At 69.8% G+C, this 56011-nt stretch carries 57 protein-coding genes (1 of these 57 cut by a window edge); 21 read left to right on the top strand and 36 right to left on the bottom strand.

Going from position 1 to position 56011, the window contains the following annotated elements; translation table 11 throughout:
* Positions 1-143, bottom strand: the beginning of a protein-coding gene (locus AB4Z14_RS04125) for a class I SAM-dependent methyltransferase (protein ID WP_442274075.1). It extends 787 nt beyond the left edge of the window; the window shows 143 of its 930 coding nt (coding positions 1-143); it begins with the start codon at positions 141-143; the stop codon falls past the left edge of the window.
* A 48-nt stretch (positions 144-191) separates the two neighbouring features.
* On the opposite strand from AB4Z14_RS04125, the gene AB4Z14_RS04120 reads away from it, so the two are divergent.
* The gene (locus AB4Z14_RS04120) at positions 192-776 is read left to right on the top strand and encodes a helix-turn-helix domain-containing protein (protein WP_056775029.1); all 585 of its coding nucleotides are present in this window, start codon (positions 192-194) and stop codon (positions 774-776) included.
* 3 nt (positions 777-779) lie between these two features.
* Here the strand turns inward: AB4Z14_RS04120 and AB4Z14_RS04115 are convergent, their stop codons facing one another.
* The gene (locus AB4Z14_RS04115) at positions 780-2048 is read right to left on the bottom strand and encodes an ATP-binding protein (RefSeq protein ID WP_442274074.1); all 1269 of its coding nucleotides are present in this window, start codon (positions 2046-2048) and stop codon (positions 780-782) included.
* A 234-nt stretch (positions 2049-2282) separates the two neighbouring features.
* Positions 2283-3131, bottom strand: coding sequence for a pyridoxal kinase PdxY (gene pdxY / locus AB4Z14_RS04110; RefSeq protein WP_442274073.1), 849 nt, complete (start codon positions 3129-3131; stop codon positions 2283-2285).
* Positions 3132-3185: 54 nt separating this feature from the next.
* Here pdxY and AB4Z14_RS04105 point away from each other — a divergent pair, with 54 nt between their 5' ends.
* The 4 genes from AB4Z14_RS04105 (at position 3186) to AB4Z14_RS04090 (ending at position 5408) form a co-directional block, all read left to right on the top strand.
* Entirely contained in the window at positions 3186-3542 is a 357-nt protein-coding gene (locus AB4Z14_RS04105) for a GntR family transcriptional regulator (RefSeq protein WP_442274072.1), read from the top strand.
* Positions 3539-4498: a DUF1648 domain-containing protein gene (locus AB4Z14_RS04100; RefSeq protein ID WP_442274071.1), complete on the top strand. Its 960-nt coding sequence runs from the start codon at positions 3539-3541 to the stop codon at positions 4496-4498. Before AB4Z14_RS04105 ends, AB4Z14_RS04100 begins: the two co-directional genes overlap by 4 nt.
* Positions 4499-4515: 17 nt before the next feature.
* Positions 4516-4845: a rhodanese-like domain-containing protein gene (locus tag AB4Z14_RS04095; RefSeq protein WP_056775043.1), complete on the top strand. Its 330-nt coding sequence runs from the start codon at positions 4516-4518 to the stop codon at positions 4843-4845.
* A 110-nt stretch (positions 4846-4955) separates the two neighbouring features.
* Complete coding sequence (locus AB4Z14_RS04090; RefSeq protein WP_442274070.1) at positions 4956-5408, top strand: CD225/dispanin family protein; 453 nt, start codon at positions 4956-4958, stop codon at positions 5406-5408.
* A 44-nt stretch (positions 5409-5452) separates the two neighbouring features.
* On the opposite strand, the gene AB4Z14_RS04085 is transcribed toward AB4Z14_RS04090, so the two are convergent.
* The 3 genes from AB4Z14_RS04085 to AB4Z14_RS04075 all read right to left on the bottom strand — a co-directional run bounded on the left by AB4Z14_RS04085 (position 5453) and on the right by AB4Z14_RS04075 (position 8302).
* Positions 5453-6253, bottom strand: a complete 801-nt coding sequence (locus AB4Z14_RS04085; protein ID WP_442274069.1) for a hypothetical protein — start codon at positions 6251-6253, stop codon at positions 5453-5455.
* 63 nt (positions 6254-6316) lie between these two features.
* Positions 6317-7177 (bottom strand): Fpg/Nei family DNA glycosylase, encoded by an 861-nt coding sequence (locus AB4Z14_RS04080; RefSeq protein ID WP_056775050.1) that lies wholly within the window; start codon positions 7175-7177, stop codon positions 6317-6319.
* Between the two features lie 12 nt (positions 7178-7189).
* Positions 7190-8302 carry an App1 family protein gene (locus AB4Z14_RS04075; RefSeq protein WP_442274068.1) on the bottom strand — a complete coding sequence of 371 codons (1113 nt, stop codon included), beginning with the start codon at positions 8300-8302 and terminating at the stop codon, positions 7190-7192.
* Between the two features lie 146 nt (positions 8303-8448).
* Between AB4Z14_RS04075 and AB4Z14_RS04070 the strand changes: the two genes are divergently transcribed.
* From AB4Z14_RS04070 to AB4Z14_RS04060, 3 genes are all read left to right on the top strand, one after another.
* Entirely contained in the window at positions 8449-9081 is a 633-nt protein-coding gene (locus tag AB4Z14_RS04070; protein ID WP_156415522.1) for an N-acetyltransferase, read from the top strand.
* Between the two features lie 91 nt (positions 9082-9172).
* Positions 9173-10210: a hypothetical protein gene (locus tag AB4Z14_RS04065; protein WP_442274067.1), complete on the top strand. Its 1038-nt coding sequence runs from the start codon at positions 9173-9175 to the stop codon at positions 10208-10210.
* Positions 10211-10245: 35 nt separating this feature from the next.
* Positions 10246-12171, top strand: coding sequence for a penicillin-binding transpeptidase domain-containing protein (locus AB4Z14_RS04060; protein ID WP_442274066.1), 1926 nt, complete (start codon positions 10246-10248; stop codon positions 12169-12171).
* A 139-nt stretch (positions 12172-12310) separates the two neighbouring features.
* Here AB4Z14_RS04060 and AB4Z14_RS04055 read toward each other — a convergent pair whose 3' ends face one another.
* Entirely contained in the window at positions 12311-14275 is a 1965-nt protein-coding gene (locus AB4Z14_RS04055) for an N-acetylmuramoyl-L-alanine amidase (RefSeq protein ID WP_442274065.1), read from the bottom strand.
* Between the two features lie 231 nt (positions 14276-14506).
* On the opposite strand from AB4Z14_RS04055, the gene AB4Z14_RS04050 reads away from it, so the two are divergent.
* Entirely contained in the window at positions 14507-15133 is a 627-nt protein-coding gene (locus AB4Z14_RS04050; protein ID WP_442274064.1) for a hypothetical protein, read from the top strand.
* A 130-nt stretch (positions 15134-15263) separates the two neighbouring features.
* Here AB4Z14_RS04050 and AB4Z14_RS04045 read toward each other — a convergent pair whose 3' ends face one another.
* A complete protein-coding gene (locus tag AB4Z14_RS04045; RefSeq protein ID WP_442274063.1) occupies positions 15264-17321 on the bottom strand; it encodes a M4 family metallopeptidase in 2058 nt (685 codons plus the stop codon).
* A 246-nt stretch (positions 17322-17567) separates the two neighbouring features.
* Entirely contained in the window at positions 17568-18191 is a 624-nt protein-coding gene (mobA, locus tag AB4Z14_RS04040) for a molybdenum cofactor guanylyltransferase (RefSeq protein ID WP_442274062.1), read from the bottom strand.
* A gap of 38 nt (positions 18192-18229) precedes the next feature.
* Between mobA and fdhD the strand changes: the two genes are divergently transcribed.
* A complete protein-coding gene (fdhD, locus tag AB4Z14_RS04035; protein ID WP_442274061.1) occupies positions 18230-19078 on the top strand; it encodes a formate dehydrogenase accessory sulfurtransferase FdhD in 849 nt (282 codons plus the stop codon).
* A gap of 43 nt (positions 19079-19121) precedes the next feature.
* Positions 19122-19460 (top strand): YciI family protein, encoded by a 339-nt coding sequence (locus AB4Z14_RS04030; RefSeq protein ID WP_442274060.1) that lies wholly within the window; start codon positions 19122-19124, stop codon positions 19458-19460.
* A 12-nt stretch (positions 19461-19472) separates the two neighbouring features.
* Here AB4Z14_RS04030 and AB4Z14_RS04025 read toward each other — a convergent pair whose 3' ends face one another.
* The 3 genes from AB4Z14_RS04025 to AB4Z14_RS04015 all read right to left on the bottom strand — a co-directional run bounded on the left by AB4Z14_RS04025 (position 19473) and on the right by AB4Z14_RS04015 (position 22790).
* A complete protein-coding gene (locus AB4Z14_RS04025) occupies positions 19473-19823 on the bottom strand; it encodes a VOC family protein (RefSeq protein ID WP_442274059.1) in 351 nt (116 codons plus the stop codon).
* Positions 19824-19922: 99 nt separating this feature from the next.
* Positions 19923-21560 (bottom strand): ABC-F family ATP-binding cassette domain-containing protein, encoded by a 1638-nt coding sequence (locus AB4Z14_RS04020; protein ID WP_442274058.1) that lies wholly within the window; start codon positions 21558-21560, stop codon positions 19923-19925.
* A gap of 36 nt (positions 21561-21596) precedes the next feature.
* Positions 21597-22790: a molybdopterin molybdotransferase MoeA gene (locus AB4Z14_RS04015; protein ID WP_442274057.1), complete on the bottom strand. Its 1194-nt coding sequence runs from the start codon at positions 22788-22790 to the stop codon at positions 21597-21599.
* 42 nt (positions 22791-22832) lie between these two features.
* Between AB4Z14_RS04015 and AB4Z14_RS04010 the strand changes: the two genes are divergently transcribed.
* Positions 22833-24152 carry a glycoside hydrolase family 1 protein gene (locus tag AB4Z14_RS04010; protein ID WP_442274056.1) on the top strand — a complete coding sequence of 440 codons (1320 nt, stop codon included), beginning with the start codon at positions 22833-22835 and terminating at the stop codon, positions 24150-24152.
* An 80-nt stretch (positions 24153-24232) separates the two neighbouring features.
* Positions 24233-24658, top strand: coding sequence for a hypothetical protein (locus AB4Z14_RS04005; protein ID WP_442274055.1), 426 nt, complete (start codon positions 24233-24235; stop codon positions 24656-24658).
* A 69-nt stretch (positions 24659-24727) separates the two neighbouring features.
* On the opposite strand, the gene AB4Z14_RS04000 is transcribed toward AB4Z14_RS04005, so the two are convergent.
* Together AB4Z14_RS04000 and AB4Z14_RS03995 are read right to left on the bottom strand one after the other, a co-directional pair.
* Positions 24728-25216 (bottom strand): hypothetical protein, encoded by a 489-nt coding sequence (locus AB4Z14_RS04000; RefSeq protein ID WP_442274054.1) that lies wholly within the window; start codon positions 25214-25216, stop codon positions 24728-24730.
* 237 nt (positions 25217-25453) lie between these two features.
* The gene (locus AB4Z14_RS03995; RefSeq protein WP_056775085.1) at positions 25454-26827 is read right to left on the bottom strand and encodes an L-serine ammonia-lyase; all 1374 of its coding nucleotides are present in this window, start codon (positions 26825-26827) and stop codon (positions 25454-25456) included.
* Between the two features lie 160 nt (positions 26828-26987).
* Here AB4Z14_RS03995 and AB4Z14_RS03990 point away from each other — a divergent pair, with 160 nt between their 5' ends.
* On the top strand, positions 26988-27317 hold the full coding sequence (locus AB4Z14_RS03990) for a hypothetical protein (protein ID WP_442274053.1): 330 nt from the start codon (positions 26988-26990) through the stop codon (positions 27315-27317).
* 1 nt (position 27318) lies between these two features.
* The gene (locus tag AB4Z14_RS03985) at positions 27319-28272 is read left to right on the top strand and encodes an ornithine cyclodeaminase family protein (protein ID WP_442274052.1); all 954 of its coding nucleotides are present in this window, start codon (positions 27319-27321) and stop codon (positions 28270-28272) included.
* A gap of 118 nt (positions 28273-28390) precedes the next feature.
* Here AB4Z14_RS03985 and AB4Z14_RS03980 read toward each other — a convergent pair whose 3' ends face one another.
* The 5 genes from AB4Z14_RS03980 to AB4Z14_RS03960 all read right to left on the bottom strand — a co-directional run bounded on the left by AB4Z14_RS03980 (position 28391) and on the right by AB4Z14_RS03960 (position 33796).
* Positions 28391-29044: an NAD(P)-dependent oxidoreductase gene (locus AB4Z14_RS03980; RefSeq protein ID WP_442274051.1), complete on the bottom strand. Its 654-nt coding sequence runs from the start codon at positions 29042-29044 to the stop codon at positions 28391-28393.
* A 112-nt stretch (positions 29045-29156) separates the two neighbouring features.
* Positions 29157-29942 carry an SRPBCC family protein gene (locus AB4Z14_RS03975; RefSeq protein ID WP_442274050.1) on the bottom strand — a complete coding sequence of 262 codons (786 nt, stop codon included), beginning with the start codon at positions 29940-29942 and terminating at the stop codon, positions 29157-29159.
* Between the two features lie 7 nt (positions 29943-29949).
* Positions 29950-30807: an FAD binding domain-containing protein gene (locus AB4Z14_RS03970; RefSeq protein WP_442274049.1), complete on the bottom strand. Its 858-nt coding sequence runs from the start codon at positions 30805-30807 to the stop codon at positions 29950-29952.
* Positions 30804-33290, bottom strand: coding sequence for a xanthine dehydrogenase family protein molybdopterin-binding subunit (locus tag AB4Z14_RS03965; RefSeq protein WP_442274048.1), 2487 nt, complete (start codon positions 33288-33290; stop codon positions 30804-30806). Before AB4Z14_RS03965 ends, AB4Z14_RS03970 begins: the two co-directional genes overlap by 4 nt.
* Complete coding sequence (locus tag AB4Z14_RS03960) at positions 33287-33796, bottom strand: (2Fe-2S)-binding protein (RefSeq protein WP_442274047.1); 510 nt, start codon at positions 33794-33796, stop codon at positions 33287-33289. Before AB4Z14_RS03960 ends, AB4Z14_RS03965 begins: the two co-directional genes overlap by 4 nt.
* Positions 33797-34002: 206 nt before the next feature.
* On the opposite strand from AB4Z14_RS03960, the gene mgrA reads away from it, so the two are divergent.
* Together mgrA and AB4Z14_RS03950 are read left to right on the top strand one after the other, a co-directional pair.
* Positions 34003-35046 carry an L-glyceraldehyde 3-phosphate reductase gene (gene mgrA, locus AB4Z14_RS03955; RefSeq protein WP_442274046.1) on the top strand — a complete coding sequence of 348 codons (1044 nt, stop codon included), beginning with the start codon at positions 34003-34005 and terminating at the stop codon, positions 35044-35046.
* A gap of 155 nt (positions 35047-35201) precedes the next feature.
* Positions 35202-35612 (top strand): hypothetical protein, encoded by a 411-nt coding sequence (locus AB4Z14_RS03950; RefSeq protein WP_442274045.1) that lies wholly within the window; start codon positions 35202-35204, stop codon positions 35610-35612.
* A 131-nt stretch (positions 35613-35743) separates the two neighbouring features.
* Here AB4Z14_RS03950 and AB4Z14_RS03945 read toward each other — a convergent pair whose 3' ends face one another.
* The 3 genes from AB4Z14_RS03945 to AB4Z14_RS03935 form a co-directional block, all read right to left on the bottom strand.
* Entirely contained in the window at positions 35744-36313 is a 570-nt protein-coding gene (locus AB4Z14_RS03945; RefSeq protein WP_442274044.1) for an NADPH-dependent FMN reductase, read from the bottom strand.
* An 86-nt stretch (positions 36314-36399) separates the two neighbouring features.
* On the bottom strand, positions 36400-37227 hold the full coding sequence (locus AB4Z14_RS03940) for a sterol desaturase family protein (RefSeq protein ID WP_442274043.1): 828 nt from the start codon (positions 37225-37227) through the stop codon (positions 36400-36402).
* The gene (locus tag AB4Z14_RS03935; RefSeq protein ID WP_442274042.1) at positions 37227-37964 is read right to left on the bottom strand and encodes a FadR/GntR family transcriptional regulator; all 738 of its coding nucleotides are present in this window, start codon (positions 37962-37964) and stop codon (positions 37227-37229) included. Before AB4Z14_RS03935 ends, AB4Z14_RS03940 begins: the two co-directional genes overlap by 1 nt.
* Positions 37965-38048: 84 nt before the next feature.
* Between AB4Z14_RS03935 and AB4Z14_RS03930 the strand changes: the two genes are divergently transcribed.
* On the top strand, positions 38049-38573 hold the full coding sequence (locus AB4Z14_RS03930) for a PaaI family thioesterase (protein ID WP_442274041.1): 525 nt from the start codon (positions 38049-38051) through the stop codon (positions 38571-38573).
* Between the two features lie 93 nt (positions 38574-38666).
* Here AB4Z14_RS03930 and AB4Z14_RS03925 read toward each other — a convergent pair whose 3' ends face one another.
* The 6 genes from AB4Z14_RS03925 to AB4Z14_RS03900 form a co-directional block, all read right to left on the bottom strand.
* Positions 38667-39836 carry an XdhC family protein gene (locus AB4Z14_RS03925; RefSeq protein WP_442274040.1) on the bottom strand — a complete coding sequence of 390 codons (1170 nt, stop codon included), beginning with the start codon at positions 39834-39836 and terminating at the stop codon, positions 38667-38669.
* Complete coding sequence (locus AB4Z14_RS03920) at positions 39829-40980, bottom strand: vWA domain-containing protein (protein WP_442274039.1); 1152 nt, start codon at positions 40978-40980, stop codon at positions 39829-39831. The genes AB4Z14_RS03925 and AB4Z14_RS03920 overlap by 8 nt, the downstream gene beginning before the upstream one ends.
* On the bottom strand, positions 40977-41864 hold the full coding sequence (locus AB4Z14_RS03915) for an AAA family ATPase (RefSeq protein ID WP_442274038.1): 888 nt from the start codon (positions 41862-41864) through the stop codon (positions 40977-40979). The genes AB4Z14_RS03920 and AB4Z14_RS03915 overlap by 4 nt, the downstream gene beginning before the upstream one ends.
* Positions 41865-41912: 48 nt before the next feature.
* Positions 41913-42656, bottom strand: coding sequence for a nucleotidyltransferase family protein (locus tag AB4Z14_RS03910; RefSeq protein ID WP_442274037.1), 744 nt, complete (start codon positions 42654-42656; stop codon positions 41913-41915).
* Positions 42657-42705: 49 nt separating this feature from the next.
* Positions 42706-43035, bottom strand: a complete 330-nt coding sequence (locus tag AB4Z14_RS03905) for a hypothetical protein (protein WP_442274036.1) — start codon at positions 43033-43035, stop codon at positions 42706-42708.
* Between the two features lie 177 nt (positions 43036-43212).
* Positions 43213-43494 carry an ASCH domain-containing protein gene (locus AB4Z14_RS03900; protein ID WP_442274035.1) on the bottom strand — a complete coding sequence of 94 codons (282 nt, stop codon included), beginning with the start codon at positions 43492-43494 and terminating at the stop codon, positions 43213-43215.
* 489 nt (positions 43495-43983) lie between these two features.
* Between AB4Z14_RS03900 and AB4Z14_RS03895 the strand changes: the two genes are divergently transcribed.
* Positions 43984-45582 carry a DUF4062 domain-containing protein gene (locus tag AB4Z14_RS03895; protein ID WP_442274034.1) on the top strand — a complete coding sequence of 533 codons (1599 nt, stop codon included), beginning with the start codon at positions 43984-43986 and terminating at the stop codon, positions 45580-45582.
* Here the strand turns inward: AB4Z14_RS03895 and AB4Z14_RS03890 are convergent.
* A complete protein-coding gene (locus AB4Z14_RS03890) occupies positions 45570-46148 on the bottom strand; it encodes a metallophosphoesterase (protein ID WP_442274033.1) in 579 nt (192 codons plus the stop codon). The genes AB4Z14_RS03895 and AB4Z14_RS03890 overlap by 13 nt on opposite strands.
* 29 nt (positions 46149-46177) lie before the next feature.
* Positions 46178-46939 (bottom strand): hypothetical protein, encoded by a 762-nt coding sequence (locus tag AB4Z14_RS03885; RefSeq protein WP_442274032.1) that lies wholly within the window; start codon positions 46937-46939, stop codon positions 46178-46180.
* A gap of 342 nt (positions 46940-47281) precedes the next feature.
* Between AB4Z14_RS03885 and AB4Z14_RS03880 the strand changes: the two genes are divergently transcribed.
* Positions 47282-48082 (top strand): hypothetical protein, encoded by an 801-nt coding sequence (locus AB4Z14_RS03880; RefSeq protein WP_442274031.1) that lies wholly within the window; start codon positions 47282-47284, stop codon positions 48080-48082.
* Positions 48083-48842: 760 nt separating this feature from the next.
* A complete protein-coding gene (locus AB4Z14_RS03875) occupies positions 48843-49784 on the top strand; it encodes a hypothetical protein (RefSeq protein ID WP_442274030.1) in 942 nt (313 codons plus the stop codon).
* Between the two features lie 511 nt (positions 49785-50295).
* Here the strand turns inward: AB4Z14_RS03875 and AB4Z14_RS03870 are convergent.
* From AB4Z14_RS03870 to AB4Z14_RS03845, 6 genes are all read right to left on the bottom strand, one after another.
* A complete protein-coding gene (locus AB4Z14_RS03870; RefSeq protein WP_442274029.1) occupies positions 50296-50712 on the bottom strand; it encodes a transposase in 417 nt (138 codons plus the stop codon).
* Positions 50670-51227 carry an IS110 family transposase gene (locus AB4Z14_RS03865; RefSeq protein WP_442274028.1) on the bottom strand — a complete coding sequence of 186 codons (558 nt, stop codon included), beginning with the start codon at positions 51225-51227 and terminating at the stop codon, positions 50670-50672. The genes AB4Z14_RS03870 and AB4Z14_RS03865 overlap by 43 nt, the downstream gene beginning before the upstream one ends.
* A 374-nt stretch (positions 51228-51601) precedes the next feature.
* Positions 51602-52624: a YaaC family protein gene (locus tag AB4Z14_RS03860; protein WP_442274027.1), complete on the bottom strand. Its 1023-nt coding sequence runs from the start codon at positions 52622-52624 to the stop codon at positions 51602-51604.
* A 922-nt stretch (positions 52625-53546) separates the two neighbouring features.
* Positions 53547-54206: a hypothetical protein gene (locus tag AB4Z14_RS03855; RefSeq protein WP_442274026.1), complete on the bottom strand. Its 660-nt coding sequence runs from the start codon at positions 54204-54206 to the stop codon at positions 53547-53549.
* Positions 54207-54415: 209 nt separating this feature from the next.
* The gene (locus tag AB4Z14_RS03850) at positions 54416-54919 is read right to left on the bottom strand and encodes a hypothetical protein (RefSeq protein ID WP_442274025.1); all 504 of its coding nucleotides are present in this window, start codon (positions 54917-54919) and stop codon (positions 54416-54418) included.
* Between the two features lie 385 nt (positions 54920-55304).
* Positions 55305-55676, bottom strand: a complete 372-nt coding sequence (locus AB4Z14_RS03845; RefSeq protein ID WP_442274024.1) for a hypothetical protein — start codon at positions 55674-55676, stop codon at positions 55305-55307.
* Positions 55677-56011: the final 335 nt, after the last annotated feature.

Below are 56011 nucleotides of genomic sequence, written 5' to 3'. Positions count from 1 at the left end.
ACGTCGCCGTCGAGGTCGAGCAGGTCGGCGCCCTCGACCTCGGACGCCAGGTCGTCGTGGCTGTGGCCGTCGTGGTCAGCGTGTCCGTGGTGGGCGGCGTGACCGGCGGGGGCGGGGGCGTCTCCGTGCTGTGCGTGCGACATACGTGTCACGGTAGGACACCGTTGCGCATACGGCATACGATCTTGCCGATGACGCAAGAACTCGATCTCGACGCAGTGATCCGCGCCCGCATCCGCGGCCTCCGCGTCGCTCGCGGGTGGTCCCTCGACGCCCTCGCCGGCCGGTGCGGCCTCAGCCCGTCGACGCTGAGCCGGATCGAGACCGGCCACCGCCGGATCGCCATCGACCAGCTGGGTCCGATCGCCCGCGCGCTCGGCACGACCATCGACGAGCTCGTCGACCTCGCGAGCGACGACGACGTCGTCATCCACCCGCGCCGGGACACGACCCAGGGGCGCACGACGTGGTTGCTGACGCGTGAGGACGAGCCGCACGGTCTGGTCGTGGCCAAGATGCGGATCACGGCCACGCGCCACAGCGGCCGGCTGGGCGTGCACCCGGGTCACGAGTGGTTCACCGTGCTGTCGGGGACGGCTCGGCTGCACCTCGGCGAGCGCGTCGTGCTCGTCGAGGAGGGCCAGTCGGCGCAGTTCTCGACGATGGTCCCGCACGCCATCACCGCCGATGACGAGCCGGTGGAGGTCATCCTCGTGCTCGACCGCGACGGACGGCGCGCCCACCTCGACGTCGCAGCGGGCGAGGCGCCCGCGTAGCCCTCAGGACTGGGTGCGCAGGTAGCGGCCGAAGTGGGGCACCGTGAAGGCGATGAGGCCGCGCTCGCCGGAGTAGATGAGGCCCTTCTTGATGAGGGCGTCGCGCGCCGGCGAGAGCGACTGCGGCTTGCGCCCCAGCACCTCCGCCACGGCGGACGTCGGCACGGCGTCGCGCTCGGTCACCCCGTCGCGGACGTATGCCGTCTCGTCCGCGATCGCTGCGTCGCCCCCCTCCGTGTCCCCCTCCCCCGCAGGCGCGTTGACGAGGGCCGCGTCGGCCATGGCCCGGAGGTACTCGCGCTCGGCGGGCGTCGCCCGCTCGAAGCGTGAGCCGAAGAAGCCGACGGCGAGCTCTGACTCGGCCTCGGGCACCGCGACCCGGATGTCCTGGGCCGTCACTGGTGAGGAGGGCGCGACGTCCCACACGACCTTGCCGTAGGCCTGGATGAAGTACGGGTAGCCCGCCGTCACGGCATACATCTCGTCGAGCGCCTCGGGCGTGAACTCGCACCCCTCCTCGGTGGCCGGCCCGACGAGGGCGCGGTCGGCGGAGTCGCGAGGCAGCCGGTCGATGCGCGAGTAGCGGAAGAGCCTCTCGGAGTAGGACTTCGAGGCAGAGAGCACCGTGGGCAGGTGGGGCAGGCCGGCACCGACGACGATGACGGGCAGGCCCGACTGCGAGATCTCGTGGCACGCCGCGCAGAGCGCCGACACGTCGTCCGGGTCGAGGTCCTGCATCTCGTCGATGAAGACGGCGACGCCCTTGCCGACGTCGGCTGCGAGGCCACCGATATCGGTGAAGAGCTCGACGAGGTCGATCTCGATGTCGCCCGAGTCGGCGCGGCCGGTGACGGCCGGGACGTCGATGCCCGGCTGCCACTTGTCACGCAGCTTCGCGCCCGTCGGGGCGTCGCGCAGCGCGAAGGCCTTGATGATGCCGAGCACGTGGTCGACGTCCTCGCTGCGCGGGTGACCGAGCTCGCGCACGGCCTGGTGCGCGGCCGCGGCAAGCGGTCGCCGCAGCCGCTGATCGGGGCGGGCCTCGAACTTGCCGGTGCCCCAGTCGGCCCGCACGGCCGAGCTGCGCAGGGCGTTGAGCAGGACGGTCTTGCCGACGCCGCGCAGGCCGGTGAGGACGATCGAGCGCTCGGAGCGTCCGCGGGCGATGCGCTCGAGCACGACGTCGAAGGTGCGCAGCTGCTCGTCACGGCCGGCGAGCTCGGGTGGGCGCTGGCCCGCCCCCGGGGCGTACGGGTTCGTGATCGGGTCCACGATCGGAGGCTATACGCATCTCTACCGAAAACCTGAGACATCCCGATCGGCCCTGATCGGCGCGTCGTCCGAACGCCGGGGCGAAGCGTGAGGCCGACACCGACTCCATGGATACCGAAGTCATTTGATTCGGATTCCACTGAATTCAGGCATGAAAAAGCGCCGTTCCGCACGGTCAGGGGTGGTCATGCGGAACGGCGCGTTGCGACTATAACGCGCTCTGGGGCGAAACGGTCAACTGATCGAAGAGATTTCAAAAACTTCGTCGGGGTGCGCGATCGCGTCCTGCTCGGCCACGAGCAGCATCTCGTCCGAGCCGCTCGCGTGGGTGCGCTCGAGCACGGCATACATCGTCGCCGCGGTGCGGCGCAGGGCCACCTCCGGGCCGTCGGTCAGGTGGTGCGCGAGGAAGACCGCAGCGGTCACGTCACCACCGCCGCGCACCGTCATCGGCAGCATCGGGGTCGTCACGACCCAGGCGTCGTCGGCGGTGACGCACGCCATCTGGATCGAGCCCTCAGGCGTGTCGGAGGTCAGCGCGCTCGTCACGAGGACGACGCTCGGCCCCTGCGCGACGAGCTCGCGCGCCGCGGCGACGAGGTCGGCCTGCGTCGACACCGGGCGACCGACGAGGAACTCGAGCTCGAACTGGTTGGGCGTGACGATGTCGGCCCTCGGCACGACGTGGTCGCGCATGTACTCGGGGATGCCCTCGCGCACGAAGAAGCCGCGGCCGACGTCGCCCATGACCGGGTCACAGCAGTAGACCGCGGCGGGGTTGGCCGCCTTGACCCGTGCGACGGCGTCGAGGACGACCTCGCCGACCGCCTCGGCGCCCTGGTAGCCGGACAGCACCGCGTCGATGGCCGGGAAGGCTCCACGCTCCTCGACACCGTCGATGACGGCCGCGACGTCGGCAGGCGCGATGAGCGGGCCTCGCGTCGAGCCGTAGCCGGTGTGGTTGGAGAAGGTGACTGTGAGCACGGGATAGACCTCGTGCCCGAGCCGCTGGAGCGGGAAGACCGCGGCCGAGTTGCCGGCGTGACCGTAGGCGACGTGGGACTGGATCGACAGGATCTTCACGGCCTCCACCCTAGCCGCTTGTCTTTACGATCTATTTCTAGTGATACTAGAACTATGTTGTGGCAGGTGGACCCCACGTCGAGCACGGCGTTGCACGTGCAGGTGGCCGCCTGCGTCCGACGCGAGATGGCCTCCGGACGCCTCGCGAAGGGCGACCGCCTGCCCTCGGCCAAGGAGGTCGCCGCCGTGCTCGACGTCAACCTCCACACGGTGCTCCGCGCCTACCAGTCCCTCCGGGACGAGGGGCTCATCGACCTGCGCCGCGGGCGGGGGGCCGTCGTCAGCGCCTCCGACCCCGGAGGTGACGCGCGGCTGCGCACCCTCGTCGCCGAGCTCGTCGCCGAGGCGCGGCTCGTCGGCGCCACCCCTGCCGACCTCACCCGACTCATCGAGAGCGAGTTCCAGCGATGACCACCGACCGCCGCCCCACCCACGCCCTCATCGCGAGCGCCGCGCTGGCTCCCGTCGTGGCCGCGGTCGGCACCGGGCTGGCGTATGCCGTCCGCGACCTGGTGCCGGACCCCGTGGCCGTCCACTGGGGCCTGCACGGCGAGCCGGACCGCTGGCAGCCCTTCGGGGCGGCCGTCGTCACCGCGGCCGTCATCACGATGGTGATGCCACTGGCCCTCGTCGGCCTCGGCGCGCTCATGCACCGCTCCGCCCGGGGTCCCCTCGCCGCCGTCGCCGGTGGCCTCGCCGTGTTCCTCGGCGGCGTGCTCTTCGGTGGCCTCGTCGCGCAGCGGCCGGGACAGGTCCCGCAGGCGTTCCCGCCGCAGTGGGCCGTGCCGACACTCTTGCTGACCGCCCTCGTCGCCGTCGGGCTCTGGCGCTGGGGACGCCCGACGCCACCCGAGGTCACCGGCGCCCGCGAGCCCCTGCCCGCCGACGCGCCTCGGCTCGACGTCACGCCGACGACCCGGCTCGCGTGGACGGGGCGGGCGAGCCTGCGCGTCGGCCCGACGCTGGCTCTCGCCGTCGTCGTCGCGCTACCGCTCGTCTGGGTGGCGCTCGCCGGGTTCGCCTGGGTCTGGCTGCTGGCGCTCGCCCTCGGGGCTCTCCTGGCTCTCACCCTCTCGGCGCGCGTCACGGTCGACACCTCCGGCCTGCGGGTCTCGAGCGCCGGGCTCTCGTGGTCGCGCGTGCCGCTCGAGCGGGTGGCGTCGGCCGGGACGACGACCGTCTCCCCGTTGCGCGAGTTCGGCGGCTGGGGCTGGCGGATCGGCGTCGACGGCCGGCGTGGCTACGTCACCCGCGCCGGCGAGGCGCTGGTCGTGCACCGCATCGGCGAGCCCGACGTCGTCGTCACGGTCGACGACGCCGACGAGGCCGCCGCCGTGCTCAACACCCTCGCCGCCCGCGTGGGATGACGAGGTCCCGTGTCAGGATGGACGGCATGAGCATCCCCACGACGACCGTGTCCGAGCTGCCCGACGACGCCGTCCTCGTCGACGTCCGCGAGGCCGACGAGTGGGCCGCTGGCCACGCCCCCAACGCCATCCACATCCCCCTCGCGGAGCTGCCGGCACGCATCGACGAGCTGCCCGAGACCGACGACACCGTCGCCATCGTCTGCCGGATGGGCGGCCGGTCGGCCCGCGCGGTCCAGTGGCTCGTGCACCAGGGCTACGACGTCGCCAACGTCGAGGGCGGGATGCTCGAGTGGGAGCGGGCCGGCAAGCAGCTCAGCGCGGACGGCGACCCCACCATCATCTGACTCGGGGCGATTCGTCCGGTTCACACCCGCACGCGCCTTCTCCGTGTAACGCTGTCGCTCCTGACGGGTCTCACCAGTGACCGACCCGCCGAGCCAGGAGCACCCGGACCATGGACGACCGTCGACCCGATCCCACGCAGGACACCTGGTCGCAGTGGCTGCCCGACCTCGACTCGCCGGATGCCACGGCCACTTCCGCCCCGAGCGCCTCGAGCGCGCCGGTGATGCAGCCGCCCGTCCCCCTGCCGCCGCCTGCAGGCCGGGTCGACCCGCTGCCGTACGCCGCCGCCCCCATCGCCGAGTGGGTCGGCCCCCGCAGCGGCCAGGCACCGCCACCCCCCACCCGCCTCGGCTGGGCGATCCTGTGCACGATCTGCTGCTTCACGCCCTTCGGGATCGTCGCGATCATCAAGTCCACCCAGGTCAACCCGAAGTGGGCCCTCGGCGACTGGGACGGGGCGCGGGCCGCCTCACGGTCGGTCAAGACGTGGTGCCTGCTCGCCGCTGCCATCTCACCGGGGCCTCGATGCTGCTCTTCGCGTGCTCCTCGGTCGGGCACATGACCGACTCCCTGTAGGTCGGTCCCTGAGGGGCCGGGCGTGACCCGTCAGGCGACCGGGATCGTCGACGGTGGGGTGCAGACGAGCTCGTCGCCCTGCGGCGCTGTGGAGGGCGCCTCGACGACGCCGCCGCCGACGGCGGACGGTCGGGCCTGCTCGGCACGATCGGAGACCTGGACGCAGAACTGCCACTGCTTGACGGCCGGGTCGACCGGGGTACGCGGGGCCTCGAACGAGTCACTCGGCACGTCGAGCGTCGGAGGCGACACGGCATACGCCTTCCCGGTGATGCTGGCACCGGGCGCGATCGTGTGGCCGCCCATGACGGGCGCTGCCGCGAAGCGGACGTTCGGGCCGGGAGCGAAACCCTGCTTGCTGAGGCGGAGGACGCCGGACTCCTCGTAGACCCACGCGTGCTTGGCATCGACGTCCATGGGCAGCGTCGCGCTGCCGAGGTCGGCGGGCACGACGTCGTAGGCGAGGACGGGCTTCGTGCCCGTGTTGGTCAGCGTGTAGTCGACGACGAGGCCGGGACTCGCCGCGACGCCGGCACCCGTCGCGCCCACCTCGGGCCCTCCCGGCGCCATCGTCGCCTCGAGGCGCACGCCGCCCGACGTCGCCGTCTCGGCGCCCGCGCCGGCGTCGACCGTCGAGCCGGCCGTGGCCGACGGACCGTCGCCACCGGCGGGCGTGGCGGCCCCGGGTGACGGCGTCGCCTGCCCGCAGGCACTCGTGACGAGCACGGATCCGAGGGCGAGCGCGACGAACGCTCGACCGGGACGAACCGGGTGGAGGGGACCGCGCAGGACGTGGTGGGTCAACGGCTTCATGACGATGAAGACAACCACGAGACCGGAAGCGTTGCATTCCGGACGAATCCGCGCCGGGCCGTCATGCCTGACGAGACGTGCTCACTTGAGCAGCTTGGACATCCGTCGGTCGGCGAGCGGCTTGCCGCCGGTCTGGCAGGTGGCGCAGTACTGCAGCGACGTGTCGGCGAACGACACCTCGCGGACGACGTCGCCGCACTCCGGGCACAGCTGGCCGGTCCGCGCGTGGACCCGCATGCCCGCGCGCTTGGCGTCCTTGAGCTCCTTGGCCGGCTTGCCCGACGCCGTCGTGACCGCGCTCTTCAGCGTGTCGCGCAGGGCGGCATACAACCGGTCGACCACCTCGGGGGCGAGCGTGCCCGCGATGGCGAACGGGCTGATCTTGGCGACGTGGAGGATCTCGTCGGAGTAGGCGTTGCCGACGCCGGCGATGAACTCCTGGTCGCGTAGCAGGCCCTTGATCTGCGTGCGCCGGCCCTCGAGCATCGAGCGGAACTGCTCGAGCGTGAAGTCGTCGGCCATCGGGTCGGGGCCGAGGCGCGCGATGCCGGGCACCTGGGCCGGGTCGGTGACGATGTAGGCCGCGAGCGACTTCTTCGTGCCGGCCTCGGTGAGGTCGAAACCGGAGCCGTCGGACAACCGCACCCGGAGTGCGATCGGTGACTTGCCCGGTCGCAGCACGGTCATCGGCAGCTGGTCGGACCAGCGCAGCCAGCCGGCCCGCGCGAGGTGGAAGACGAGGTGGGTGCCGTCGGCGTCGATGTCGAGGAACTTGCCGTGGCGGTGGACACCGTCGATGGGTGCACCCTCGAGCGCCTGCGGTGGCGGGTTGAACGTCTTGAGCACGCTGAACGAGGCGAGCTCGACCTTCGTGACGGCAAGGCCGTCCGTCCGCTCGGCGAGGAAGTCGACGAGCGCCTGCACCTCCGGCAGCTCAGGCATGGCCCCAGTCTGTCACCCGGAGCCGACGGAACGGCCCGGACGCGAGGGCTGCTCGTCGGCCGCGACGACCTCGCCGACCTTGCCGGCGCCCTCGAGGACGCGGAGCATCCCGTGCCCGTCCGCAGCCGAGTAGGTCGGCACGGACCGCGACGCCCAGGGACGGATGGGCGAGTCGATCTTCATCGGGTTGGAGAGCACCTGCTCGGTCGGCGACAGGTGCCGGATGCAGATGGCGTCGACGCGGTCGGGGCGCGCCTCGGCGAAGTCGGCGTAGATCTGGGGGTCGTGCTGGCCGTCGTCGCCGACGAGCAGCCACGTGATCTCGGGGAAGTCGCGGGCGAGGCGGTCGAGGCAGGTGCGCTTGTGCGCCTGTCCGCTGCGGAACCACCCCGTGTTGGTGGGCCCCCAGTCGGTGAGCATGAGCGGACCGAGGGGGAAGCCGTTCTCGACGAGGAAGCGGTTGAGGGTGGCGGCGGCGTTCCAGGCGCCGGTCGACACGTAGACGATGGGCGCGCCCGGGTGCGCCGAGAGGATGCGGCGGTACATCGGCGCCATGCCCGAGACCGCGTGACGCGCCTTGCCCCGGCGGACGAAGGTGTTGAACGCCGCGATCATCGGGCGGGGCAGCATCGTCGTGATGACGGTGTCGTCGATGTCGCTGACGATGCCGTGCGTGACGCCGTCGGCGACGATGAAGACGTCGGCCGCGACAGGGTCGGTGCCCTGCACCTCGACGACCACCTGCTGCCAGCCCGGGGCGAGGCCGTGGTCGCGGGCGACGATGTCGACGTGTCCGCCGCGGTCGGACCGACCGTAGACCTCACGGTCACCGGCGGTGACCTTGACCGGGACGCCCGTCGCGGGCGAGGTGATGAAGGCGCGCCAACCCCGGTCGTAGTGGGCCGGGCTCAGGGCACCGGTCGCGTCCTGCCTGGCCTCCGGACCCTCGACGTCCTCACGGCCCTTGCGCCCGAGGAGGATCCGCGCATAGACACGGACGAAGGAGGACGAGCCGTAGCCCACGTGGGTGATGACCCGGTTGCCCCAGCCGCGGCTGCGGAGCACGCGCTCGACCTGCTCGTGGACGGCGTCCTCCACGATGGCGGCCGCGTGCGGTCGGGACATGGCCACAACCTACCCGGCGGGGGTGTCGGGCGAGCAGAGGGAGCGCGGCGGGCGCGCGGCGGGCGCGCGCCGGGCGCGCGCCGGGCGGGTGCCACCAGGTGGACCCCGGCGGGCGCCGGGTCGACGCGGCGGGTTTGATGGACGCCGTGCACCCCATTGCCGAAGTCCTCAGCAAGGCCGCAGGCGGCGACTTCCCGACCGTCGACGGCGCGTGGCAGCGCGTCGAGCCGTGGCGGCCCGGCGTCGAGGGCGTCGTCGCCTTCACCGGGCACGCCTACCTCGCCGTCGACGACGACGTCTCGGACGGCACCCTGGACTCCCTGAGCCCGGACGGCTTCGGCGGCGCGAGCAACCCGCGCCTCGTCTCGCGCCTGGCCGGCACCGGCTGGATCGACGCCCTCGACCTCATCCTCGTGGCCCGCGGAGCCGGCGGCGAGCCCGCGCTCGTGCCGCGCAGCGACCTGCGCAACCACCCCCGCGCCCAGCACGCGACCTCCGTGCGCAGCGACGTCACGACCTTCGGGTATGCCGCCCCCGACGACCACACGCTCGTGACCCTCTCGACGGGGCTGGGCGGACTGCCCGAGGTGGGCCTCGAGACCGATCCGTCCAAGGACCACGTCGGGACCGACGTCGTCCGCGACGCCCTGACCCTCATCGACGAGGGCGACGTCGTCGTCGCGGCCTGCGCGCCCGGCAACGCCCGCGCCCTGCGCGCGTTCCTCGCGGCCGGCTTCGAGCCGGTGGCGTCCGTGCAGCTCTGGCGCCCCGAGCGCTGACCCCGACTGCTGACCCCGAGCGCTGACCCTCGGCGGCGCTCGAGCACACCGACGATTGGCGGATGTCGGTCAGTCATGATCGGATCTGCGCGTGGACACCGGCGTTGGCGTGGGCAGTGAGGCACACCGTCGGCCTGCGCGTGCCCACCTGTGGCCGGTCCTCCCTCTCGCGGCGGCGGCCTGGTGGCTCGGCGGTGCGCTGCCCTGGATCCTCGACGGGCTCGGCGCGCGCTCACCACGCAACTGGCCCTACGACGTCGCCACGGGCTCGGCGACCGACGGCTACATCAGCCTCCTGCCGTTCACGACGGCGCGCCTCGGGCTGCTCCTGACGATCACGCTCGTCGGCGGCGGCCTCGCGGCCCTCGCGACGCTCTGGGTGCGTCCCCGCGCCGGGCGGCGGCTCCGGGTGGCCGTGCTCGCCGCCCTCGGGGCCCTCACGTCCGGCGCCTACACGATCGCCCAGTCGGCGGGGGCCACCCGCCAGCTCGGCAGCGACTTCGACCGCGACGACCGCGTCATCGTCGGCGTCCTCGCCGTCGCGGTCCTCGGCACGGTCGTCGGTCTCGTGCTCGGGCTCCTCGTCGCCCTCGGCGGCCCGGTGCTGCGAGCCCTGGCCGCCGCTCCGCTCGCCGTGGCCCTCGGCAGCTGGGTCAGCGCCGTCGTCGTCGCCCTGCTCGGCCTCCAGCGGTCGCTGGGCCTGCTGCAGTGGAGCTCCGTCGTCGTGGGCGTGGCCGCAGGTCTCGCCCTGGCCGGCCTGGGCCTGCGCCCGGCTCGACGCCTCGTCGCGTGGCTCGCGGTGCTCGTCCTGCTCTCCGTCTGCGCCGCCGGCCAGACCGCCTTCTCCTACCTCGCGTCCTACCTGCGGCCGCGCTCGGGACTGCCCGACGGGCTGCGCGACCACGTCGAGGCGAGCCGCGACGTCTTCGTCGCCGCCCTCTCACCGGCCAACCAGGCCTGGGGCGTGCACCTCGTCGCTATCGCCGTCGGCCTGCTCGGGTCGCTCGTGCTGTGGCGGCGTCCCCCGACGCCGAGCAGCCCCGGAACGGCGCGCCCGGCACCAGGCCCGACCACCCGGCATACGACCTCTCCTGCACAGGACCGTCACGCGGGCGCCACGACCTCATGACACGGGGGCCGCGGCCCGGCACGTACCGTGGAGCCATGCTCAGGGGATCTCGTGCCAGGACTCTCGTCGCCGTCTCGCTCTCGGGGGTACTCGTCGGCACGCTCGGCGCCGGCTGCTCCCTCTTCGACTCGCCGCCGAAGCCCGACGACACCGCTCGTGCCCTCGCCTCAGGGCTGGCGAGCGGTGACCTCGGCGCGGTCACCTTCAAGAACACGACGCCCGCCAAGGCGACCGCCTTCGTCAAGGCCGCCTACAAGGACCTCGGCACGCTGCGTCCGCAGGTGGCCCTCAGCGAGATGAGCCACACCGAGGGCTCCGACCACGCCACGGCCACGCTCTTCAGCCGCTGGGACGTCTCGACGTCCCCGACCGACTGGACCTACGAGACGCAGGTCGACCTGAGTCTCGTCGACGACCAGTGGCGGGTGTCCTGGACGCCCGGTGTCGTCGCTCCACAGCTCACCTCCGACGAGACCCTCGACCTCGCCCGCAAGTGGCCTCGGCGGGCCGACATCGTCGACTCCTCGGGCGGCAAGATCATGACCGAGCGCGAGGTCGCCGCCGTCGGCATCGACAAGACGAAGGTGTCGGGCGCCGAGGCGACGGCCTCGGCGAAGAAGCTCGCCGCACTCATCGAGATCGACCCCGCCCGCTTCGCGGCGAAGGTCGCGGCAGCCGGCTCCAAGGCCTTCGTCGAGGGCGTCACCCTGCGAGCCACCGACCCGATCATCGAGGAGCGGGGCGCCGCGATCGAGAAGGTCACGGGCGCGCTCACCGTCCCGGCCCTGCAGGTGCTCGGCCCGAGCCGCACGTGGGCCGCCCCGATCCTCGGCACGGTCGGCGAGGCCACGGCCGAGCAGATCAAGGCCTCGAAGGACGCCCTCGAGGCCGGCGACACCGTCGGCAAGAACGGCCTCGAGTACCGCTACGACGCCCGGCTGCGGGGCACGCCCGGCCTGGCGGTCCACGCCGTCAAGCGCGGCGCCGACGGCAGCGTCCTCGACAAGCGCGAGCTCTTCGCCGAGCAGTCGACCGAGGGTGAGCCGCTGACGATCACCCTCGACCCCAAGGCCCAGTCCGCGGCCGAGGCGGCGCTCGCCAAGCAGACGAAGCACCCGACCGCGCTCGTCGCCGTCCGCGTGTCGACCGGTGAGGTGCTCGCCGCGGCCGTCGGGCCCGCCGCCGCCGGCACGACCCTCGCCCTCGCCGGCAAGGAGGCACCGGGCTCGACGTTCAAGATCGTCAGCTCGCTCGCCAACGTGCGCAAGGGCGCCACGGCCGACACCACGCTGCCGTGCACCGAGACGCTCACCGTCAACGGTCGCCGGTTCAGCAACTACACGACCTACCCCAAGGACAAGCTCGGCGACATCCCGATGCGGACCGCCCTCGCCTTCTCGTGCAACACGGCCTTCATCAGCCAGCACGAGAAGGTGAGCCAGGACGACCTCGTCTCCGCCGCGCAGTCGCTCGGCATGGGCGAGAAGCTCGACCTGCCCTTCACCGGCTTCCTCGGCTCGGTGCCGACGACCGACGACGTCGTCGAGCACGCAGCGTCATTCATCGGGCAGGGGCGCGTCGAGGCGTCACCGCTGACGATGGCGATCGTCGTCGCGTCGGTCATGAAGGGCCAGACGGTGCGCCCGCAGCTCGTGGCCGGCGCCCCCGCCCTGCCCAAGCCCGCGACGCCCCTCGACCCCACCGAGGCGGGCGTGCTACGTCAGGAGATGCGTGACGTCGTCACCGAGGGGTCCGGCACGGTCCTGGGTCCGCTCGGCGTCGAGTACGCCAAGACCGGCACCGCCGAGTTCGGCACGAAGAGCCCGCCCGACACCCACGTGTGGATGGTCGCCGGCCGCGGGGACATCGCGATCGCGGCCTACAACGAGGTCGGGGACAACGGCGTGACGGGCGCCGCGCCCTTCATCGTCAGCTTCCTCAAGGCGTACGACCTCCGCTGACACCCCGCCTCCTGACCGTCGAGAGGCCACTTCGTGCCGGTCACGGGCAGACGAAAGGCCACTTCTCGTGACGAGAAGTGGCCTTTCGACGTCGATGAGGCGACAGACTCTGGCCTCTCGACGGTTGGGGTGACCCGGGCTACAGGGCCGTGACGACGTCCACGTCGGCCGCACGCACGTAGGCGAAGCGGTGGCCGAGGGAGATCTGGTAGTAGCGGTCCTGACCGACGACGTCGACGTGGTCGTTCGGGGTGCCGAGCGAGAAGGTCGAGGCACGGTAGTAGTTCGTCGGCACCGTGAGGTCACCGACGGCGTACCGCTGGCCCGCCGCGAAGGAGTACTGCAGCGGCGCGAGCGCCTGGACCGGGATGCCCGCCGGGTAGGCCGACGCCTCGGGGTAGGCCCGCCCGTAGACCGGGGCCTTGACCAGACCGGCCTTGGGCACGACGTAGGAGCCCTTGACCGGGACGGCCGTCGGGTCGGACGCCGGGTTGAGGAACCAGGCCTTGACGCCGTTGAACCAGATGGCCGTCCAGTCACCGCTGCGCTCGGCCACGGCGAAGGTCAGACCGGTCTGGGCGCGGGCCCCGATGTCGGACACGTTCGTCGTCGACGCCGCGCCGTTGGACTTGCGGCCGATGTCGTTGACGAGCGGCGCCGTCTCGGACGGCTGGGTGTGCAGGTAGACGAAGTTGGTGCCCTGCGCGCGGCAGGCGACGCCCGCCGTCGTGCAGCCGGTCACCGGCTGGATGTTGTCCTCGAAGCCGGGGAGGATCCGCACGAGGTCCTGGGCCGCACCGGACTGGTGGGCCGAGAGCGGCGCTCCGAGGAGCTGGAAGTAGTGCTCCCAGTTCCAGTAGGGACCCGGGTCCCAGTGCATGCCGGCGACGCCGCCCGGGGTCGTGGCCGGTACCTGGTCGTGGCCGAAGACGTGCTGCATGTCGAGCGGGATGTCGTACGTCTTGGCGAGGTAGCGCACGAGCCGCGCGGACGAGCGGTACATCGGCTCGCTGAACCACTCGGCGCCCTGGGGCGCGAAGCCCTCGTGCTCGAGGCCGATCGAGTGGCTGTTGACGTACCAGTTGCCCGCGTGCCAGCCGACGTCCTGCGGCGTGAGGTGCTGGGCGATGTGGCCGTCGGAGCTGCGCAGGCTGTACTGCCACGACACGTAGGTCGGGTCGCTCACGAGCTTGAGCGTCGTGTCGTAGGTCGCCTCGGTGTCGTGGATGACGATGTTGGTGATCTTCGGCGAGCGCGGACGCTGGGCGAGGTCGTGGTTGCCGTAGTCACCGGCGCCCGGGCCGTACTGCTCGTACGGTGCGGGGACCCACTCGCAGTCGAGCCCGGGCGGGCAGTCGACGGGGCCGCCGTTGGGCTTCTTGAGCAGCCCGAGGCGGTCGACCTGTGCCGTGTCGGCCCTGACGGCCGACGGCAGCAGCGAGACCTCCTTGCCGTCGACGGTCCGGCGCGAGGCGCCGGACGCGATGACGGAGTAGGTGTCGTCGGCGAAGGCCGCCGCGACGTCCTCCTGCGCCGAGCCCGAGGCGTCGGCGACGGCGGCGTACCACTGGCCCGCGTCGGTGGACTGTCCCATGGGCAGCCCGAGGCGCTTCTGCGTGGCGGCGAGCAGGGCCGCACCGCCGCGGATGTTGGCGACCTCGTCGGTGCGCAGTGCGTCCTCGGCGAGGCCGGTCAGCTCCGCGGCCCGGCCGAGCGTGTCGGCCACGGGTGCGGCCTCCGGAGCGGACGGCTCCCCGAGGCCCTTGGCGTCGGCACGGGTGCCGAGGTCGGCGTCGACGAGGTGCATGGGACCGTAGCCACCGGACGTGCTGTGCCCGGGGTTGAAGTCCCAGCGGGTCTGGGCGTACGACACGGCCTCGAGGACCGTGCGCGGCACGCCGTACTCCGTCGAGGCCGCCGCGAAGGCCCGCTCCCGGCTGGCGGGGTCGGTGCCGGAGGCCGAGGCCGACGGGTCCGCGGCCTGCGCGGCCGGGCTCGTCAGGGCCAGACCGGCTGCGACGGCCGCGACGGCGCCGAGCGCTGCGACGGACCGCCGCGCCCTGCGGCCTCCCGGAGGTCGGTGTGGCGTGGAGCTGGGTATCACTCGATCGTCCCTTTCCTGTCCTGGTGAGCGCAGGACGCTGACGCCGACGTGATCCGTCGGTGCTGCCTGCCTGCGAATGGGTGCGTCCGGCCCCGAGCCCGACACACACCTCTGACACCGAGCATTCCCGCGCACCCCGAGGCCCGCCACTTGAAACCGTCACCCAAGCGTTGTCCCGATTCCACCGCGTCGGACGTGCATCGTCCGCCGCGAGGGGCCACCATGGACGTCATGGGGCGCGCAGGCCTGTGCGTGGGGATGGCCGTCGCAGCACTCTTCGTCGGGGGCTGCGGGTCAGCCACGCCCGAGGACGGGTCGACGGGTGAGGTGACCTCGTCGGCCTCGGCGCCCACGTCGTCGACGACCGCGGCGCTGCGCTTCGGCGCCGCCGGCGAGGACGCGCTCGGGTCGTCGTACGGGCCCACGTTCCCGCTGACGTTGCGGCGCACCGGTGGCATCGCCGGCTTCGACGACCAGATCGTGCTCGAGGCCAACGGTCGGGTCCGCGTCGAGACGCGCTCGGTCCACGGCCGGGTGTGCACGCTCAGCGTCCCGCAGCAGCGCCAGCTCGTCACCCTCCTCGCGACGCTCCGCCTCGGCACCTCGACGGCCCCGCCGCCGACCGACGGCTCCACGGCGCTCGACCCCGACGCCGTGCCCGAGAGCGACCCGATCACGATCTCGGTCACCGACCACCAGGCCCGGGCGATCGACCTCAGCGACCCATCGCTCGGCGAGATCTCCGGGCTCGTCGGCATCCTCGTCAGCGACGTCACCCTCTCGGTGCCCGCGACCACCCGCTGCACGACCCCGACCACCGCTGCGCCGGGCGCGGCGGCCACCGCGCCCGCCTCCTGAGCGTCCGCGCGGGCAGGAGTCCCGGCCGAACGCACGAGGTCGGTATGCCGCGGGGCTGACCCGGCGGCATACCGACCTCTGTGGTGCGTGTCCTTCAGGGCAGCTCACGCGGCCCGGAGTGCTCGGTCCGTCAGAAGTTCGTCGCGACGTCGTCGACGACGAAGCTCGTCTGGAGCGAGGAGTCCTCGGTGTCAGCGAACTTCAGCGTGACGTTCGTGCCCTTGTAGGCCGTGAGGTCGATCGTCTTCTGGACGTAGGACGCCTTCGGCGTGGACAGGTTGGAGTAGCTCTGCTTCGTCACGCCGTTGATCTGGACGGTGGCCGTGTCGTAGGCGCTCGTCGTCGTGGTCTCGGCCGTGTCGATGCGGATCCAGTAGGTCAGCGCCGGAGCGGTGGCCGTGGCCGGGACGGCGAAGGTCTGCGACTCGTTCTCCGAGCCGGCCGTGCCGTTGCCGCCGAGCCACAGCTTGTACGAGCCACCGTGGGCCGGACGGCCCGTGTTGTTCGTGATCGGGCCCGCCGTGCCGGTCCAGCCGGTCTGGCCGGACTCGAAGCCGCCGTTGGTCAGGGCAGCGCCGCCGCCACCGCCACCACCGGTGCCGCAGGTCTCGGTGCTGGCCGGAGCCGAGATGGCGCCCATGGCCTTGTCGACCGCGGTGCACTCGGCCGAGCCGACGCCGTAGAGGTCCTTGGCCGCCTTGATGACACCGGTGCGGGCCGCCGCGTAGTTGCTGCTCGAGGTGAGGTACGTCGACAGCGTGCGGTACCAGATCTTCTCGACCTTGAGGTGGCCGATGCCGGTCACCGTCGAGGCGTTGCAGGTGGGGCTGTTGTAGCTGACACCGTTGATCGTCTTGGCACCCGAGCCCTCGGAGGCCAGGTAGTACCAGTGGTTCAGCGGGCCGGACGAGTAGTGCGGGTCGAGGCCGCCGAGGGAGCTGCTCCAGCAGTCCTTCGAGCCGCCGTCCTTGCTCGGCTTGTCCATGTAGCGCAGCGGCGTGCCGTTGCCGTTGATGTTGATCTCTTCGCCGATGAGGTAGTCGGGGGTGTCGCTCGGGTTGTTGGTGTACCACTCGACACCCGTGCCGAAGATGTCCGACGTCGCCTCGTTGAGACCGCCAGCGTCGCCGGTGTAGGCGAGGCCCGCGGTGTTCTCGGTGACGCCGTGGCTCATCTCGTGGCCGGCGACGTCGAGCTCGACGAGCGGGGCCGCGTTGCCCGCGCCGTCGCCGTAGGTCATCTGCGTGCCGTCCCAGAAGGCGTTGACGTAGTTCTGGCCGTAGTGGACGCGGCTGCGGGCACCGGTGCCGTTGTTCCAGATGCCGGCGCGGCCGAGCTGGGTGTTGTAGTAGTCGTACGTCTTGCCGGCGCCGTAGTGCGCGTCGACGGCCGCCGACTGGCGGTTGCTCTGGGCGCCGTTGCCCCAGACGTCGTCGGCGTCGGTGAACGTCGTGCCGTTGCCGCTCGTGGCCTGGTTGAGGTCGGTCGTGTAGTTCCCGTGCGTGTCCTTCATCGTGTACGTCGTGCCGGCGGTCGTGGCCAGCGTGACGGAGCCGACGAAGATGCCGTTGCCGGTGCCCTGCTTGACGTCGTCCCAGCTCGTCAGGGTCTTGCCCGTCGTGGCGTCGACGATCGTGTGCAGGCGGGTCGGGGTCTGGTCGGCCTTGATGCCCTCGGTGATGACCTCGTAGGCGAGCTTGGGACCGGAGGCCGACTGGAAGACGACGAGCTCACCGGGGGTGGCGGTCTCCTTGGTGGCCTTCGAGGCGGCGAGACCGGCCTGGTGCGCCTCGCTCTTGGAGACGCTCGGGGTCATCGTCGCGGGGGTGACGTTCTTGCGGTAGTTCCACGTGACGCTCTTGACGGCACCCGAGGAGTCCTTGTGGCTGACGAAGTCGCCGCCGATGACACGCAGGCCGTCGAGGGTCCGCTCGTAGCGGACGTGCGTCGCGCCGTTGGCGTCCTGGATGACGGACTTGACGGTGAGCTTCTCGCCCGAGGCGAGGCCGAGGGCGCTCGCGGACGATGCTGCCCGGGACTGCTCGGTCGCCTTGAGGCTCTGCGACTCGGGGGCAGGCGCCTTGTCGCGTCCTGCACCGGCTGCTGCGCCCGCCGGGATCGCCGGCGAGATGGCGAGGGCGAGGGCGAGCAGCCCTCCGGTCGCCAGCCCAGACTTCAGTCGATTCACTGGTTGCTCCTTGTCGAGATGCGGCTCGTGGGCCGCCTGGAGGGAGTTCCGCTCATCTCACGACTTGAGATCGGGCCGGAACGAGCGTGACGTTGGCAGCAGCCCAGAACACGGGTCAACGGGGCTTACCAAGTCTTTGCCAAATGCCTCCGAAGTCCGGAGTAGCACTTGGCCGCAGGGCGATTCGCCGCAGGGCCCGACTTGGGCGATCTCCCAGAGTCGCCCGTCGAGGGCCTCCGTCGGCCTTCAGTCGGCGCTCGGACGGTGCTCCGCGCGGTCGCGCGCACGCGCCAGGTCGGCCGGTGTGTCGACGTCCAGCGCGACCCCGGAGGGGTCGTCCACCGACTGCGTGCGTATGCCGTCGGCGAGGTCGCGCATGCTCCTGCCGTAGGGGTCCCCGAGCTCGTGGAGACGCCCGTGCAGGGCGGCGAGGCGCCAGGCCGAGCAGAGCCAGTTGGTGCGTCCGTCCCGGTCGACCGTCACGGCGAGGTCGGCCGACCCGAGCGCCTCGAGGAGCCGGTCGACGTGGGCGGAGGTGACGAAGGGCAGGTCCGCGGCCAGCAGCACGACGGCATACGGCAGCGGTGTGGCACTCGTGGCGGCATCGGCGGCGAGGGCCTCGACGGCGGTGGACACGCCGGACACGGGGCCGCCGCCGGGGACGCGCTCCCACACGACGCGTACGCCGTCGGGGACGCCCTGGCCGGGGCCGACGACGAGCGCCGGGCGGTCGCCGGCCGCGTCGAGGACGCGCGCGACGAGGGGGCGGCCGCCGACGTCGAGGACGGGTTTGTGCGAGCCCATCCGCCGGGAGGCCCCGCCCGTCAGGACGACGACGACCGGGGGCGCTTCAGGTGGGCGGGGCGGCACCCATCGGAGTCTGGCACGGAGTCTGGCAGGCTGAGGTCATGGGACGGGTCACGGTACGGCGCAAGGTCACGACGATCGACCTCGCGACCCCGTCGTCGACGACGCGCCCCGACACCCTCACGGTCGAGGAGCCGCTCGAGCTGCGGGTCAACGGTTCGCCGCTCACGGTGACGATGCGCACGCCGGGGCACGACATCGAGCTCATCCACGGCTTCCTCATGTCGGAGGGGCTCATCAGGTCCGCCGACGACATCGCTCTGGCGCGCTACTGCGAGGGCGCGGTCGTCTCGGGTGAGAGCGGCTTCGACGAGAACACGTACAACGTCATCGACGTGACCCTGGCGCCGGGCGTGGCAGCGCCGGCCGCCTCGGCGACGCGCGCCTTCTTCACGAACTCGTCGTGCGGCGTCTGCGGCAAGGCCAGCATCGAGCAGCTGCGGGCGCAGTCGGCCTTCGACGTGCGCGCCGACACGACGGGGTTCGCGGCCAAGATCATCGCCGAGCTGCCCGACGCCCTGCGCGTCGAGCAGCGCTCGTTCGACAAGACCGGGGGACTGCACGCCGCCGGCCTCTTCACGGCCGACGGCGAGCTGCTCGTCGTGCGCGAGGACGTGGGCCGGCACAATGCCGTCGACAAGGTCGTCGGATGGGCCCTGCAGAGCGGACGCGTGCCCGGCGTCGGGTGTGTGCTCGTCGTGTCGGGGCGCGCGTCGTTCGAGCTGACCCAGAAGGCCATCATGGCCGGGATCCCTTGCCTCGCAGCGGTCTCGGCGCCGTCGTCACTGGCGGTGGAGTGCGCCGAGGACGCGGGGATGAGCCTGCTCGGCTTCGTGCGCGGCACCCGCCTCAACGTGTATGCCGGCGCGCACCGGATCACGACCACCTGACCACCCGAGCAGCCCGACCACCCGAGCGACTGGAGGCCCACCCGTGGCGATCTTCGCGATCCACTACACCTACCCCGACGACGCGACCGAGATGCTGACGATCCGCCCCGAGCACCGCGAGTGGCTGAGCGGGCTCTCGGGGCTGCTCGTCGCCGGGATGTACCAGGACGGCATCGACGAGGTGAGCGAGGGCGAGCCGACCGAGCAGGAGGCCGTCAACGCGGCGCTCATCGTGTGCTCGGGCGAGTCGCTCGAGGCGGTCACCGAGGCGTTCGACCAGGACCCCTACTGGCTCGGCGGGCACATCCTGCGCCGCGTCGTGCGCCGGTGGGACCCGCCGCTCGGCCCGTGGGTCGCCGACCCGACCAACTCACCGGGCTGACGTCTCTGCAGGTCAGAGCTGTTGGGCCAGGCCGACGACGTGACCCTGCGGGTCGGCGATGAGGGCGAACGCGACGCCCGGGACCGTGACCGGCTCCTGCACGACCCGGCCGCCGAGGCGGGTCGCGTCGGCGATGGAGGCGGTCATGTCGTCGACGCCGACGAAGAACGTGACGAGGTCGGCATCGCCCTGCAGCGGGCTGATCGCCGTGTAGAGCGCGCCCGGCACGCCGGTCTCGACGAAGGTGTAGCCGGGGAAGGCACCCTCGGTGGGATAGGTCCAGCCGAACAGGCCGCCGAAGAAGGCGCGGGTGGCGTCGGGGTCGCTCGAGCGGATCTCGGCGTGGACGATGGGGTGACTCATGATGACCTCCGTGGGCTCACGGTCACCGGCCGGTGACCGCTCACCTCGATGACGAACGAGCGGCCCGGAAATCGACACACGCCCCGCTCGACCGGCCGGTCAGGTCGCCGTGACCTTGCCGGCCTCGACGTGCCAGCGCTCGTCCAGGCGGACGTTCTCGAGCAGCCGGCGGTCGTGCGACACGAGCAGGAGCGCCCCGTCGTAGGAGTCGAGCGCCTCCTCGAGCTGCTCGATGGCGGGCAGGTCGAGGTGGTTCGTCGGCTCGTCGAGGACGAGGAGGTTGACGCCGCGCGCCTGGAGGAGCGCCATCGCGGCCCGGGTGCGCTCGCCGGGTGAGAGCCCACCGACGGCGCTGCCGACCTGGTCGGCCTTGAGCCCGAACTTCGCGAGCAGGGTGCGGCGGTCAGCCGGGTTGAGATCGGGCACGGCCTCGCCGAACGCGTCCCCGAGGGGGAGGTCGTCGCGCAGACCCGTGCGCGACTGGTCGATCTCGCCGACGGCGACGCTGGCCCCGAGCGAGGCGCTCCCCTCGTCGGGGTCGACCCGCCCGAGCAGGAGCGACAGCAGGGTCGTCTTGCCGGCGCCGTTGGGCCCGGTGATGCCGATGCGCCGCCGTGCCTCGACCTGCAGCGACGCCGGACCGAAGGTCCAGTCACCCCGGCGCACGACGGCCTCGTTGAGCGTCGCGACGACGGAGCTCGACCGGGGCGCCGCGGCGATGCTGAACTGGAGCACCCACTCCTTGCGCGGCTCGGCGACCTCGTCGAGCCGGGCGATCCGCGACTCCATCTGGCGCACCTTGCGGGCCTGCTTCTCGGCCGAGTCCTGCTGCGCCGAGCGCCGGATCTTGTCGTTGTCGGGACTCTTCTTCATCGCGTTGCGCACGCCCTTGGACGACCACTCGCGCTGCGTGCGGGCCCGCGCCTCGAGGTCGGACTTCGTGCCGGCATACGCCTCGTAGGCCTCGCGCGCGTGCCGACGGGCGACCTCGCGCTCCTCGAGGTAGGACTCGTAGCCGCCGTCGTGGACGGCGACGGAGTTCTGCGCGAGGTCGAGCTCGACGATGCGGGTGACGCAGCGGGCGAGGAACTCGCGGTCGTGCGAGACGAGGACGACTCCCCCGCGCTGACCGTCGACGAAGGCCTCGAGCCGGGCGAGGCCGGCGAGGTCGAGGTCGTTGGTCGGTTCGTCGAGGAGCACGAGGTCGAAGCGGCTCAGCAGCAGCGCGGCGAGCGCCGCCCGGGCCGCCTGGCCTCCGGAGAGGGACGACATGAGCGCGTCAGGTCCGACGTCGAGGCCCAGCTCGGCGAGCATCGGCGGGATCCGGTCGTCGAGGTCCGGCGCACCGCTGACGAGCCAGTGGTCGAGCGCGACGGCATACCTCTCGTCGGCGGTGGGGTCGTCACCGCCGAGGGCGGCAGCGGCCTCCTCCATGGCGAGGGTCGCGGCGGTGGCGCCCGTGCGGCGACCGATGTGGTCGGCGACGGTCTCGCCGGGGACCCGCTCGTGCTCCTGCGGCAGCCAGCCGACGAACGCGTCGGAGGGCGCCGTCGTCACGGTGCCGCCGAGCGGCTCGTCCTCACCGGCGAGCAGGCGCAGCAGCGTCGACTTGCCTGCCCCGTTGGCGCCGACGACCCCCACGACGTCACCGGGCGCGACCGTGAGGTCGAGGTGCTCGAAGAGGGTCCGGTGGGCGTGGCCCCCGGCGAGGTCCTTGGCCACGAGGGTCGCGCTCACGCCCACCAGCCTAGGGGCGCTCGGCCGGTGCCCCGTTCACACCGGGTGGACAGCGACGAGGTCGCCCTCGATGAGCTGGTCGACACCTTCGGGCACCTCGATGAGGCAGGTCGCCGCGGCGAGCGCCGTCAGGTGCCGGGCATCGGGCGCGCTGACGGTGCCGTCGTCGTGGAGCACGCTCGTGACGAACTGGACGCGCCCCGTGCGGGTGCGTCGGGTCCTGCCGACGTATGCCGCCCGGCCGGGTCGCGTGGGCGGCACCCCGTGGCGTCGGTCGAGCGCCGGACTGACGAGCACGTGGAAGGCCACGAACGCGCCGACCGGCGTCCCCGGCAGGCAGACGACCGGCGTGGACCCGTAGCGGCCGAGCCCCTGCGGGCCGCCGGGCTGCATCGCGAGGTGGACGAAGCCGAACGTCGGGAGCGGCTCGCAGACCTGTCGCACGACCTCGTAGGCGCCGGCGCTGACGCCCCCGGTCGTGACGACGAGATCGACGTCGGGGTCGGCGTCGAGCGCTTCGAGCCTGGCCCGCAGGTCGTCGGGCTCGTCGGAGCACACCTCGACCCGGCGCACGTCGCAGCCCGCGGCCTCGGCGAGCGCGGCGACCATGTCGGAGTTCGACTCGTGGATGCCGCCGGCGCCGGGGTCGGCCTCTGGCGGCGCGAGCTCGGCTCCGGTCGCGATGACCGCCACCCTCGTCGGCACGTGGACCTCGACCTTCGTGCACCCGGCCGAACGGCCCAGCGCGATGAGCGCCGCCGTCACGGCCGTGCCGGCGGTCGCGATGACCGACCCGGCCGCCACGTCCTCGCCGCGGGGACGGATGTGCTGGCCCGGTGCGGGATCGAGGTCGACGGTCACGTGCTCGGGCGCGGGGCCCGTGGGGCCCGCGTCGGTGCGCTCGACGGGGACGACGGCCACCGTCCCCTGCGGCACCCGCGCGCCCGTCATGACCCGGGCCGCCTCACCGGGGGCCAGCACGAAGTCGGGTGCCGACCCGGCGGGCACGTCCCCGACGACGGGATAGGCGCGCTGGTCCGGCGAACCCGGGCACACGGCATACCCGTCCATGGCCGAGGCGTCGAAGCGCGGCAGGTCGTCGGCCGCGACGAGGTCGGCGGCGAGGCGGCGTCCGGCGGCGTGGCGGTCGAGCGTCACCTGCTCGAGGGACCCGTCGCCGAGCAGCCGCTCGACGGCGGACCGGTGATCTGCGACGGAGACGTGACCCACGGGCGCCAGTCTGACGCATCGGGCGCCGGTACGTTGGGCCGCATGGCGACCGCTGACGGCTTCCGGCTCGACGGGCTGCTGCTCGGCGTCGCGACCGCGGCCACGCAGGTCGAGGGCGGCGACGTCGAGAGCAGCTGGACCGACTGGGCCGACCGCCCGGGCACCATCGCCGACGGCTCGACGCCACGGCGCGCCACCGACCACTGGCGGCGCTGGCGCGAGGACACCGGGCTGATGGCCTCGCTCGGGGTGCAGGTCTACCGGATGAGCGTCGAGTGGGCGCGCCTCGAGCCGCGCCCGGGCGTGTGGGACGACGCGGCGTTCGCCCGCTACCGGGAGGAGCTGGAGCTCTTGCGCGCCAAGGGGATCCGCCCGCTCGTGACGCTGCACCACTTCAGCCACCCGTTGTGGTTCGAGCGCGACGGCGGGTGGCTCGCGCCCGGCGCCCTGTGGGTGTGGGAGCGCTTCGTCGCCGAGGTGGTGACGCGGCTCGGCGACCTCGTCGCGGAGTGGGTGACGATCAACGAGCCGAACGTCTACGTCACCGGCGCCCACGTCTTCGGCGACTTCCCGCCGGGCCACCGGAGCCTGCGCGAGGGGATGCGGGTCTACGGCGTGCTCGCGGCCGCGCACATCCGGGCCTACACCCTCATCCACGCGCTGCGGCCCGGCTCCGACACGATGGTCGGGGTCGCTCATCACCTGCGGCCCTTCCGGCCGGGCAACCCCCGCAACCCCTGGCACCGCGCGCTGACACCCGTCATGCGCCACCTCTTCCAGGACGCGATCGTGCGGGCGATGACGACCGGGGAGTTCGCGCCGCCGCTCCGCCGACCGGACGGGATCACGCCCGGGCACTACGCCGACTTCTTCGGGCTCAACTACTACTCCCGCACCACGGTGACGCGCTTCGACGACGGCACGCCGCCGGGCGTCCCGGTCAACGACCTCGGCTGGGAGGTGTATGCCGCCGGGCTCGGCGAGACGGCCCGATGGGCGTGGGAGACCTACCGCCTTCCCGTCTGGGTCACCGAGAACGGCACGTGTGACGCCGCCGACGCCTTCCGGTCGCGCTACCTCTGGGAGCACCTGTCGGTCCTGAGCGACGTTCGGGCCCAGGGGGTTCCGGTCGACCGCTACTACCACTGGTGCTTCGTCGACAACTGGGAGTGGAACGAGGGCGAGGGGCCGCGGTTCGGCCTCGTGGCCCTCGACTACGAGACGCAGCAGCGCACGGTGCGCGACTCGGGGCGCTTCTTCGCCAAGGTCGCCCGTGAGGGCGGAGCGACGGCCGACATGCACGCGAGATACGTTGCGGGACAGACCTATCCGTTCAGCACCACCGAGGCCCATCACCGTTGAGGTGATCTCGCGCAGAGGGCGGCGCGGGCGCGACGACGGGAGTACCGTCGAAGGGGTCGGACCTTCTCGAGGAGGCTGCCATGCGTCTCGTCCCTCTCTGTGACGCGAGCTGGGTCTATGACCTCATCCACGAGGTCGAGCCCTCGGCCGGGCGTGACGGACGCGTCTACGGCCAGGGCACCGGCACCCTGACGGGCCGGCTGTCGGGCACGGCGACGTGGTCGAACTTCCCGCGCATCCGGGAGGGCTGGGCCTCGCCGGAGGCCAGGGGCGTCATCCACGTCGACGACGGGGTCGTGCTCTTCACCCTGACCGGCCTGTCGTCGCTGACGGACGGTCGGGGCGTCCACGTCCTCACCTTCCAGGCCGAGGCACCGTCGCACCGGTGGCTCGACGACGTCATCGCCGTGGGCGAGGGCACCATCGACGTCGAGCACTCCCGGCTCCAGATGCGCTACTACGAGTGCCAGGTCGAGCTGCCGCTGCCCGACGCGACGCGGCCCTGAGCAGCCCGGACACGGGAACGCCGCCACGCCCTCGGTGGGACGGGGCGGCGCCCGGGCAGGCCTTTCCGCTCACCCCTCCGGAGCGGAGCAGGTGCCCTTGTCCCACGTGAAGCTCGAACCGGGTGACCAGTGGCTGACGATCTGCACCTTGACGTTCCCGCCGGAGGTGACGTCGTGCAGGACCCAGTGCTCGGTGTCGGTGAAGACGAGCGGCGCGCCCGCGGCAGACACCTTTCCGCCGAACCACGAGGCCCCCGAGACCGTGTAGCGGTCACCGTTCGACCCCTGCAGCGTGACGCCGCTCGTGTGGACGGTCCCGGTCTCGTGGAAGACCCCACGGGCGTCGACGTTCCAGTGGTCGACCATGTCGACGGTGCCGCTCGTCGCGGTGATGTCCCCCGTGGGTGCGCTGCACTCGAAGACGGCACCCACCGCGGGGAACGACGAGTGCTCGGTCCCCCCGCTCGCCGGTGCCGCGAAGGCGGCTCCTGGTGCCAGTCCGATCGTGCCCAGTGCGGTGATGCCGGCCAGGACGGCACGGCTGCGCAGTGAACGCATGAGTTCCCCTCTTCCCTGTTGAAGCCGGCGCAGGGCCCCCGAGGTCGCCGGGCGACGCCGTTTCGGCGCCACTCTCCACGGTGCTCCGAAGCACGCATCCAGAGACGAAAAGGCCGCAACTGTCAGGAAACTCGGAGGATCACGTCCGAGCCTGAGACCGTCCTGCACGCATACCGGACATTCCGAGTGCTGCGGGGCGGGGCCGCATACGGCGGTCGTGAGGGCCCGTCCCTGGTGTCAGCACTCGATGACGTTGACGGCGAGTCCGCCGCGCGCGGTCTCCTTGTACTTCACCTTCATGTCGCGACCGGTTTCGCGCATCGTCTTGACGACCTTGTCGAGCGAGACGACGTGCGAGCCGTCGCCGCGCAAGGCGGTGCGGGCCGCGGTGATGGCCTTGACCGAGGCGATGGCGTTGCGCTCGATGCACGGGATCTGCACGAGCCCGCCGACGGGGTCGCAGGTCAGGCCGAGGTTGTGCTCCATGCCGATCTCGGCGGCGTTCTCGACCTGCTCGGGGGTGCCGCCCATGACGGCGGCCATCGCGGCGGCCGCCATCGAGCAGGCCGAGCCGACCTCGCCCTGGCAGCCGACCTCGGCACCGGAGATCGAGGCGGTCTCCTTGTAGATGACGCCGATCGCGCCGGCGGTGAGCAGGAAGCGGACGATGCCGTCGCGGTCGGCGCCGTTGACGAAGTTCGCGTAGTAGTGGAGCACCGCGGGGATGATGCCGGCCGCGCCGTTGGTCGGAGCGGTGACGACGCGGCCACCCGACGCGTTCTCCTCGTTGACGGCGAGCGCGTAGAGGGTGATCCAGTCCATGCCGCGCAGCGGGTCGTCGCTGTTGGCCTCGAGCGAGAGGCGGCGGGCCAGCTCGGGAGCGCGGCGACGCACGCGCAGGCCGCCGGGCAGCACGCCCTCGGTGGCGATGCCATTGCGCACGCACTCCTTCATGACGCGCCAGATCTCGAGGAGGCCGTCGCGGACCTCCTGCTCGGTGCGCCACGACAGCTCGTTCTCGAGCATGATGCGGGCGATCGACTTGCCCGTCTCCTTGCAGTGGGCGAGCAGCTCGTCGCCGGTGCGGAAGGGGTGCGCGACCGGCGTCGAGTCCTCGACGATCTTCGTCGACCCGTCGGCGTCCTCGCCGACGACGAAGCCGCCGCCGACCGAGTAGTACGTGTGCTCGGCGACGGTCGCGCCGTCGGCGTCGAGCGCCGTGAACGTCATGCCGTTGGGGTGCAGCGGGAGGGTCTTGCGGCGGTGCAGCGTGAGGTCCTCGAGCTCGATGAAGTCGATCTCGTGCTCGCCGAGCAGGCGGAGGCGCTTGGTCGCGCGGATCTCGGCGAGGCGGCCCTCGACGGCCCGCGGGTCGCACAGCTCGGGCCTCTCGCCCGTCAGGCCGAGCAGGACGGCCTTGTCGCTGCCGTGCCCGTGCCCGGTGGCCCCGAGCGAGCCGAAGAGCTGCGAGCGCACGCGGGCGACCCGGTCGATGACTCCTTCGTCGCGCAGCCGCTCCGCGAAGAGGGCGGCGGCCCGCATCGGACCGACGGTGTGCGAGCTCGACGGCCCGATGCCGACCGAGAAGAGATCGAAAACGCTGAGCGCCATGGAGTCCTGACTTCGTGTCGTCGTTGACGGCTGCCGCCCGGGGTGGTGGGCGATCCGCTCGAGCCTACGTCCCGGGGGCATCCCCACGCACATGCGTGGATCCGCTCCCCCGGCGCAGCCCGGACGGGCGGCTCCCAGCGCTGACACCTACAGTCGAGGAGTGCCCCAGGTCAGTGCCGATGTCCACGTCCCGCTCCCGCCGTCCGTCGCCCGGGCGCTGGCCGCGTCCGTGGGTGAGCCGGCCCTTCGACTGCCCCCGCACGTGACCCCCGAGCCCCTCTCCTGGCGCTTCGACGCCGAGGGGGACGGCACGCTCGTCGTGCTGACGCTGGCGTATGCCGTCGACCCGGGTTGGGTGCGCTCGATCACCCACGAGGTCACCCAGTGGTCGCTCGCCAGGCAGCTGCGCACCCACCTCGCGACCCTCACGGACGCCGGTGGCGACCCGGTGCGGGTCGAGCGCGCCCGCTCGAGCGCGGGCGAGGGCTGAGGTGCAGCAGCCGCGTTGGGTCGACGCCGCCGCCGTGCGCCGGACCCTCTCCCCCGACCGCGCCCGCAGGCTCATCCGTCGCGAGCTCGCTGACGGCCTCGACCCGGCGTCGGACCCGGCCCGGCTCGTCGCCGACGTCGGTGACGGCCGCGGGCAGCTGCTCGTCATGCCGTCGACGAACGGCCGCGCGGCCGGGGTCAAGGTGCTCACGGTCGCACCGGGCAACCCGGCGCGCGGCCTCGACCGCATCCAGGCGGTCTACGTCCTCATGGACGCCGACACCCTGGCCCCGTCGGTGTTCGTCGACGGCACGGCCGTCACGTCGCTGCGCACCCCGGCCGTGTCCGCCGTCGCGATCGATGCGCTGGCCCCGGACGAGGTCGAGTCGGCCGTCATCTTCGGCAGCGGGCCCCAGGCGCTCGGTCATGCGGAGGCGCTGCTCGCCATCCGGCACATGACCTCGGTGACCGTGGTCGGGCGCCGGGAGGACGCGGCCCGTGCGACCGCGCAACGGATCTCGGGGCTGGCCTCGACGCACCCGCTCACGACGCGTGGGCTCACCGTGGACGACCCGCAGGTCGAGGCAGCCGTGCGCGAGGCGCAGGTCGTCGTGACGGCGACGTCGGCGGCGACCCCGGTGCTCGGCGACGACTGGGTCGCGGACGGCGCGTGCGTCGTGGCGATCGGGTCGCACGAGCCGCACCGGCGCGAGCTCGGGTCGGCGCTGCTCGGGCGCTCGCTCGTCGTCGTCGAGGACATCGGCACGGCGCACCGCGAGGCGGGCGACGTCATCCTCGCCGCCGCGCAGGGCGCCCTCGACTGGGCCGACGTGCACACGCTCGCCGACCTCGTGCTCGGCCGGGTCGAGCGGGCGACCGACCGGCCCAACGTCTTCAAGAGCGTCGGCATGGCGTGGCAGGACCTCGTCATCGCCGAGCACCTCGCCCGCGCCTGACTCGAGTGAGCAGGCAGTCACAGTCGAGTGAGTAGGCAGTCACATGCGACGCGGACAAGTGGGACGGGGCGCTCACTCGAGTGGGACGGGGCGCTCACTCGAGTGGGGCGGGGGTGGGTCAGGCGTTGGCGACGATGTCGTCGATGGGCTGGAAGCCGTCGTTGAAGGGAAGGATGCGGCGGGCCGTCGTGTCGGGGTGCTCGACGACCGCCCGGATGACGTGGGCGACGTTGTCGCGCGAGACCTTGCCGGCCTCGACGCCCGCACCGGTCTCGATGTGACCCGTGGCGGCGTCGGTCGTCAGGCCGCTCGGGCGCAGGATCGTCCACGCGAGGTCGGTGCCCTGGAGGTGCTCGTCGGCCGCGGCCTTGGCCTCGGCGTACGCGTAGAAGCCGTTGTCCTCGGGGACGCCGTGGTCGGGTCCGGCACCGAAGTAGGACACCATGACGTAGCGCCCGACGCTGGCCTGCCCCGCGGCGTCCATCGAGCGGATCGCCGCGTCGCGGTCGACGGCATACGTCCGCTCGGGACTGCCACCGCCGGCGCCCGCCGACCACACGACGACGTCGCTGCCGCGCACGAGGTCGGCGATCTGCCCGGTCGTGGCGTGCTCGATGTCGAGCACGGCTGCCGTGGCACCGGTCGCCTCGACGTCGGCCACGTGGTCCGGGTTGCGCACGACGGAGGTGACGTCGTGGCCGTCGGAGACGAGCAGCGGGGCGGCGAGCAGCGCGACCTTGCCGTGGCCGCCGATGAGGATGACGCGGGACATGACTCTCCTGGGGTTCGGGGACGGGGTCTCATCAGGTCCAACGCCACCGGACCCCTTAGGTATGCCGCAGGCCCGGTCGGGAGCGCGACCGGGCCTGCTGCACGTGCTGGGGTCAGTCGCCCCGGCGGCCGATGAGCCAACCGATGACGACCCCGATGGCGGCAGCCGCTGCGTAACCGGCATACCGCTGGACCAGCACGGGCATCACTGCCGAACCGAGGTCGAGGGGTGCGTCCTCCTCGACGGAGGCCGGGACCCGGCGCGGGGCCGGCGGACGGTGCGCCGCTGCAGACGCCGACGTGGCGGGCGCTGCCGTCGTGGAGCCGACCCCGGCACCAACACGGGCCCCCGTGTCGGCCGCGAGTGCGTCCGACGCCGTCTCGACGAAGCCGCCGGAGGACGGTGCGCCGGCCGCCGCGGACGCCGCCTCGGGAGCGGCCTCCGGGGCTGCCTCGGGACCGGTCAGCTGCTTCTCGATGCACGCGACGAACGCGTTGAGCAGCTTGTCGGACACGTCCTGCATGACGCCGCGGCCGAACTGCGCCGGCTTGCCCGTGACCGCGAGGTCGGTGACGACGTCGGCGCGGGTGCCGTCGCCGTCGGGGCTCAGGGTGATCGTCACGGTGGCGCCGGCCGTGCCGTTGCCCCGCTTGTCCTTCCCCTTGGCCTCGATGACGGCGTGGTGCGCCGCGTCGTCGCGCTCGACGAACGAGCCCGACCCGGAGTAGACGAGCGCGATCGGCCCGAGCTTGACCTTCACCGTGCCGGAGAAGCCGTCGTCGGTCACCTCCGTCACGGTCGCCCCGGGGAAGCAGCTGCCGACGCGCTCGAGGTCCATGAAGAGGGCCCAGGCGTCGTCGACCGAGGTCGGCACGGTGAAGGAGTGCGTCAGGTCCATCCGGGCATCACGCTCCTGCTGCGGCGAGGACCGCGCGCCGCGTCAGCACCGTGGCGAGGTGCTTGCGGTAGTCGGCGTCGCCGTTGAGGTCCGACGGCGGGTTGGTGCCGTCGGTGACGGACGCGACGGCCGCACGGACGGCCTCGTCGGTCGCCGGCTGCCCGACGAGGGCCTCCTCGACCGAGCGCGCCCGCAGCGGCGTCGAGCCCATGTTGGTGAGGCCGACGCGGGCCTCGGCGATCGAGCCTCCCTCGCTGCGCACCGTGGCCGCGACGCCGACGATCGACCACTGGTGGCTGACGCGGACGAACTTCTCGTAGTGCGCGCCCCAGCCCGTGTGCTTCGGGATGCGGATCTGCGTCAGCAGCTCGCCCTCGCCGACCGCCGTCGCGAAGAGGTCCTCGAAGAAGTCCTCCGCCGCGACGGTGCGGGTCGAGCCGTCCGCGCCCGCGATGACGAGCTCGGCGCCCAGCGCGAGCGCCGGGGCACCGACGTCACCGGCGGGATCGGCGTGCACGAGCGCGCCGCCGACGGTGCCGCGGTGGCGGATCTGCGGGTCGGCGACGGTCGCGATCGCCTTGGACAGCAGGGCCGCGTGGGTCGAGACGGCCTCGGAGGCGAGCACGGCGGCATACGTCGTCATGGCTCCGATGACGAGGTGGTCACCGTCCTCGGAGACGCCCTGGAGCTCGGGGATGCGGCCGAGGTCGATGACGACCCCGGGCGCGTTGAGCCGCATGCGCAGGATCGGCAGCAGGGACTGGCCGCCGGCCAGTACCTTGGCGTCGTCACCGTGCTCGGCGAGCGCCGCGACGGCCTCTTGGACGGACGTGGGGGCGAGGTAGTCGAACTGGGCGGGGATCATGCCTGGCTCCCTTCGGTCGCGGCGCCGGGATCCTGGTTGGGCACGCCCTCGTCGAAGTGCGGCTGCGCCTCGCGGTCACCCTCCGTCGAGACCGCGCGTCCGGCCTGGATGGCCCTCCACACGCGCTCGGGGGTGCACGGCATGACGACGTCGTCGACGCCGAGCGGTCGCACCGCGTCGACGATCGCGTTGACGACGGCGGGCGTCGAGGCGATCGCGCCGGCCTCCCCGACTCCCTTGGTGCCCAAGGCGGTGTAGGTCGAGGGCGAGGTCGTGTGGTCGGTGACGAAGCTGATCGTGTCGGCGGACGTCGGCAGGGTGTAGTCGACGAACGAGCCGGTCACGAGCGTGCCCTGGTCGTCGTACTCCGCGCCCTCCCAGAGGGCCTGCGCGATGCCCTGGACGAGACCGCCGTGCACCTGTCCCTCGACGATGAGCGGGTTGATGATGACGCCGATGTCGTCGACGCAGACGTACTTGCGCATCAACGTCGCCCCGGTCTCCGTGTCGACCTCCATGGCGCACAGGTGCGTGCCGTGGGGGAAGGAGAAGTTCTCGGGGTCGAAGGTGGCGTCGGAGTCGAGGCTCGGCTCGACGCCGTCGGGCAGGTTGTGTCCGGTCCACGTGGCGAGCGCGACCTCAGGCATGCTGACGCCCTTGTCGGTGCCCTTGACGCCGAAGCGACCGCCCGTGAACTCGATGTCGTCGACGCTCGCCTCGAGCAGGTGCGCTGCGACGACCTTGGCCTTCTCGATGACCTTGTCAGCGGCCCGGACGACGGCCTCGGCTCCCACGACGAGGGAGCGCGACCCGTAGGTGTCCATGCCCTTGGACGAGATCTGGGTGTCGCCGTGGAGCACCTCGACGTCCTCGAAGGGGACCCCGAGCCGGTCCGCGACGATCTGGCTCCACGCCGTCTCGTGGCCCTGGCCGTGCGGCGAGACGCCCGTGAGGACCTCCACCTTGCCGGTGGCGAGCATCCGGATGCTGGCGCTCTCCCAGCCGCCGGCGCCGTAGTTGAGCGTGCCGAGGATGCGGGACGGTGCGAGGCCGCACATCTCGGTGAAGGTGGAGATGCCGATGCCGAGCTGGACCGGGTCGTTGCTCTCACGCCGGCGCTTCTGCTCGGCGCGCAGCTCGTCGTAGCCGAAGAGGTCCTTGGCCTTGGCGGTCGCGGCCTCGTAGTTGCCCGAGTCGTACGTCATGCCGGCGACCGAGGTGAAGGGGAACTCGTCGTGCGTGATCCAGTTCTGCTCGCGGACCTCGAGCGGGTCGCGGCCGAGCTCGGCCGCGAGCTCGTCCATCATGCGCTCGATGGCGAAGGTCGCCTCGGGGCGACCGGCCCCGCGGTAGGCGTCGACCCACGTCTTGTTCGTCAGCAGCGTCCGCACGGTGAAGTGGTAGGCGGCGAACTTGTAGATGGAGTTGAACATCCACGCGCCGAGCACCGGCACGCCGCCGCCGACGACGCCGACGTAGGCGCCGAGGTCGGCGAGCAGCTCGACCTTGAGGCCGGTGACGGTGCCGTCCTTGCGGGCGCTCAGCGTCAGCTTCTGCCACTGGTCGCGTCCGTGGTGTCCGGAGAGGAGGGACTCGCTGCGCGTCTCGGTGTACTTGCACGGCTTGCCGAGCCGTCGGGCCACGGCGATCGTCGCGAACTCCTCGGGCGTCGTCTGGAGCTTGCCGCCGAAGCCGCCGCCGACGTCGGGGGCGATGATCCGCACCTTGGACTCGGGGATGCCGGTCGTCGCGGCGACGAGGAAGCGCAGGATGTGCGGCACCTGCGTCGAGGTCCAGACCGTCATCTGCTCGCCGGTCGGGTCGCACACCGTCGACCGCGGCTCCATGAATGCGGGGATGAGCCGCTGCTGGCGGAACTCGCGCTCGATGACGACGCCGTCGTTGCGTGCGGCGGCGATCTCGTCCTCGACGTCGGTGCCCGACCCCTGCGCGGCCGAGTCGAGGGTCCAGACGGCGGAGGTGTTGGTGCCGAGGTCGGGGTGCGCGAGCACCTCGTCCTTGACGGCCTCCTTGAGGTCGAGGACCGCCGGCAGCTCGTCGTAGTCGACGTCGACGAGCTCGGCGGCGTCTCGCGCCTCGGCTGCGGTGCGGGCGGCGACGACGGCGACGATCTCGCCGGCACACGCGACGTGGTCGACGACCACGGGCAGGTGGTTCGGTGTCTTCTGCTCGGCGTTGAGCGGCCACGCGTTGGCGATGGCGCCCTGGACGTCCTTGATGTCCGCGCCGGTGACGACCCCGACGACACCCGGGGCTCTCCTCGCCTCGTCGGTGTTGATGGCGGTGATGGTGGCGTGGGCGAAGGGGCTGCGCACCATGGCGAGGTGCAGCATGCCGGGGAGCTGGATGTTGTCGGTCCACCGGGTGCGACCCGTGATGAGGCGCTGGTCCTCCTTGCGGGTGCGCGACTTGCCGATCTCGGGTGTCGGCGCGTCGGCCGGTCGGTCCTCGGTGATCGTCATGACGACACCGCCTGCGAGCTGGACGCGCTGGCTGCGCTTGCCGAGCTCATGGTGCCGGCCGCCTGCTGCACGGCCTTGACGATGTTGTGGTAGCCGGTGCAGCGACAGAGGTTGCCCTCGAGACCCTCGCGGATCTCCTGCTCGCTGGGGTCGGGGTTGTTCTTGAGGACGTCACACGCCTGCATGATCATGCCGGGGGTGCAGTAGCCGCACTGGAGGGCGTGGCACTCGTGGAAGGCCTGCTGGACCGGGTGGAGCTCGCCGTTCTGGGCCAGCCCCTCGATCGTCGTCACCTCGTGGCCGTCGGCCTGGACGGCGAGGACGTTGCACGACTTCACGCTCGTGCCGTCGAGGTGCACGGTGCAGGCACCGCAGTTGCTCGTGTCGCATCCGATGACGGTTCCGGTCTTCCCCAGGCTCTCGCGAAGGTACTGGACCAGAAGGGTCCTGGGCTCGACCTCGTCGGAGTAGCTCACCCCGTCGACGGTCATGTTGATTCGGGTCATGCTGTCGGTCCTCCTGCCACGCTGCAGTTGACATCGTTGACTTCCCCACGCGCAGTCTGACTCGCGTTCAACTACTGCACAAGGGCAACGGGGAGAACCCTCCACATCCGCAGAGCATCCGCAGCGGATCCCCAGCCGGGCGACGCCGCGGCCACAGCGTGACCCGGCTTTTGGCGGCATACGCCAGGGGGACGAGACTGGGCCGCATGACTCTTCACGCCGACGACTACCAGGCCTCGCGCAGCCGCTACGACTCGATGACCTACCGCCGCACGGGCCGTTCGGGGCTCGACCTGCCGGCCGTCTCGCTCGGGCTGTGGCACAACTTCGGCGACGACGTGCCCCTCGACCGCCAGCGCGCGACGCTGCGGCGTGCGTTCGACCTCGGCGTCACGCACTTCGACCTCGCCAACAACTACGGACCGCCCTACGGCAGCGCCGAGCGCAACTTCGGCACGATCTACGCGCAGGACTTCAAGCGTTACCGCGACGAGCTGATCCTGTCGACGAAGGCCGGCTACGACATGTGGCCCGGCCCGTACGGCCAGGGCGGTGGCAGCCGCAAGTACGTCCTTTCCTCCCTTGACCAGTCCCTCGCCCGGATGGGTGTCGACTACGTCGACATCTTCTACTCCCACCGCTTCGACGAGACGACGCCGCTCGAGGAGACGATGGGTGCGCTCGACACGGCCGTCCGCCAGGGCAAGGCGCTGTATGCCGGCATCTCCTCCTACTCGGGCCCCCGCACTCGCGAGGCCGTCGAGATCCTGCGGTCGATGGGCACGCCGCTGCTCATCCACCAGCCGAGCTACTCGATGCTCAACCGCTGGGTCGAGGAGGACCTGCTCGACGTGCTCGGCGACGAGGGCGTCGGCTGCATCGCCTTCAGCCCGCTCGCGCAGGGCATGCTCACGAGCAAATACCTCAACGGGGTGCCGGAGGGCTCGCGCGCGTCGCAGGACAAGTCGCTCTCGACCGACCTGCTGACCGAGCAGAACCTCACGCACATCCGCGCGCTCAACGAGATGGCGCAGTCGCGCGGCCAGTCGCTCGCGCAGATGGCGCTCGCGTGGATCCTGCGCGACCAGCGCATCACGTCGGTGCTCATCGGCGCCTCCTCGGTCGCCCAGCTCGAGGACAGCCTCGGCTCGCTCGACAACCTCGACTTCTCGCAGGAGGAGCTCGACACGATCGACCAGCACGCGGTCGAGGGCGGCATCAACCTCTGGAAGACCTCCAGCGCCCACTGATGGCGTATGCCGTGTCGCTGGGACCGCGCCTCCGCGCGGTCCCAGCGGCCGGGCTGCTGTGCGTCCTGGCTGCCGACTCCGCGACGTCCCGGCCGCGGGTCTCTGCGTCAGTGCCCCGCCACGCGGGGCACTGACGGACGCCTACGCTGACGGGCATGGCCACGAAGCGGTCCAAGGCGCCGACGTTCGCCGACCTCGTCGCGGATGCCAAGGCGCACCCCGTCGCACCGTCGTCCGCCGCGGCGTCTCCCGGACGGTTCAACCGGGACGGCGACCTCTTCCACCCTGACGGCACCCTGCTCCGGCTGGAGCTGGCTGACGTCAGCGCTGATGAGGCCAGGGTGGCGGTCGTTGCCGGCGCCGACGTCGCCTACGAGGTCTGTGGCTGCGGCGGCGACGGACAATGCCATCCGCAGTGGCTCTCGCCGGAGGCACTGGCCGACGCCGCGCTCACCGCGCCCGTGCTACGAGGTCGCTCGGCGCCGACGTGGATCGACGTGTGGACCGGCTCGGGACTCCGTGTCGTCTTCGCGCACGGCGACGTGCTCTGGGTCGGGTTGTCCTGACAGCGCCGTGCACGCTCGGAAGCTGCTCCCGAAAACGGAGCAGCTTCCGAGCGGGGCCGGCGACACCGCATACGCGGGTGGTGCCTGTTCCTGTCCTGCGGGCTCGTGGTGCGGCCCGTAGGGCACTGTCGTCAGTCGCGGGGCAGCACGGTGAGGACGCGTTCGATGTGGTCGCGGAACTCCTGCATGAAGTCGGTGAGGAACGTCGCGGTCGACTCGTCGGTGACCTCGCCGTCGTCGGTGACGAGCCCCGGCCGGAGGGTCACGTAGGCCTCGGGCGAGGTCATCTGGCGGGCGTTGCAGAAGCTGAGGACGCCGCGCAGGCTCTGCTGGGCGAGCGCGGTGCCGATCTGTCCGGGCGAGGCGCCGATGACGGCGGCGGGCACGTGGTTGAAGGAGTTCTGGCCCCACGGACGGGAGGCCCAGTCGATGGCGTTCTTCAGGGCGCCGGGGATCGACCGGTTGTACTCCGGCGTGACGAACAGGACGGCCGACGACGCGGCGAGGGCCTCCTTGAGCGCGCGCGGCTCGGCCGGGTAGTCGGCGTCGAAGTCGGGGCTGTAGAGCGGGAGGTTGCCGATGGGGATCTCGGCGAACTCGAGGTCCTTCGGTGCGAGGCGGATCAGGGCCTTGCTCAGCGTCCGGTTGATCGACGCCGATGACAGGCTGCCGACGAAGTAGCCGACCTTGTACGTGCTCACGATGGGTCCTCCTGGTCCGGGAGCGGGGGCCCGCGCCCATCCCTCCATCGTGGCCCTCGGGGCGGGCCTCGGCCAGCCGTGCGGATTCAGGTGCGGGGCTGCCAGCCCGGGCCGCGGACGACGAAGCCCCAGCGGTCGCGCCACGATTGCGCGCCGCGGACGTCGGCCCAGATCGAGGAGTACTCGTGGGTGGCGACGACGAGCGGGTTGTAGGTGCGCAGCTGCTTCGTCAGTCCGTAGACGACGCGCTCACCCTCGGGCTCGAAGGAGCGGAAGAGCCGGTCCCAGATGACGAGGATGCCGCCGTAGTTGCGGTCGAGGTAGGCGTTGTTCATGCCGTGGTGTACCCGGTGGTGCGAGGGCGTGTTCATGACGAACTCGACTGGGCGCCAGAGCTTCCCGACGCGCTCGGTGTGGAGGAAGAACTGGTAGAGCAGCGAGATCGACTGCTGGAGGAAGATCGCCCAGACCGGCACGCCGAGGAGGGCGAGCGGCGCCCAGAACGGGATGCCCCCGAAGGGCGTCCACGTCTGGCGCAGCGCCGTCGAGAAGTTGTAGCGCTGGCTCGAGTGGTGCACGACGTGGCTGGCCCAGAGGATGCGCACCTCGTGGTGGGCGCGGTGGTACCAGTAGTAAGCGAGGTCCTCGGCGAAGAAGATGACGACCCACACCCACCACAGCGAGGTGTCGAGGCGAAGGGGCGTCACGGCATACAACGCGGCGTAGACGACGAGCTGGGATGCCTTGTAGAGGATCCCGACGCCGACGCTCCCGATGCCCATCGTGAGGCTCGTGACGGTGTCGCGGACCTCGTAGCCGACCTCGTCGTCGTCGGGCGCGAGCCACAGCGACAGCACCTCGATGACGATGAAGACGATGAAGAAGGGGATCGCCGTGACGATGATGTCGACCATCACGCCCCCTTGGTCATCGGGTCGAGCGTGCGCCCGTCGTCGGTGAGCGAGGCCCACACGTCGACGGCCTGGGTCAGGATCGCGTCGGCGAGGCGCGCGGCCTCAGCGGCGTCACCGGTGGCGATGGCCTCGGCGAGCGGCGCGTGCGGCAGCAGGTCGGCGCGGTCGCCCGCGAGGAGCGCGTCCATGACGTCGGGGCTGCGGTCGATGGCCTGGACGAGCGAGTTGAGCGCGAGCCGGAAGGTGAGGTTGCCGCTCGCCTCCACGACGGCGAGCCAGAAGTCGCGGTCGGCGTCGTCGATGTCGGGGCAGCCGTATGCCGCCGCTGCCGCCACGACGCTCGCGCGGGCTGGCTCGGTGGCCCGGGTCGCGGCGAGCCGGGAGGCCTCGACGCCGATGCAGCGGCGCATCTCGAGGCCGTCGCGCAGGATCATCGGGTCGAGCCCGTCGCCCGACCGGGCGAGGTGGGCGAGCAGGTCGAGGCCGGCGGTGCTGCGCACGTCGAGGACCGTCGTGCCGCCGCCGTGGACGACGCGGACGAAACCGGCGAGCTGGAGGCGCTGGAGGGCCTCGCGAACGGCGTGCCGGTTGACGGCGAAGGAGGCGGCGAGCTCGCGCTCGGGCGGCAGCGAGTCGCCGGGGGCGAAGCGGCCGGTGAGCACGGCGTCGCGCAGCTCGGCGAAGACCTCGTCGGAGACCGACCGGCGCGGGACGGGGCTGAATCCACTCTGGCTCATGACCTCGAGAATGACACCGGGCGCGTCAACTCATCAAGAGGTTGGACCAATTCGTGACCGGGCGCACGCTTGTAGGTTGGGCGCATGCCGGACACCGACGTCGACATCGCCCGCGCTGACGATGCGCTCAGCATCCAGGAGCGGCTCTATCCCAACCTCCCGTGCTTCGGCTGCGGGCAGGGGAACCCGAAGGGGCTCCAGCTCAAGAGCTATCCCGTCGGTGACCGCGGTGGCGCTGGCCGTGGCGGTGGCGAACGCGCTGGGGTGACGGCGGCGTTCATGCCGTGGCCCGAGCACGACAACGGCCTCGGCTACCTCAACGGCGGCATCATCGGCACGGTCCTCGACTGCCACAGCGCGGCCGCGGTCATGCTCGAGGCCGAGCGCCAGGGCTGGCCGCCGTTGCCGGGCGCCGACCTCTCCTACGTCACGGCCGGGCTCGACGTGCGCTACCTCCGACCGGCTCCCCTGCACGACGAGGTCGAGCTCTTCGCGACCGTCGCCGAGTCCGACGAGCCGCAGATGACGGTCTCGGTCGAGCTGCGCTTCGACGGCAAGGTGCGTGCGCAAGCGACCGCCGTCTGGAAGCGCTGGCGCCCACGCACCTGACGCCACCGCGGGATGGCCCTCGACGCACTCGCAACCTGCTCCGCAAAACGGAGCAGGTTGCGCGCGCCACGCCTCGGGCTGGTGGCCCTGCCGTCAGTGGCCGAGCGGGGTGTCGTGCGCGGGATGGTGGTGATGGATCGGGCCCTCGGTCGCGGCGAGCCGCTCCCCCGCGCCGCCCCACCGCAGCGCGATGATCTCCGCGGCGATGGAGACGGCCGTCTCCTCGGGCGTGCGGGCGCCGAGGTCGAGGCCGATCGGTGAGCTCATCCGGGCGAGCTCGTCGTCGGTGAGGCCGGCCTCGCGCAGGCGTTCGAGCCGGTCCTCGTGGGTGCGCCGCGAGCCCATCGCGCCGATGTAGGCCACCTCGGGCAGGCGCAGCGCGACCTCGAGCAAAGGCACGTCGAACTTCGGGTCGTGGGTGAGCACGGCGATGACCGTGCGGCTGTCGATGCGGCCCTCGTCGACCTCGTTCTGGAGGTAGTCGTGCGGCCACTTGACGACGACCTCGTCGGCGCCGGGGAAGCGCGTCTTCGTCGCGAAGACGGGCCGGGCGTCGCACACGGTGACGTAGTAGCCGAGGAAGCCGCCGACCCGCGCGACGGCGGCGGCGAAGTCGATGGCGCCGAAGACGAGCATCCGCGGCTTCGGCGCGTGCGCGGCGACGAAGACCCGCATCCCCTCTCCGCGACGCTCCCCGTCGGGGCCGTAGGTGAGGATCGCCGAGCGGCCCTGAGCCAGAAGGCCTCGGGCGTCGTCGCGTACGGCATCGTCCGCGCGCCCGCTGCCGAGCGAGCCGAGCACGGAGGTGTCATCGTCGCCTTCGTCCTCGGCGTGCACGACAACACGGCGGCCGACCCACGTCGGCTCGGGGTGCTCGATGACGGTGACGACGGCGACGGGGCGTCCGGCCGCGATGTCGGCGGCGACGTCGCCGAGCTCGGGGAACGTCTCGCGGGAGACCTTCTCGACGAAGACGTCGAGGATGCCCCCGCAGGTCAGCCCGACGGCATACGCGTCGTCGTCGCTGACGCCGTAGCGCTGGAGCACCGGCCGGCCGGTCTCGACGACCTCCTGGCTCAGCTCATAGACGGCGCCCTCGACGCAGCCTCCGGAGACGGACCCGACGGCCTCGCCGCCGGGGCCGACGAGCATCGAGGCGCCGGCCTGGCGCGGCGCCGAGCGCCACGTGCCGACAACGGTGCCGACGCCGACGGTCTCGCCGGCCGACCACCACTGCATCAGCTCGTCCATCACCTCACGCACGGGCCACCACCTCGATCAGCTCCTCGAACGCCGCGAGCGAGTGCCCAGCGACGAAGTCGTCGATGTGCGGCAGGGCCGCGACGATCCCCTGCTGCACCGGCTCGTAGCCGACCTTCCCGCGGTGCGGGTTGGCCCACACGACCCGGTGCGAGAGGGCGTTGAGGCGTCGCATCTGCTCACCGAGCACCTCCGGTCCCTCGCGTTCCCAACCGTCGGAGAAGACAACGACGACCGAGCCCCGGGCCATACCCCGCCGGCCCCAGCGGTCGAGGAAGGCGCCGATGGCCTCGCCGAGGCGGGTGCCGCCCGACCAGTCGGGGACGACGCGTCCGGCGGCGGCGAGAGCGCGGTCGGGGTCGCGTTCGGTGAGCGCGCGGGTCACGTGGGTCAGGCGGGTGCCCATGGTGAAGACCTCGACGTGGGGCACGGTGCGCACGAAGACGTGGGCGAGGCGGAGGAGGCTGTCGGCATACGGGCTCATGGAGCCGGAGACGTCGATGAGCAGGACGATGCGGCGCGGGCGGGTGCCGCGGCGGCGGTGGTGGATGCGGCCGGGCTCGCCCATCCGGCGCAGCTGCTCGCGGAGCGTGGCGGGCCCGTCGACGGTGCCGCTGCTCGCGCGGACGTGGCGGCGGGCGCGGCGCAGCGGCGAGCGGGGGTCGAGGCTCGCGAAGAGGCGTGCGGCGGCAGCGCGGTCGGCGGCGCTGAGGCTCGCGACGTCGCGGTGGCGCAGCACTTCCTGCGCGCTCGCCTTGGCCTGGATCGTGTCGGCGTCGCCGTCGCCGGCCTCCCCCTCGGTGTCGCCGAGGGGCGCCTGGCGCACGGGTGGACGCTGGATGTCGACGCGGCGTCCCTGCGGGATGGACTCGCCGCCGAACCAGCGCTCGAAGAGCTCGTCGTATGCCGGGAAGTCCGCGGGCGTCGACGTGAGGGTCGAGCGCCCGGCCCAGTAGACGCCGGTGCGCTCGCCCATGCCGACGGTGGCAGCAGCGAGGAGGAAGGTGCGCTCGCGGTCCGCGGTGACGTTGATGCCGGCGGCGCGCAGGGCGCGGGCGAAGCCGAGGAGCAGCTCGTCGACGTCGGGCTCGGTCGGGGGCTGGGGGGCTGCGGCGGGGCGCGCGGCGGGCGAGAGGTCTCGGGTCATGCGGTGAGCAGCTTGTCGAGCGAGGCTCGGATCCTCTCGGAGTCCTCGCGGTACTTGAGGGCGGCGCCGAGGGTGGCGGCGGCGACCTCGGCGTCGAGGCGGGTTGCGCCGACGGTCTCGAGGGCACGCGCCCAGTCGAGGGTCTCGGCGACGCCCGGGGGCTTGATGAGCTCGCCCGACGTGCGGAGGCGCTGGACGAGGGTGACGACCTGCTCGGCCAGGGCGGCGCTCACCTCGGGCAGGCGCGTGCGGACGATCTCGAGCTCGCGGGCCAGGCCGGGGTGGTCGATCCAGTGGTAGAGGCAGCGGCGCTTGAGCGCATCGTGCAGCTCGCGGGTGCGGTTGGAGGTGAGGACGACGATCGGCGGGGTGGCGGCGCTGACGGTGCCGAGCTCGGGGATCGTCACCTGCCAGGTGGAGAGGACCTCGAGGAGGAAGGCCTCGAACTCGTCATCGGCGCGGTCGATCTCGTCGATGAGCAGGACGCAGGGGGCTTCGCGGAGGGCCTGGAGCACGGGTCGGGCGAGGAGGAAGCGCTCGTCGAAGAGCTCGGCCTCGAGGGCCTTGGCGTCGTGGTGCTCCTCGCGGCTGAGGGCCTCGACGGTGCGCAGGTGGAGGATCTGGCGCGGGAAGTCCCAGTCGTAGAGGGCCTGCGTCGCGTCGATGCCCTCGTAGCACTGGAGGCGGATCAGCTTGAGGTCGAGCGCCTGGGCGAGGCCCTCGGCGAGGGCGGTCTTGCCGGTGCCGGGCTCGCCCTCGAGCAGGATCGGCCGGTTCAGCCGGGTCGCGAGGAAGGTGATCGTCGCGAGCGCCTCGTCGGCGAGATAGCCCGTGCCGCCCAGGGCGGTCGTGACGTCGTCGGCACTGTTGAACAGGTGATCCATCCCCTGAGCATCACTCATGAACGGGGGTTGCGGAAGCGGAGGGCCCGTCTAGCGGGACGTGTCGAGCTCCTCGCGGGTGTCGACGTCGCGGCCGGTGGCGAGGTCACCGCACTCGACGAGCTCGTGCGGCGTGGTGCGGAAGTAGGGGCGGGCGCCGTGGTCGCCGGTCGCCGAGGCGATGACCTGCTCCCAGTGGTCGCGCCCGATGAGCGCCGGGTGCCCCGGGACCCCGTCGTATGCCGCCCGGCGCAGGGTCGCTCGGAGCTCGTGGTTGGTAGGGGCGGCCGTCTTGTGAAGCTCGACGGCGTGCTCGTCGGGGTCGGGGTGCGCCGAGTGCGCGTTGTCGACGTGGCCCGGGGCGTCGAGGACTCTTGCGACGACCTCGGGCGTCAGGTCCGGCAGGTCGACGAGGGTGACGAGCACGGCGTCGACGCAGCCCTCGCCCTCGTGGGTCGAGCGGGTGAGGGCGGTGAGGCCGGCTCTTAGCGAAGCGCCCATCCCCTCGTCCCAGTCCGGGCAGGTGACGACGTCGACGTCACGGCCGAGAGCGGTGACGATGGCCGTGACCTCCTCGGCGGCCGCGCCGACGACGACGGTGATGCCGGAGCACCCGCCGGCGTGCAGCAGCGAGACGGCGCGCTCGACGAGAGTCGGCTCGTCCGGGTGGCGGCGAACCAGAGCCTTGGGGCCGCCCATGCGCCTGCCGGCGCCGGCAGCCAGGACTAGCCCGCGGACGTGGGCGGCTCGACCGTGGGTCGCAGCTGGGTGAGGTGCGGTGTCGCTCTCGGTCACACCCGGACCGTACCCGTCGAGGTGCACCTGATCGCTGCTGCGCGGGGGCTCAGATCGCCACGTGGCCCGTGTTGATCAGCAGCACCATCTCGTTGTGGAGTCGGCCCTTGTCGGTGGGCGGTGACTGCGAATACTGCTCGGCGAGCGTCAGGACCGTGTGCCCGACGTCTGCGATCGGGAACCTGACCGGCGCGGGTGGGATGGGCATGAGCGCAGCGGCCTGGTGCGGCACTGCCAGAGCCGCTAGGGCGACGAACAATGCGATCGATGCGCGGCGCGGGAATCGCGGCGGACCATGCCGCTGCACCGCGGGCCTGAGGTCGGACGCGGTGAGGGCCTCTGCGCCGCAGGCTGTTTGGGTTCGGTTCGTGGCAGTCATCGGAGTCCACCTCCAGTCCTACGAGAACTTCCGATCCCCCAATGTGGGCCGCCCACGGCGCGGCTGTCTGTGCGCTCGGCGACACACCGACCAGAACGGGGTGAAAAGCGAGAAAGAGCGGCGCTGACTGCGGCGGAGGCATCGCGGTCGTCACGGTGCGGTGGCGTCGCGTCGCGGTCACACGACGTGAAACTCGATCCGGTAGACCAACGTGTCGTCGTGGATCGGCCCGGAGTGCGCGGCTCGATCACGAAGCGCCTCGAGGTCGGTCTCGCCCGATGCGCGCACGTCCTCGTCCGTCACGCCAGAGAACGGCACGACCTCCATGGAGTCGACCTCGATGACGACCCCCGCGGTCCGGTATCGGCCCCCGACCCTGACCTGCGGACGGTCCCACCGGCGGATCGTGACGGTGATCCCTCCGCGGGCGACCGCATCTCGCAGTTCACGACTGAACATCACCTCGTCACGCTACGTCGCGCAGACCGGCCCCGGTTCAGCCGAGGGGCAGTAGTGAATGTCGCACAGCAGCACCTTGGCCATCCGCACGCGCTAGACGACGGCCTCACGCAGCTCTGATGGCGGCGCAGACATGCCCCGCATAGGCGCTACCGGACCCTTGGAGCCTGAATCAACGTCGTCGCTGACGGGGCGAACGCCATGCGCAACCCCTCGCGCCGGCGGCGAGCAGAAAGGCTGCCGGGCGGCCCAGTCATTGCCTCAGAACTGGACGCCCCTTCCGCCCAGATAGGGCGGGTCGTGCAGCCTGCGGCCAACCGCCCACAGTGGGCTTGGCACATCACGCTCTTAGGGCTGGCCCGGTAGCGCGACGCAGATGTACTGCCTCTAGTTTCTCGCCATCTCGAAGTTCGCAAGTGCCCAGGCAGTAAACGGATGGCTCAGAGCCACAGTCGGGTCCAACATGAGTTTCCCCAGTAGAGTCGGGGCATGCCGGTAGACGTCTCATGCCGCCAGGTCTTCCTCGCCTCACCTGGCGGTCTCGAAGAGGAACGACAAGTGTGCCGTAAGGCATTTCGTCGGTACAACGAATCGCAGTCGTTGGATCACGCCACATCGTTCTTCGTGCACGCATGGGAGGACGTCCCTGGAGGTGTTGGGAGACCCCAGGATCTGATCAACCCGAAGCTCGACGAGTCAGACTTCTTGGTGCTGCTCCTTGGAGATCGGTGGGGGACGCCACCCGCCAATGAAAGCACCTATTCCTCGGGGACGGAGGAAGAGTTTTTTCGGGCGATAGACCTGCTGGCGGACGGAAACTCTTCGCTGCGCGATATACTCGTTCTCTTCAAGACCGTCGACGCTGAGCGTCTGCGCGACCCGGGGCCAAGCCTGCAGGCCGTAATGAACTTCCGTGCACGCCTCGAGGCGTCCAAGAGCATCATGTATGAGGTCTTTGACTCCACTGAGAGTCTGGGCCGCGCACTAGAGAGGAAGATTCGCACATGGTGCCTGCCTCTCGATCAAAAGGTGCCTCGGCGAGTCGACATTCCCGAAGAGACCGTGGACACCTCCGCGATGAGCACCCGAGATCATACCCAACTCGTAGATTCGGCCCGCGAGTACGCGGCCGCCGGCCTGCTGATTCAAGCGGAGGCCGCGTACGCGATCGCCACGAAAAACGGGGACCCCTCTACTTTGCTCGAATTTGGCCAGCTCATGCGCAGGACTGGCAGACTGGAGCAAGCCATGGAGCTCAATCGTAAGGTCATGGAGCAGCCCGAACTATTGTTTTCCAGATCGGCGGACTCAGCCGCGCTGCGAGCACGAGCGACGTCAAATATCGGAGTGATTCAGCGCAAACAAGGAGAGATCTCCTGGTCCTTGCAAACGCTGAAAGAAGCGATTCGGACCGCGGAGGCATCTCGGGAACCGATTCCGAAAGAACAGTGCTATGCCTTGGACAACTACGGCCTGTCACTCCTCCGTGCCAACGAACCCGAACTCGCTCTGAAGCAGTTCGAAAAAGCAGATGGTATTCGTTCTGAGTTTGGAAACAGTCAAGAGAGAGCTCAGTCCGCCATAAACCTGGCGCGCAGGCATTTGGCTATGCAGCACTCGGGAGCGGCCCTTCCCCTCTTTGAGCGCGCGCTCGGACTCCTGACGGAGGAATCCGATGAGCATCTTTTAGCGAATGCACTATGCGGCAAGGCTGAGATTCTTATTTCGTCGGGAGAGTACGATGAAGTTGACGAGTTGCTACGTAAGGCGCTTAGCGCCAACGAACACCTGCACAATCAGGATGGGCTAAGCATTGTCCACTGCCTCTGGGCGCGCTCGTTCCTTCGTAGTGGCAAGCCGGCGGAGGCCGAGAAGCACATTGCTCATGCCGCGGAGATTGTAGCCACCACCGGAAACCCGCAGGGACGGGCGGTGCTGACGCTCCTGCGCGCGGATCTCGCCCGCAGCCAAGGCGACAAAACGTTAGCTCGATCCCTCCTGGCCGAATTCGAAGGCCTGGCCGAATCAGCAGACCCATCGATGGCCGCAGATCACATCTCGTTGAAGTCTGCGCTTCAAGACGACTGAAGCCACTCCCGGCTCGGCCAGAGGAAACAGGTCAAGGGACCCCCTGGAATCGTCCCACACCCCGTATCAATCATGGCGCTGTCGTCGGCGATGAGAGGCTTGCCACTTAGTTGAGGCTTATGGCCGAAGACGCCAAAATGACCCGGCGGCTGAGACAAGCCACTTTGTCGGGCATGCATTGCCAGACATCCGTTGCCAACAAAGCGGTCCTCGAGTGAACGCAGGAATTCTATGTGCTCTTGGGGGATCCGATCATGCAACCGCAACCGTGGGACCTGGGCCTCTTCGCGGCGGTAACTATTAAGCGTGGCGGCACCGCCCATTCGCAAGAAGATGTCCAAGCGGCCCCCTTCGATTGCATCTAAGAATGCCGCATCGTGATGGCCCCGCAGAAAGTGAACATCTCCGCGGAATCTGTGGGAAAAGTCGATCAGAGTTTGAATCACAGCACTTGAATGAGGACCTCTGTTGACGTAATCACCTAAGAAGACGAGACCGTCCACTTCCTTTCGAACGAGGCCAAGTAGTTCTTGCAGGGGCTCGACCTCGCCATGGATGTCGCCCACGAACCCAATGGTTCCTTCAATGGGAGCACTCACAGAATCACCTTCGGCAGTTCGTCATATGGCAGGTCATCCTGCTCATTTGATAAAGCAAGGGCTCCGATATTGGAGAGATCCCTGTCGCTATCCCAAGTATGTTCAATTAGGGCATACAGGTCTCCGTAGGGGTTGGCCTGCAGTTCCCCCACAACGTCGGATAGTCGCTCCACCAAGTCTTGGAATGCTGATTCACTTGCTTCCGGCCGAACTGCCTTATGAGAGGAGAGAATGGAGGTCAACGACGGATCGCTCATGCGGCGTGAGATCTCGCGAACTGAGAAGCAAGGGGTCCCTTGATCAAGCGCCTTCGCGTATAGCGCGGAACGAAGTAGATACCGGGCAACCTGCGTGAGCCCTTCGATAAAGTTAGTTCGGTCGGCTGGTGAGACATCCAGTACCGGACTAAGCGACCGGATGCGTCCGAGAACTGAACCGGTCGGAGGTGGTTCGATCTGCCTAAGCAACGATTCAAATCGACCAGAGGAATCTGCGAGGATTTGTCCATCTCTTGCTAGGTGGTACCCAAAGAGAGTGCGGGAGGCCTCGAGAAGTTCAAATTCCGAGTAGTAGCCGACGCTCACGCTTCCATCGGGTGCGGCCATGAGGCCAGAATAGTTGAGTGCTAAGACGTCGAGATCTGACTCAGTGTCTTGATCGCCCCGGGCCCAACTGCCATAAAGCAGCAGGCCGTCGAAAGTGCCGAGCAGTTTGCTGCGCAGTTCGTTGCGCAAGTCGGAGGGGACCTCCCTAGACACGAGAAGTTCGTTGACGGGTTCCCACTCACTGTCAGTGGGCCCAAGGGCGAGGGGGCGACGAGGCACAGCGACAAGTTTGGCACGCACCCTTGAGTTTCGATATGCATCGAAGGATGGGTCGCCTAGGCCAACGACAGGGCCGTCAAGCCGAGCGGTGTACGGCCTGCATGCCTCCGTTTGCAGCGTGCCAACAAGCTGCTTGTCGCGCTGGCCTCCTCGCAGCGTTGGGGATTCTCGCCCATCCCTTCCTTCACTACAATCCCTGCTCCAGTCTCGCGCTGGGACTGGCATGATCCATAGGGGACCGCGTGCTTAGACTCCGCCGGAGGATGGGACTGAGCCATGATCGACGACGGTGATTCTTCACCTCCAGGCGACGAGGCGAATGGCCCGCCACCATCTGAGGTGCCAGGCCGCATCGCAGCGCAAGCTGCGGGCGCCGTTTTAGGTGCCGCTCTCGCTGGCCCCCTTGGCCCGTGGGGCGGGATACTGGGCGCTGGCCTCACTCCCATCTTTGAGATGGTCGTGTCTTGGGACCAGCGGGCGTGGCAACGAGCGGAAACGTCCCTGCGCGAGGGAGCCGTTGAAGCAGGGCTTACCCCGCAAGAACTGGCGGACTGGGCCAAGGATAACGATGATCGCTTGCGCCTAACCATCGACGTTGTTGAAGCCGCGATGCACGCTCGAGACGACGCGACCATCACTGCCCTAGCCCGGGTGCTGGCTGACGGTTGCGCTGACGACGCACGTCTTGACGTCGACCAGCTCTACGTGGCGGCGCTCCGCGAGATGCGCCCTGCGGACATCCAGGTCCTGCGTGTGTTTGTACGGGAGATCAATGACAGGGATGACTTCAGCGGGATGGTGGCCTTCAACGTGCAGGATGATGGCCACCTCTTCGAGCCTCCACCCCTGGGCGAGAGTCGCGAATACTCACTGTCCCACATGCGCGATCGGCTTCCCCAGCTTGAGGAGGGGATGGAGTTCATCTTCGCGACGCTCGTGAGGCTTGGATGCCTGGTGGACGGCACGCCACGTCAGGCGATCGACGGAGGATCGCCGTTCTTCATCGCAAGCAAGTTCGGCCGATCATCTCTTGACTTCTTGGATGGTCGTCACGACAAGGAACGCAGCGGCGGCTAGCGTCAAACGCGTCACTCCGCCGCGACTTGACCCCGATCTCCTGAGCGCGCCGCACCCGCTTCATGTCGCAACTGATCGAAGGCAGAGTTTCTCGCTCCCGGCAAGACGGGACTCTGCACGTCAGGGGGCGGTGGATAGCGAATCGCAAAGACCATCATCCCTGTCCAAGCGCCATCAGCTGGCGTTGAGCCACACTTGGCCGATGACATGGCCTTCCGATCCCACATGCAACTGCGAGCGAACCATCACGACAGAGGACGGCAAGATCGTCAAGTTGACCCACGTCGACATGCCTCTCCCCCTACGCCACCTGTATGAGTTGCCAGCGCTGGGTGCTGCGGCTGTTCCGGTGTATCGCGGCGCGCTGGATATAGATGGCAAGCGATGTCGCGGCCTGGTCTGGCTTTCAATGGCGCCGATCCCCCGCATCACGGTCGAGGCCATGCGGACCACGCCAGCCAGCGCTGCGGATTTGCACGCCCTCCTGGCTGATGACGAGCCAGGCTGGGTCTCACGACCCAAGGTAAAACTTGTTCGACGTAAGACCGGTGTCCCTCTCCAGCCCCGAACCGCGAGACGTGCGCGCCCTAGCGACACCGGCAAGAACCGCGTGGGACCTCTCGTGCCCGGGCCCATCAGCGTCGGTGACGGCTCGCGCATGGACCAAGTGACCTTTTTCGTGACCAATGGATGGTCGGGGGGCTACGGCCCGCCAACATGTCATGACGGACGTCTAGTTAACGGCCGCCTTTCGATGACCATGGACGAGTGGGACGTCCGTATCGAGCCACGTGGCGACGTACTCGGCAAAGAACTGCAGGAGCATATGCGCACTTCCGGTGAGCACACGGTCACGCACGTCGCACGCCTACGGCGCGCGGACGCGACCCCGTTCAGTGAGTCTGCAGCATTGGCCGTACTGAGGGAATTTGATGACCTGCTTTCTTTCGGGACAGGCCGCACCATCAGTTGTCTTCTGCCTGTCGGCTGGCTTGCCGGTGCGCCCGTTTGGACGCATTGGGCGGCACTTCGAGCTGTGGACCCGCCGCTTCAAGTGACGTCTTGGGTGCATGACACCACGGCGGTTCCACAGATGACCGCGCTGTTAGCTGCTGGCCACAACGCATACCGCAACCCTTTGATATGCGAATCATTTCGAGCAGCCCTTACCTTCTACCTGACAGCCAATTTCGACGCACCCGCGACAATGGGAACTCTGATGTCTGTTAGCGGCATGCAGATCGTTGCCTATGCCCACTTCGTCTCAGATCCAGCCTGCCAGAGCCCTGTAAAGAAAAACGATTGGGAGTCGCTCTCAGCCGTTTCGATTCTACGTAAGATACTGAAACCCACCCTTGTCGACATGGCCGTTCCTCCTTGGCTGACAAATCTAGCCAAGAGGTACAGCGACTCAGTGATTAGCAATCCCAAACAGCCACCGCCCGACGCGCTCTCTGTTGTTATAAAGCTACGCAACAGCGTGGCTCACCCGTCTACGAAGGCCCTAGGAAAGTGGACGCACTACGATTGGGTCGAGGCAGGGTTTTACTCCATGCACTTCTTTGAAGTGCTGCTGCTTTGGTGGCTCGGCTACGACGGGGAATATAGGCCTAGGACAGACCCCTCTGCGAACAAGACGGTCCCGTGGGCGACAAATTTCCCTACCGGACTTGGAAAGGGGCCCGCCAACACAGAACCATGATCAGGGCGCCGTTTGCCAAAGGACGGTCACCGTGCCGCCTGTTTTGTCAGTGCGGCGCAGTGGCACGAGCTCCAGGCGATCGGGGTCGGCGATGCAACCCGTTAAGCTGTCGATTTGCGCGTTGGCTTGGCGACGACTTACCTCTACCTCGGGTGGGTGGGTCGCTCGGACACACAGGGCGGGCACAGGGAGCGCCAGCGTGCCAGTACAAGCCCGCGTCATATCGGCTCCCCTCTGTCGTCAAGATGCCGGGATCGGCTCTGTGGAGTGTGCGCCGGCGCTGGTCGCCGTCAAGGTCGTTCGTCCGGCGGGGCGCTGCACCTTGACGGCTCCGGCGCGTCGACGCGGCCGCTGGGGAGCCGAGCCCGGGCAAGGGTTCGCACCGGCCGCAGCGACGGGTAGCGTCGTAGGTGCGGGTCCGGGAAGTGGCTGATCCGAAGTGTCGATGTGCGGGGGCAGGTCGGCCGCGCTGGATTCTTGAGTCGCCCCGCAGTGCCCTCCCGTGCCCGTTTCAACGGCACGAGCGTCGATCACGAGCTGGCGATAGAGCGCGTCGGAGATCCTGCGCTTGAGGCACCTGAGCGCCTCGAGCGGCTTCTTGCCCTCGGCGCTTGCGTCGGTAGTAAACCCTGCCGTCGGTGTTGAGACGGATCTGGCTGACCGCGGCAATGTGGATCATGTGGTTCATCCGCCGGTTCCCGGCCCGCGACAGCCGGTGCCGGTCCTGCTCCCCCGAGGACGCGTCCAAGGGCGCGTGCCGGTCCAAGACGCGAACCGGTTCCGGTCGGCGAACCGGGCGATGTCGCCGACGTCGGCAGGTCCGCGCGGCGACCACCGGACCGACCCCACGCAGGTCCATCAACGTCGAGCCACGGGCGATCACCATCACCTTGAGCTCCTTGGTGAGCGCCTTGATCTTCTTCTCCACCGCGACAAGCCTCGGTCAGCTGCTCGACCGCGAGGCGTCGCCGGGTCTTGCCTGCCAAGGTCCCGGGGCCGCATCGAAGCGAGAATCCCTTTGGCCTGCAATGCGGTCAGGTCTTTCTTCGCCTTCCCTGGGGTCAGCTCGGACAGCAGCCGCTGCAACCGGTTGACCGTCTGGACGCGTTGCCGGGTCAGCTCCTCACGCCGGTCGGCCAGCATCCGTAGCGCCTCGAGTTCGCCGTCGTAGGACAACACCCGCAGCCCCTGGGTGCGTACCGCGACCTCAGCGACAGCGTGCGCGTCGTGGGCGTCGGTCTTGCGGTTATGGCCGGTGTCGAGCAGCCGGGCCCGCGCCGACAGTTTCGCGGGGACGTCCACGACGTGCTCACCGTCGGCGAGCAGCCGCTGCGCCAGCGGACGGCCGGCGCCGTTGCTGCCCTCAACCGCCCAAACCCGCTCGGGCCACCCCCGCACGCGCTGGCGCATCGCGGCGTACCCGGCCTTGTCAGTGGCGAACACCCGTGCCAAGCACGCTCTCGTGGTCATCGACGACCTCGATCGTCACCGACAGCTTGTGGGGATCGACCCCGATGAACACCGTCGCCATCTCGCCACCTCGCCTCGTCCTGTCTCGCTCGTGGACCTTAAGGGATTACGAAGCGGGCATTGCTGTTAAGAGCAGGGCAGTCCCCTCTGGAGCCACACCTCTTCACGGCACCCGGCGGGAAGCAAACCGAAAGAGAGCCACACCAATCACACTGGTGGGCAGCCGCGAGAAGAGCAGCCCGCCAGGCACCTAGAACCGAGTCTGGCCGGACACCGGTCCTGCCGACAATCGTCTAACAGCCGCGAATTGACCCTTGTGAGTGGCTCGCCAGATCGCCCCAAGCTGCTTACAGGCTGGACCAGTCCGGAAGCTCATCGAGCGCATCCAGGAGCGCCCAAGGGATTAGCGATAGCGAGTCCTGGAGCACTTCTTCAAGGGCCGTAGCATCCCTATTCGAATCAACATTTAGTGCTTTTGCCCACCTGGTGGGCGAGTAGCGAGAAAGCATAGATAAGGTCCAAAGTACGGCCCATAGGATGATCGTCGGGTGACAAGAACGATCTTCCGACACAAACGCCGGGAGGGCATACCACTGATCACCAACCCGGATTGTGCGCGCCTCAAGAGCTTGCTGTCGGAACACCTCGCTGCCTACGTGGTCCGAGTGCTCAAACTTGAGGCAGAACTGCATCCCTGAGTTGCCAATAATCAGTTGAGGGTCAAAGTCGGGACGCGGCTCCGCCCCGCGGAGACTCGGGTAGTGCTCATTGATGTACTCAGAGAGCAACCTTCGGGAGGCCTCGATACTCAAATTTCGCAGTTCTTCATTCGGCGGCCAGTTGCCAGTCCGGGCGAAGACGTAGGGCGAAGCAATGATGACGCCGAAGCCAGAATGTGCGACATGCTGAACTGCGATAGCCCGTGGTCGATCTGACCAGGATGAATCGGGCAGATGCAAAGGAAGTGCCGCCAAGAGATCTCCCAGATCAACAGGGTTGGGGAGCCCAGGCGATCGGAGAAGTCTGGCGAGCGCAGTGAAGGAGCCTCCCGGCGCGTCTGTTTGCTGCACTTGAATGCTTACGGTCGAACGGTCGAGGCTTCCCCTGTGATCGATCCCGTGGTTACTGAGCCAAAACCGCTTGTCATCCGGCTCGAGCGCCGCCGCCACGGCCCGCGTCCCCTGAGAGAGCCCATAAAAGAGGTTGATCGGCCTTGTCTCCGGACCTAGGTGACTTGCGCTTCGTACCAGCTGCTCCGCCTGCTCCAGGGCAGTCGTGAAGGTCTGACGCCGCTCCCTATTCTTAGAGGCGTGGCCGGGCGGATTTGCACGGAGCCAACGAAGCCTTTGCCAACAGCGATCTGCATCCACGAACTCACGCTACTTGGACGGGGCGCTCGACGGTGCTTCGTCCAGTCCGGGCGCGCCGGCGACATCTGCAGTTCTCGGCGAATCTGGGCCTGGGCGTGGGCTGTGAGTGGTTGGTGCCAAATCTCGAGTCGCTCGAGTTGTTGGGCGCAAACTCGCGAGGACTGCACTGCGGACAGTGACCGCGCTCGTCCACCGCGCAAATTCGCCCCGCACTCGATCGCACAGCGCCGCTCGACCAGAGGTCACAAACCGATCGAGCGACACTGGCGCGTCCATCCGCCGCGTCATTTCGCCGCGTGGAGTCGCCCGATAGGCGAACACCGCCCGCACACCCGTCCAAACGTGGCCCCACAATGGCGTCATGACCGAACCAGACGAGCCCTCAGTCCCTCCCCAGTTCCTTGCGGACGAGACACTCTTCAGGTGTGAGGTCCGCACGCCCGACCCCGATGCAGTTTCAACACGAAGACGGACCCAAGGCACCGTCGCTGCTTACCCGGTGGGATCGGAGGCGGCGCCATTGGCGGGCACGCTCTCCTACTTCACGGACGGGGACCGCTTGGAGACGATTAGCTTCTGTGTCCAACCGGAGGCACGTGGTATGGGTTGCGCTACCGAGATGGTGAAGGCACTCCGGCGTACGTATCCGGGTTTCACGCTCTCGAGCAGCCCGGCGAGGCCCACTCAACTGGGGCGTGACACGCTGGTGGCGCTTCACAAGCGGGGGCTGGTGGACGAACTCCGGATCGATTTGGAGGGCGAGGTGTGCGAACCCGAGACGGGTCGCTGTGACGGGCGCTGAGTGTCCCTTTACGCCGCGAGCCGACCCTCAGGGGGCGGTCGTCGTTTACCGTATCTGCCGATGAGCGCGCCGCCGGTGCCGCCTCCGCCTCCGCCTCCGCCTCCGCCTCCGCCAAAAGTCTCACGGGATCGCCAGCATTGGGACGCCCTCTCCAATACGCATCCACTGACGGTCGTTCATCTCGAAGAACAGTCGGGCGTCGATAAGGATGCTCCTGGCCCAAATGGCATGCTCCGCCGGCGTCATTGCGATCGAACTACGACCCGACGAGCCTCCGAAGTCAACGGAGTACTGCGTGACTTTTCCCGCCTCGAGTTTATGCTCGATCAGCGCGTCGATCCCCCAAGGGTCGTAGCGGATGCGCACTTTGAACGCTGGGGTTTCGTTGGACTCGTTTCGTACGGTGAAGCGCATCTGATTGATGTACTCGTGGTTGTAACCACCGACCATCGTCTCGAGCCTGACGAGTTCGGCCTCCTTCCGATCCTCGAGCTCACGCTGCGTCTGCGACATGGCGGCTCGACGCGCTTCACGACGCCGAGCCCTCTCCTCACCTTGGAAGGCGCGTGCGGCGATTAGCACGGCCGCGATAGTGCCTAACCCACCGACCCAGGTTCCCACAGCGCCGACTCCATCCCAGCGGGCCGCGCACGAGGAATCATCCCGGCAGGCACCGACGAAACTCCCCCACCAGAAGGCCATCGAGCTACCGACGACCAGACCAACGATCACCCAGATGGTCGGCCCCAGCCAGTCATGCTTTTCTCGGTCATCGTCCACCCTCGGAGCCTAGGCGCAGGCACGACTAATCGGCTCAACGACGAGACTTCGTTCGATCTCGGACACGGCGCCCGCAAATGCGGCGCTGAGACCGCCACGCGTGCCGCCGACCTGCTGCTGCGGCAGTTGCCGTCTATGCGACTTGCCGCGGTCGCCCGATGACAGCGTGAGCTGGCCCAAGGCCGTACGGTCATGCGGCTACGCGTGGCTCAGGCCACCGAGCCAGGGTGGACTGAAGCTGTCTCGGCTGCCGGTATCGCCATGTGAAGTCCGGGCATCAGGAGTTGCAGTTCCGCCTCGTGACCGATGAGGCGATCCCGCAAGCGAATGAGAGCCCTGGCGTACTCCAGAGGATGCCGCTCGACATGGCTCAGGAGAGCCAGACAATCCACCTCCATCGCCCGAAGCGTCCCGACCACGTCCTCTCGGCGATCAATCTGATCGCAAACGTCCAAGATCCTCATGCGCGCGTCTAGGACCGAATCAACACAGCGCTGCCGGTCATCGGCATTGTCGACCAGACCCACGTCGACCGAATGGGCGAAGGCGCGTTTGCCAGCGAGCCGGTCGATGAGGTTCTGGACGAGGCGTTCATCCCGCGACTCGGCTCGCCGCTGCTCTCGCTTGCGGTCGATTCCTAGGCCAAACACCAGTCCGAGAAAGGTGCCGAGGAGTCCCGCAGTCAGGTCGCTAGGAAACGTCGTCCAAGTCATGGCGCGAGCCGAGCATGTAGCAGCCACCATGGCGGCCAAGAGGTGCGATCCCTTGACTACTCAGGTGCGGTCGCCCGCTCGTGCCGCGGATGGTGCGTCACTCCGCCGCCTGCCGGGCGTGTCCGGCTCACCAACATGCTTGATAGGTGGGTGAACTTCGCCCGCTTTGGCAGCGTCATCCCCGGACGTGATCACAGCCGGCCCAGCCAATGGTGGTGCGGCACAACGGCTGCGAGAGCTTCTCGCATCCAGGCTCGCTGCTGCCGGGTGAGGGTAGGGAGGGTGGCCTCGAAGGCGGGCTCATCCTTCGCGCGACCCAGTCGGGCCTTAAAGACAAGAACGATCTCTGGGAGCAGATACCGAATGCCGTCACTGCCAAGCCACGTCACCTCCTCGACGGGGCGACATGCCCGGGAAGGAACTTGTTCGTCCAAAGCCCGCCGGCGTCCGGAGTCAGGGGGATGTCGACTATCCACGGCGAGGCGGCATCCGAACGCAGCCAGAACTGGCTTGCCGGCTCATCGACGGTGGCCCAACGGTCGCCCAGAGGGTGCAGGACCCCACCGACGTTGTTCCAGACGTGCCACCGCCCCTTCATAAACTCGACGAACGCGGGCACGTCGCACACCAGCATCGAGACATCGGTGTCTTCGTGCTCGCGTCGGTATCCGGTGGCGGCTTCGATGGCCCAGCCGCCGACGACCCACCACGGCCGGTCGAATCCGCTCATCTCCTCGGCGAACTCGCTGGGCTCCATCGGACGCCAAGCACCGTAGAGATCCAGGAAGGCGGTCTTCCGCGCTTCCTCCTCCTCAGACCGCTCAACCGGCGCTCGTTGGCACACCTCAAGCACCCTTCCGTACCTAACGCGCGGCATACCGCAGAGATGACTTAGCGTCCCTGCGCATGCCGCGATCCGCTCGTTCAGGGAGAAGGCCGCGGGGGGGTCTGTCAGGCGAACGGTGTAACTGGCGTTTTCATGGTTAGAGGTTCTCCGGCGCCGGCATGCGCGCCTCGAAGGTGACCGCGAACGCGTTCAGGGCCGGCTTCCACCGGGTGACCCATCGTGCCTGCCCGAGTCCTTTGGGGTCC

This window comes from Terrabacter sp. 2TAF16, from assembly GCF_052115065.1.
In the GTDB taxonomy this organism is placed as follows: Bacteria; Actinomycetota; Actinomycetes; order Actinomycetales; family Dermatophilaceae; genus Terrabacter.
The sequence above is the reverse complement of the archived record's forward strand: the minus strand, read 5'-3'. Positions and strand labels throughout refer to the sequence as shown.

Bases quoted from the DNA above. Each gene is read 5' to 3' on its own strand.
- AB4Z14_RS04005 (WP_442274055.1), top strand. From the start codon at position 24,233: ATGCGTCTCGTCCCTCTCTGTGACGCGAGCTGGGTCTATGACCTCATC.
- mgrA (WP_442274046.1), top strand. From the start codon at position 34,003: ATGACTCTTCACGCCGACGACTACCAGGCCTCGCGCAGCCGCTACGAC.
- AB4Z14_RS04075 (WP_442274068.1), bottom strand. From the start codon at position 8,302: ATGTCCCGACCGCACGCGGCCGCCATCGTGGAGGACGCCGTCCACGAG.
- AB4Z14_RS03900 (WP_442274035.1), bottom strand. From the start codon at position 43,494: ATGTTCAGTCGTGAACTGCGAGATGCGGTCGCCCGCGGAGGGATCACC.
- AB4Z14_RS03845 (WP_442274024.1), bottom strand. From the start codon at position 55,676: ATGGAGCCCAGCGAGTTCGCCGAGGAGATGAGCGGATTCGACCGGCCG.
- AB4Z14_RS03915 (WP_442274038.1), bottom strand. From the start codon at position 41,864: ATGGATCACCTGTTCAACAGTGCCGACGACGTCACGACCGCCCTGGGC.
- AB4Z14_RS03965 (WP_442274048.1), bottom strand. From the start codon at position 33,290: ATGACGATCACCGAGGACCGACCGGCCGACGCGCCGACACCCGAGATC.
- AB4Z14_RS04100 (WP_442274071.1), top strand. From the start codon at position 3,539: ATGACCACCGACCGCCGCCCCACCCACGCCCTCATCGCGAGCGCCGCG.
- AB4Z14_RS04120 (WP_056775029.1), top strand. From the start codon at position 192: ATGACGCAAGAACTCGATCTCGACGCAGTGATCCGCGCCCGCATCCGC.
- AB4Z14_RS03920 (WP_442274039.1), bottom strand. From the start codon at position 40,980: ATGACCCGAGACCTCTCGCCCGCCGCGCGCCCCGCCGCAGCCCCCCAG.
- AB4Z14_RS03940 (WP_442274043.1), bottom strand. From the start codon at position 37,227: ATGGTCGACATCATCGTCACGGCGATCCCCTTCTTCATCGTCTTCATC.
- AB4Z14_RS03930 (WP_442274041.1), top strand. From the start codon at position 38,049: ATGCCGGACACCGACGTCGACATCGCCCGCGCTGACGATGCGCTCAGC.
- AB4Z14_RS04080 (WP_056775050.1), bottom strand. From the start codon at position 7,177: ATGCCTGAGCTGCCGGAGGTGCAGGCGCTCGTCGACTTCCTCGCCGAG.
- AB4Z14_RS03880 (WP_442274031.1), top strand. From the start codon at position 47,282: ATGATCGACGACGGTGATTCTTCACCTCCAGGCGACGAGGCGAATGGC.
- AB4Z14_RS03975 (WP_442274050.1), bottom strand. From the start codon at position 29,942: ATGGACCTGACGCACTCCTTCACCGTGCCGACCTCGGTCGACGACGCC.
- AB4Z14_RS03905 (WP_442274036.1), bottom strand. From the start codon at position 43,035: ATGACTGCCACGAACCGAACCCAAACAGCCTGCGGCGCAGAGGCCCTC.
- AB4Z14_RS04105 (WP_442274072.1), top strand. From the start codon at position 3,186: ATGTTGTGGCAGGTGGACCCCACGTCGAGCACGGCGTTGCACGTGCAG.
- AB4Z14_RS04060 (WP_442274066.1), top strand. From the start codon at position 10,246: ATGCTCAGGGGATCTCGTGCCAGGACTCTCGTCGCCGTCTCGCTCTCG.
- AB4Z14_RS04090 (WP_442274070.1), top strand. From the start codon at position 4,956: ATGGACGACCGTCGACCCGATCCCACGCAGGACACCTGGTCGCAGTGG.
- AB4Z14_RS04000 (WP_442274054.1), bottom strand. From the start codon at position 25,216: ATGCGTTCACTGCGCAGCCGTGCCGTCCTGGCCGGCATCACCGCACTG.
- AB4Z14_RS03895 (WP_442274034.1), top strand. From the start codon at position 43,984: ATGCCGGTAGACGTCTCATGCCGCCAGGTCTTCCTCGCCTCACCTGGC.
- AB4Z14_RS03850 (WP_442274025.1), bottom strand. From the start codon at position 54,919: ATGACTTGGACGACGTTTCCTAGCGACCTGACTGCGGGACTCCTCGGC.
- fdhD (WP_442274061.1), top strand. From the start codon at position 18,230: ATGGGACGGGTCACGGTACGGCGCAAGGTCACGACGATCGACCTCGCG.
- AB4Z14_RS03960 (WP_442274047.1), bottom strand. From the start codon at position 33,796: ATGACCCGAATCAACATGACCGTCGACGGGGTGAGCTACTCCGACGAG.
- AB4Z14_RS03980 (WP_442274051.1), bottom strand. From the start codon at position 29,044: ATGTCCCGCGTCATCCTCATCGGCGGCCACGGCAAGGTCGCGCTGCTC.
- AB4Z14_RS03970 (WP_442274049.1), bottom strand. From the start codon at position 30,807: ATGATCCCCGCCCAGTTCGACTACCTCGCCCCCACGTCCGTCCAAGAG.
- AB4Z14_RS03935 (WP_442274042.1), bottom strand. From the start codon at position 37,964: ATGAGCCAGAGTGGATTCAGCCCCGTCCCGCGCCGGTCGGTCTCCGAC.
- AB4Z14_RS04095 (WP_056775043.1), top strand. From the start codon at position 4,516: ATGGACGGCATGAGCATCCCCACGACGACCGTGTCCGAGCTGCCCGAC.
- AB4Z14_RS03995 (WP_056775085.1), bottom strand. From the start codon at position 26,827: ATGGCGCTCAGCGTTTTCGATCTCTTCTCGGTCGGCATCGGGCCGTCG.
- AB4Z14_RS03875 (WP_442274030.1), top strand. From the start codon at position 48,843: ATGGACGAGTGGGACGTCCGTATCGAGCCACGTGGCGACGTACTCGGC.
- AB4Z14_RS04025 (WP_442274059.1), bottom strand. From the start codon at position 19,823: ATGAGTCACCCCATCGTCCACGCCGAGATCCGCTCGAGCGACCCCGAC.
- AB4Z14_RS04050 (WP_442274064.1), top strand. From the start codon at position 14,507: ATGGGGCGCGCAGGCCTGTGCGTGGGGATGGCCGTCGCAGCACTCTTC.
- AB4Z14_RS03950 (WP_442274045.1), top strand. From the start codon at position 35,202: ATGGCCACGAAGCGGTCCAAGGCGCCGACGTTCGCCGACCTCGTCGCG.
- AB4Z14_RS04010 (WP_442274056.1), top strand. From the start codon at position 22,833: ATGGCGACCGCTGACGGCTTCCGGCTCGACGGGCTGCTGCTCGGCGTC.